We start from the raw sequence: 57,671 nt of genomic DNA on the forward strand, positions 1-57,671 counted from the left end.
AAATCTTGATTAACACTCATTGTTTTTTGTAATTTCTCCATTTCCATTCGTGCTTTTTCGAAATCCCCTAAGTGATGGTAAGCTTTCGCAATCTCCGAGACGTAGACGAAAGCAGCAGGCGTATTTGGATCCGCATTTATAGCTAGTCGGAACTGCCCTATGGATTCAAGATATAAACCATTTGTAAACAAGGCATAGGCTTTTTCACTATAGATCTTTTGGAAATTCACTTCTAAATCAGAACTTGTTTGAGCTATATACACATCATCCATTTTTTCATTTGCATGTGTAGCGAGCTTAATATAACTTTTCAAATGTCGATCGAGTACTTTTTCTAATGTGAAATACTTTAAGGCACGTGTTCTGGCATCACGCCCCATCGATTGTCTCAAGTTAACATCTTTTAATAATGTGGTAATGGCTTTTGCAAAAGCATCTGAATCTCTAGGTGTCACTAAGTATCCACTGTCCCCTAGAGCCTCTCTTATTCCCCCTACATCTGTGGCGACAACCGGCTTTCCTGTCATCATTGCCTCAACCACCGAATAAGGGAATGCTTCAGAAATACTTGAGAGAGCAATGACATCTCCGGAATGGTAGGCTGCTACCATATTCGTTGTATGACCTGCAAAAATGAATGTCTCTTCTAGACCTAACTTCTTTTGAAGAGCAAGGCATTCTTCGTAATATTCTTGAACAGAGACCGATCCATACACAATAAACCTCACATTTGGAATATACCTCTTTACAATGGCTGCACTTTTAATTAATGAAGTAATATCTTTTATCGGGTCAATTCGGGCAACCGATACGACTGTCGGGTTAAGACGTTCAACTTTGTCAGCCTCTATAAAGATATTTTTGTCTACACCGTTATAAATGACTTCAATGTTTTCTCGAGCAACCCCCAATTCGCTCTCCCATCTTGTATTGTAATGACACACTGGTGAAACTTGGTCAGCATAGTGGTAGTTCAATGTATTAATGGAATGGATAAAACGGATTAAGAAGATATTTAGGAAGGAGGAAAGATTTCTTTTGGACAGAGATAAATATTGTTCCCTCATATAGACGCCATGTTCTGTTAACATATACGGCGTTTTGTATTCTAGTTTGGCAATGACGCACGGTATCCCGCAAAATGCAGATGCTGAAGAATGGCTGACATTCGACCTCGGAACGGGAGTATTAATAATGTTGAGAAATCGATATACCCATCCTAAACTTTGGATCAGGCCATATACATCCGGCTGTGTAAGTTTAAACTCAGGATTTTTAACTGAATCCAATATCAGTTTTTTATAGACATTCCAAGTAAGTTCAGATTTAAACGATTCTTTATACTCGTACTCCTGAAAATATCGATATAGTTGAACAATGGTTACACCTAATTTTTCAGGATCTTTCTTAGGGCTTATGATTTCTATTATTAGATCTTTAAACAATGGAATAAATAATGCTTCAATTATTTGATTCGTTGTTTGTTTCTTTTGTAAATACACATGTGAGAAAGGAGTTGCTAAGTGTTCACTCGGCTCTTCTGTGCCCCACAAAGGCACTTTGAAAAAGGTGGTGGATTCGGGTAGTTTAAACTTTTGTATAATAAATGGATTGGTCACAACGCTGTATAAAAGATAGTCCACCATATCTAGTTTCTTGATTAATATGTCACACCATGTGCTTACCCCTCCTTCATGAAAAGGATAGGTACCTTCCGTCGAAAGTAAAACTGTTAGATTTTTCGTTCTCCTCACCTTTTTCCACAAACAAAAATTTTAATTCCTAACCAGACTTTGATAATACTCCACTGTTTCATTTATTCCTGTTTCGAAGGCTATTTGAGGTTCCCACTTCAGTAATTGCTTAGCTCTGGCATAAGATAGATAACTGTCTTTAATATCTCCGGCTCTCGGATCTGCATATATGATTTCCAGTGGTTGACTCAATGACTGCTGCAATACTGCAATTAATTCATTCAATGCTACTGGTTGATTTGTACTGATATTAAATGTTTCATTACCCATATATGTGACAGCCTGTATGTTTGCTTTTGCAACATCTCTAACAAATACAAAATCTCGTGTTTGGTTTCCATCCCCGTAAACTGTTAATTGTTGTTCTTTAATTGCTTTATTGACAAAGATACTGACGACTCCCGCTTCGCTGTGCATATTTTGTCTCATTCCATACACATTGCTATATCGAAGAATTGTATAATTGAGCCCGTATAACTGTTGGTATAAGTGAATGTATTGTTCCGCAGAGTACTTAGACAATCCATAAAAGGATATTGGCAGCACACTATGGTTTTCTGTTATTGGAACCTCTTTTGCAATCCCATACACAGCCGCTGAAGACGCGTATACGAGTTTGGAAACCTTGTATTTTGCACAAAGTTTTAATATATTCAATGTTCCTAATGTATTAATCTCACAATCCGTGAATGGTTGACGAGATGAAAATTCTACTGAAACTTGAGCAGCTTGATGAATGACCACTTGTGGATTATGCATACGAAAAACTTGTTCCAAGGACTGTGAACGAATATCTATGTTGTAGAATGGTGTGTTTTTGGGAACAAAGCTTAAATTCCCCGTACTTAGATCGTCGACTACAATGGGCTCCCAACCCAATTTAATAATTTCCTCCACAATAAAAGAGCCTATAAAACCAGCTCCTCCAGTAACTAATACTTTCATAGAATCACCATTTCTCCATAAGACGTTTGGTATATCGTATGCCCGGCATCATTGTCTCATTCCATATTCTTCATAGAAACCGCACAAAAATACCTACCATCAGATTTAATTGATGGTAGGTATTTCTTAGAAACATATTTACTAGCCATGACGTGGTCATATTAGTTCTTTGTTTTTTGGAGGAGATTTGTAAACCCCAGACTATCATATAAATGTAGCGCCTTCGTGTTTTCCAGCGTAACATTTAAATCTATTTCATCATAACCCTTGTAGAAAAGTGTATTCATGCTTGCTAAAATTAACGTTCTTGCCAACCCTTGGCGATGATAGTTTTTCCCTGTATAAATTTCAGTAATTAAAGGTCTCCCATTCCAAAGATTAATACAAACCACCGCAGCCGCCTCATTGTTCAATTCAATCCAATAAGAAGCTTCGGAAATAAATGGACCATATCCATTGTTCACTATTTTTTCAACCTCACGAATTGCTTCTTCTACCGTGTTCTCTTGTTGATCGACTGTCCCTTTATATGCATCTAACATGGTAGTGGCCACTTTTGTGATGTCATCTTTTTGAATGTGTTGAAGTTTATGTATCGTGTCAAACGTTTTAGCTTCTAGTTTACACGTCATTGTGATTCTGCTCTTCCCCACGATTAACACCTCAAGACAGTTTAGTTTATGATTTTTTTATCGAAATGCATTGTATATAAGAAACCCAGCCTTTTAAGAGTCAAACAAAATTCGGAAGTGAATAGGGACATTAATTAAATATAATTCAGTTCAGTGCAAACAAATTACAAGGGTATGATGTAACATCAACTATTTCCATTAATTACATACTAATATCTCTCTAGAAAATATTCCTTTTTTCGCTACACATCGATCGACAATTGTAAATCCTGCCTCTTCAATCATATGATCAATATTTTCAATTGTGACTACGACCAATTTCTTTGAAAAAGGTCGAGCAGCTTTGAGAATCGACAGCTGATCTTCTGGTGTTGCATGTGTATAAAGGTTGTAGGGCATATCAATAATGGTTGCGTCGTAATTGCACTCAACCTCAGCAATTGGACCAAGGTCCACATCACCTGTTAAGCCAAAATGAGCGATATTTTCACGCGATCCTAGTACCACTAATGGATTAATATCGCGACCTACAATATCAATTCCCATTGATAAGGCTTCGACTAACACCGTACCTATGCCACAGCAAGGATCGATTGCTTTAATCCCTTCAGGTTCAGGAACAGCGATATTTGCAACCGCTCTTGCAACACGTGTACTAAGAGCTGTTGAATATTCTCTAGGTTTTTTTAAATGATGTAACCAGACTGGTTCACTTTTCACGTAATTCCCAAAATACCAACGTCCACCGAATGGTACGAGGCCAAATGTCACGTCTGGATGATGAACGTCGGCTTCTCCTTCAATAATCATGCCGATTTCTCGTTCAATCTCACGTTTTTGCTGATACTCCACTTTTTCTGATGGATTTTGATCATTGATTTTTACAAAGATTACTTTGAAGGTCGACTCTTCCATCTTAATCACTTCGACTTGCTTTAAAATATCCGAGAGTTCATCACCTTCAAATAGTATATCAATACGTTCTTTCATAAACGGACTTCTGCTTGGATTTATAGCCACTGGGCTTTTTAGGATCTTCAAAGTTGTATCCTCTGCGAAAAATGATCGCATTTCTAAGTGGCACAGCGATTCCTCGTCTGGGGTATACGCGTATGTATAAATAAACTCATTTGTTAGAACTACTTGTTTCAATTTTTTCTCATCCTTTGTCATGCTCTTCTTCGAAACAGAGCGGCTACCTTTAAGTATAACAATTGCCGATTAGACCATGCAGTTTATTTTCACTGGTGGACTTCAAGCATGTTGACAGTAGGTTTCCCACTTTTCGTAGATTGATAAGTTTTTTAAAAAAATTTATATTCCACACATGAAATTTGGTTCAATTACCCATACTTACTATGAAGGCTCATTTTGAAAGGAGAACTGAACATGTCAAACAGATCTGCAGACAAATCATCAAACAAAGATGCTAACAAAAAGTCGGCATCTCACAACAAAACTAGAATTGAACCAACTTCTACCCCTCCTAAACGTGAGGAATTTTCTAACGAGTTAAATGGAAAACTCAATAACAATGCTGCCAGCAAAAATAATAAACAAAAGCCTACTGCTAAAAATGGACGTGAGGAATTCTCTCAAGAGTTAACTGAAATCATTAAGAAAAACCTAGCAGGCTCCGGGTCGAATAAACGAAAAAAGAAAAAATAAACTAGCAGTTAACGATTGGAGTGAAACATGTTGAGCCACAATCGTGATAAAGAACTCTTGTCTGATCCTCACCATACGCTGGTCAGTGTAAACGGGTCGCAGGTGTGGATTGATGACAAATTTGAAGATGAATCAATTGATGATGTTCGATTTAATGAATCTTCGACAAACTCAAGGGGGAAATTGACACCCGATCGGGAAGTGAACCCTTCAAGTGATTCTTGATTGAGGTAAGGGTTTTCGTGCCTCTAGGTCAAAAAACACTGCTTTTATGTGGTTTATTGGACTACTTTGGACACTAAAATTCTGTAGCTAAATCCGTGACTTCTCGTCACTTCGCTCATCCCTATTTTTTCAGACCATTCTACGACCGGGTTTTTGTACTTTCCAAATGAAAGAAACACCTATCCTTCCGCAACAAAAAGAATAAGCAGGAGACGCCTTAAGCTCCTGCTTATTTTTCATACTATTTTTGATCCATGTATGGATTTTATATGGAACAAATTCAAAAAGACTGTTTGCCCATCACCCGTTATTAGTTCAACCATATTGTTTTCGAAGTTTTTTATCAACCCAATTTTATCTGAATTTTTTCCTAGATCAAATAAGACAACTTCTCCTATGAGTTTTTTTATCTGTTCTTCAAACGTGTCAGCTAGTGCTACTTTTGAAGAGTTCATGAGATTGTTGTTAACATTATAAGGTCTTTTATCCAGATGTGGGACAATCCACTTTAAGTGCGTAATTGGAATTAATAGGGTTTTAAATGCTGGCGAGTAGAATAGAATATAGTCTTTTTGTATTTGTGTAATATAGCCATATATCGATTGATTCCCAGTTATATAAGTTTCAACAAATATGCCTAAAGCGTTGGTTAGTGTTTTTTCAAACGATATTAACTTGCTATCTTTCCCGATTGGGGATGGGGCAACCGTAATTATTTCATTTTCCGTGTTTTCTGATTTTTTTATGTGAATAATATGCAACAATGGAACGTAAAAGAAATTCCGACCATTAAACACAACCACTATATCCGATCCATATTCGATTAGCTTCCCTGTAATTATTTTTTTACCAGATATTTCAATTTCTATTATTTGACCCATATATTGACTCAAGTAATTCATTTATTCAACTCCTTTACTTATGAAATCAAGATTAACCACAAATTCAAAACGATTAAAGTAACAATTAACTTAATCGGGATACCGTTAAGCACTTTGAAAAATTCAGACCTTGAAATATGAATGCCGTTTTTTCGTAATAACTTCTATGGATTTACCGAATGACGGAAGAATAAAGTAACTTCTCCTTCTTTAAAACTACTGTCACCATTATTTCCTTCATCATTATTTCCATTACCTTTATTTACACTATTTATCGCTGCCCTCTGAAGACCCCTATACTCCCCAATACAATGCACATCACAATTGCAGAATTGATTGTAATGATGGTTCACTTCCAATGAGAAACGAATGGATAATGCAACCAAATGGAACAACACTCGCTACGAACAGGAGTATTGCTCCACTAATTGCTGGAAACGATTCATTAAAACCCGAAAAAGTGTTGTTAATGTAAATATCACAAAAGTATAATTAAGTACTCATGCATTTAGAATAACCTCATTAAAACGTAATTTTATTTTTTTCTTCCCATTCAGATCTATATGACACAACTTGCTCATCTGCAGAAGTTGTTGATATTTTGTGGAAAAGTATACCTGAAACTATAATCAAAGAAAAAATAATCAGTTCCTCCTACCTTTGTGAAGGAATGAAAAAATTGTAAAAGTCATTTAATCGCTTACTTTTTGTCCCAAGCGATTACTCTCCGTTGCTTTGTTGTGCTTTCTGTCTCGTTTTTCTTCTTTTTATTCTCATCATTTGGTTCAGGTGTTCTTCATATGATTGTCGATTATTAGAATTACTGTTGCTCGTGTTTTGATTACTTTCGTCGTTCGAATTTTGATTTTCTGATTTTTCGTTATTTGATTGTTCTTCTGTATAGTTAAGTCCTACACTAATGTTTTTCACGTGAAACGTAGCAATTCGGAAGATCTCGTTCTTCACAACTAACACTAGATGGTCTTCATTGATATCTACTAATAGGCCTTCAATACTTTCTGGACCTTTTCTGTTAATTTTGATCCAGCAGTATTTTAGATTTGCCAATACGCCACAGATGTCGTCTGCACAAATTTGATCATACACTTCCATCAGATTGTTCATTTCTTCAAGTAGTTGTGCCTCACTATCTGATGAAGATGATTCTTCATTTTCATTTTCATTTTCGTTTTCTTTCTCTTCGTCTGTTTCTTCGTTTTCTAAAACTGCGATACTTAAGCTTGTGATGTGCTCCTCTTGGTAAAAGGTCAATCCATCTTGCTCATCGTGAAGAATTAAATAATCTGCTTTCACGTCAATCAATTTCCCGACTTTAGATTCAGGGCCCTTGCCGTTAATTCGAACCAATTGTTCTTTGAAATTTACAGCGAGGTCACTAAAAGAATGTGCTTGAAGTAGCAAGGCATTTGGGTTTTGCACTGTATTTGACACTGATTCCGAAGATTCAACTTTTGAGTTTTCATAAACCTTTACGTTAAATCGACCCTGGGAATTTTCTTTGATACTTTTTATGTGAGAAGTTTTGTAGTAAATAATCTCGCCATTTTCTTTCTGAAGTGCTAAATAGTCTCCACTAACATCAAGTAAAGTGCCGACATTTGAATTTGGGCCACCCCTATAGACCTGAACCGATCTTCCAATTAATGAAGAAAAATATGCATCTTTCATCTATTGCTTCCCCTTTCTTCTTATCCGAATAACTCCAACTAATTAAATAAGCCCTTAGCAAATTTAGACATGAGAATTATTTTGTGAAGTTGTATGATTATATATATGTTTCCATTTGAATAAGTGCTTAGGTGCTCAACCATTTTTTTATCATATGGAGTTAAAGGAATTCGTTAATTGTTTATTGAAATACATATGAATCAAGCATATGGAGGGATTTTCATGGATAAAAAACAATTTATATACCAGCTAAAATTAATTCCAACTTTATTAGAAGAAGCAAACTGGACTGAAAAAGAAAACGAAATTGTACAACACCATTTTGAAGTTTTACAAAGTTTACAACAGGAGGGCAAGTTGATTTTAGCTGGTAGGACCTTAAATACGGATATGTCAGGTTTTGGAATTGTTATTTTAGAGGTAGATTCAGAAGAAGAAGCACTTGAACTGATGGAAAATGACCCCGCAGTTACAGAAGGCATTATGGAAGCTACATTATTCCCTTATCGAGTTGCATTAATAAAGAGTTAATTCGGACAAAAAAATCGAGACATCCTATTGACGGATATCTCGATTTTTTAATTGAAGCAACTTATTATTAGAGCTTATCTAGCTCTTGATAGGCCGATTGATATGGTCCATTGTCAGTAACTTCTGAGTGGTAAAGTGCTTTGAGTGCATAATTTTTTTCAAGATCAAGTTCTTTCATCATATCTTTTAAACGCATTTTCAATTCTGGATTTTCTTTTACAAGCGTTTCCATTTTTGATTTCAAGTATTTCATAAGTGTGTTCAAACTCCTTTCTGATAACAATCCTAGTCATTCAATTATACCATTGATCCAACCATTTTATAAAAAAGGCGTGTCAGCCCAAAGACCTGACACGCCTGAATTTTTTCAGGTATATAAAATAGTTCCTCTTCACTCACTTTAATCTATGGCTCAGACTCATCTTAAGCTCTAGTCAACTCATTGAAACAAATCATGGTCCTCAAGATTTTCTTCTATTTTTTAAATCTATTTATACAATTCCCTTCATACACTTATTATAGGAAGTTATCGATAAAGGGGCTAAGTATATTGAGAATGAACCATTTTTTCCTATGTATATTAATTATTACCACCACAATTTTTTCATTGCCTACCCAGAGCAAAGCAGCAACTGATTCACAACGCAACATCGCTTTGCATGACAGAACCTTATCGTTTCAAGAAGATGAAGTTCGCCTAGTGAATTCACAAATGATCGTACCATTAGAAAAAATGGCTCGTTACTTATACGCCGATATTGTCAAAACCGCCGATCAAATTTTGGTAACGAAAAATAATACATCGATTTCTTATCATTATAGGACCAAAGAAACAAAAGTTAACGGAATAACCGAAATAGCTAACCCAGTTATAGTAATTGATGATGTTCTTTTCATGCCGATACGTTTTCTTGGAGAGTCAACGGGATTTAAAGTTGATTATTTGACTAACATATTAACTGCAAGACTTTATACAGATACCTATCCACATCTCAGCCATTCTGAATTTATCAAAAAAGTAACCAAAGAGAAACAGCCGATTCAAAAACCTTCGCCACCCTCTGATCAACCAACCGTTTACTTAACATTTGACGACGGACCGAATCGTTACACTTCAGATAATTTACGGATTCTAAAAGAATATAATGTAAAAGCGACATTCTTCTTTGTAGGGTCTCAAATTAACCATTTTAAGTCATTAACGAGCCAAACATTCCAAGACGGACATTATCTTGGTCTCCATAGCATGACGCATAATCGGAATAAATTGTACGTATCTTCGAAAGCTTTTTTGGGAGAAATGCGAACGGAAGCTGAGCTAATCAAGAATTTGACTGGGCACACATCTGTTTTGGTTCGTGCTCCGTATGGAAGTTCACCATATGTAACGCCTGCGATGCGTGATGCACTTAAAAGTGGTGGCTATAAGTTATGGGACTGGGATGTCGATACGGTAGATTGGAAAATTAACGATGCTGAATATCAAGAAATCATAAACAATGTGAAAAAGGGCGTGGAAAAAGCTCGTCTTGCTAAGGATCAGCACATTGTTATCCTACTCCATGACCGTTCACAAACAACAAAAGCCTTGCCTGCAATTATTGAATGGCTGCAGAAATCAGGCTACTCGATCCAACCTTATAATCCAAATCAACACGTCACTCAAAATTTCGGCAACCATTCAGGAATTTAAGTGTGATCCCATGGAACAATTAGTGTTCATGGGATCAACCATTGTATTTCTATTATTTAACATCCATAATTACCGCAAATAATACGTTGGAATATGGAATATCTCTTTTATTAGATGAATAGTCCAACGACTGTTGCAGTTAATACAGATGCCATAGTAGCAACAAACAACATTTTCAGACCAAATTTAGCAACCATGCTTGATTGTTTTTCATCGATTGCCTGTACCGTCCCTATGATAATTCCAATCGAACTGAAGTTTGCAAATGACACTAAGAAAGCTGATACAACTCCCACAGTTTTAGGGGACAACGCAGGAATCATTTCTTTAAAGCCCAACATGGCAACAAACTCATTGGAAATAATCTTCGTACCCATCACACCGCCAGCACGTACCATTTCATTTGCAGGTACACCCATTAGCCAAGCCACAGGAGATAATATATACCCCATAATTGTCGTCAAATCTGTACCGATAGTCTCAGTTAGAGCAAAGTTGACCATTGCAATTAGAGAGATGTATGCAATCAGCATAGCTCCAACAATACCTGCAACTTTCATTCCATCAATGGCACCGTTTCCAATTGCTTCAAAAAGAGAATCTTCATTAATCATGTCTTTAATTTGGATCTTTTCTCCCTCAACTGGTTGAGCAGGAGCTACCATAGATGCAAGCATTAAGCCTGACATTACATTAAGAGGTAATGCTACAAGTACATATTCAGGCGGTATCATTGTCATATATGCTCCAACAATGGACGCCGATACACTGGTCATGGATGCTGTGGTAGCAATAAATAGTCTATTCCTATTCATTTTAGGAATATGATTCTTAACCGCAATCAAAGCTCCTGTATCTCCAAAAATCGATGAAGCTACAGTGGAGAAGGATTCTATTATAGGAAGACCAGTTATTTTGGAAACCGCCCCACCAAGGTACTTAATCATTAAAGGCAATACTCTGAGGTAAGTCAGTACACTCAATAAAGTAGATGTAAACACAATCAGCAATAAAACTGAGAAAAAGAATACTGGCATATCATTTTTGTACTCAAAGCCACCAAAAACAAAAGCAATACCTTCATTACCAAATACCATCAGCTTCGAGAAAAAGTCTGTAACTGCTCCTACTACCTTTCCACCAATTGTCGTGTTCAGCATGACGAACGCTGTAACAAGCTGAGCTGCCAACAAAATCACAACTGCTCTATAGTTAATGTTTTTCTTGTCATTCGACAAAAAGTAAGCGGTTCCAAATAATACAACAATTGACAATATTGCTATTAAAAATGCTGTCATGTAATTCAATCCCCATTTCAAATCTTTTTTACAATGTGTGCATGATCCATGTAAAAATCAGCACATCATATGTTTATTAACCCCATTTGGAGTCCTATAGTTACTTTGAGTATTACTACATTGGTTCGTTACTCTGGGTATTCTTACTTGTCACTTTAAAAATCCCTTTAGTTTTCCCCATACTTGTATCTAAATACATTGCAATACAAAAAGATCTTTATTTAGGCAACCAAAAAGCTACTTTAGAGAGATACTTAATTATTAAAACATATGTAAATGGATTTTTCTTTATTTTTGAAAACTTGCAATTTAACGATTTTTCTTGTTTCAAAGCTTGAAGTGGGGAGATGCAGTATAAATCAAAGGTTGCAAAATCTTTTATAGTGGCATAAATTGGTATTTCAGTTTGAATAACTTATTGCAAATAACTAATATCAGATGTTGTTATGTAAGATACAGTCGCAGACAATGAACTACTCTTCTTTAAGACTTAGAAGTCTTGTATACTTATTTAGCTAGTACTTTTATTAGGCACATAACCAACATTGAATAAGAAAAAAATAGTCATCCACTCATAAAGAAGCACATCAATTTGCTAATTGATGTGCTTCTATCATTTAATTTGTAGGTAGTTCTTGCACAATATCCCGATAAATGTTAATTGCTAACACCACTTCTGATTGGGACGGCCAAGCTCCTGCTTATTTATGATATAATAGTATGATTCGTTTGCAGCAAGGAGGTCTCATATTGAAATTAAATAAAGGCGTTTTATTTATATTATTAGGTGCTTCGTTTTTTGGTTTTACACCGATATTTGCTAAATTAGGGTTTAGCTACGGCTACTCACTAGGTCAAATCAATATCGTGCAAATGGTAATTTCTTCATTTTTATTATGGACTTTCACTCTACTTAAACGCTCCAGTTTCAAAGGACTTAATAAGAAGAATGTACTTCAAATTATGATTACCGGTTGTTTTATCGGTTTAACAAGTATTTTTTATTATGGTTCGATGCAATATCTGCCCGCTTCATTGGCCATCATTTTAATGTTCCAATTCGTTTGGATAGGGATTATTTTAGAATGGATTTTCAGTAAAATAAAACCTGCTCCTGTAACAGTATTGTCAATCATTTTAATTTTAGTAGGGGTCTTTTTTGCTTCGGATATTTTAAATGGAGAAATACAGGGCCTACCGATTAAAGGTTTCATTTATGGTATTCTATCCGCATTCACTTATGCGGGATTTATTTTTTTCAGTGGAAAGGTCGCTGTTAATGTGGATCCATGGACTCGGAGCTCTTTGATGGTAACAGGATCAACCATCTTAGTGTTTGTCCTATTTATGCCTGACATCCCAACTGTACTGCCATTGGAGGAAAACCTGTTAACTACTGCCTTCGGAGTTTCGTTATTTGGAGCAGTCCTTCCACCACTATTATTCGCAGCGGGCGCACCTTTGGTTTCAGGAGGAATCGCAAATATATTAACAACAATTGAATTACCTATCGCAATCCTATCTGCTAGCATTATTTTGTCTGAAACGGTAACGCCGCTTCAATGGTTAGGAACGGCTATTATTTTAGTGGCAATCGCATTTAATGAATTCGGGACTAACCTTTTTCGAATAAGAAAGCATTATTAACGCTCAAAACGAGCATTTGAAAAAAATGTCCTAGCTACACAAGACTTTTGGGTTACCTTTTGGCTAGCTTAAGACAGTAAACAAACTCGATGAAATTCGAGCTTGATTACTGTCTTTTTTGATTAAACTAGAAATGAGAAAATCATAAGGTGATGCCCGGCTTCGACTTTACATAGATATAACCTAATCTCCCATATAAATTAGGTGAAATGGATAAAGTTAAATTCTTTCAAAAAATGATTATAAGAAACTTAAAAAAAACCTCATTTACTTATGGTAAAGTTCACCGTAGCAGGGCTAAATGAGGTTCCCATTTTAGATAGCTGGCTGATGGTTCACTCAATCTCTCTTACTCCAACAGCTCTTCCGGAAGTAGCTTAAATCCTTCAATCATCGTGTCTTCTTCCACCTCGATCAATAGACAGCGTTTGCCATTGTAATTGACCTGTCTGACATATCTCAAGTCTTGAGGGCTAATCGCAATATTCGCTACTTTCGTGCTGATTTTAATAGACTTGGACGCGTAACTTGGAACGACATGGCTTGCTTTCATTTCATAGTTTTTGTCCTCAACCACCTGCTGAAAGGCCCTTTCCACTTTTTCCGTACTCACATCTTTGATGCCGCTCGCCTTCAGTACACGTGCAACTTCTTTAGTATCCAAAGTAGGAGTACTCTCTTCATCGTCCTCATTATCTTCTTCCACCACTAACATACTATTGATTTCATCATATACATTGGCGAGGGTTTTCGAATTTACTTCATCACCAATCACTGCTTTTATAATTTCTTCAAAGACCGCTTTATCTTCCTCGGCAGTCATGATTTCGTTGCCGTTCAATACATTTTCGATAAAATGAAAATCCGGTTTATTCGACTTGCTCGCAGCATAAAGGATGTGATTTATGTCTGCGGCGTTGTCCGTGAAGCTAGGGAACAGAAACCCACCAATTGGAGAGGCAAGTTTAATGACGGGATCTGCCAGCAGACTCGATTTAAACTCTCTCTCGACAAAATCAAACACCAGTGAACTTTTCGGCAGTTCGGTTTGATTCATGCTGCTGAGGATAAAAGGAGTGGTATACACTTCATCCCGCATGTCTGTTTCCGTTTCATCGGGCTGGCGTTTCGTCGTTTTAAAATAATTTCCACGAATGAATGTGACGACCATATCCTTTTCATATTGGCTGTCTTCTACCATCTTCAAGGCAATGCGCTGCATATTCGCTTTCCATTCACCGACCTCATCTGCATGAAGCCCTTCATATAAAAGTCGCTGCGTATGGTCCGTTTGCCCCTCTTCTTGACGCTGGAACTTCACCTCAAATAGCTTCTCATCCAGTTTCCCACCTAAAACCTTTTTAAAGTTGGCAAGAAACAGCTCTTGCTGCTCCCGGTCCAGCAAGGAAAATGAGCGGCTCTCTTCATGAAAGATCTCACTGCTTTCCTGCTTGATGTAAACATTATAAATGTCAGAGATTTTCAATAAATCGGTATCCAGCTTAAATCGTTTGCGAATATCTGCTATATCCTTCTTATTCATTTCTAATTCCAACTCCCTGGCTAGTAAAATCCGTAGTATGCACAAAAAAAGAGCATCAAAAGCTATCGTTTAGCTTTTGATGCTCTTTATTATACCAATATTTAAGGTGGAGAAAGGAACACAGTCAATTCTGGATTGAGTGACTACGGCGGGAACAGCGTGTCCAAGTGACCCCCGGAATTCTGATAATAATTTGACATTAAAGAAGTCTTTGATTTTAAAAGCTATGAAAGAAAAAACCGCACCTATTATGGTACGGTTTACTGATAGCACATATATTTCCTGCTACATCAGTTGCTGATACTTAAATTTGTGTTCGTTCACTTAGCTTTTCCATAAACTTACTTTCCTTTATTATCTATTTCTAAGTCTTTTTGATATTTACCATTATTATATTTTGTTAAAGAAGGTATACCAGAGATATAACCAATACCACCTGTTTTATTAATACCAATTTGTTCGTCAACAGCTTTAACTAATTCATCTTTGTTAACAGCTGTAATTGACTTACTATCTACTTCATCACCAGGATGTTGGAAATTACTGAAAATGTATGAGAAACCATTGCGGTCATCTGCAGCAAATAATCCTGTTGCTTCCGCTCCTGCTGGGACAGATAAAATACGTTGTAATTCTTTCGTATCAACATTATATGACCAAACAAAGTTATTTGTGTGAGCACCGCTATCTTCACCGATAAAGAGGGTTCTCATTGCTTCGGAATAGCTTAAGTTATCCGGATTCGCTACTTTGTCTACATTTGCAGTGTTTCCATATGCATCAGCTTTAGGAAGATCCTCCCCTACTACCAATCCATGCATTGATGGTGCTACATAAGAGCTATCAATAACTTTTCCTCCGCTATCCTTTTGACCACCTTGCAAATCTAATTGATAAGTTACACCAGCTTTAATTTTTGGTAATTGGATATGGTCTGCTGGATCTTTTCCTGTTGAATCTTTTTCCATGCTCTTACTTTGATCGGAAATAGCAATATATACTTTTTTATCCTTTTCGTTTAACGCTACACCTTCCATTTTGTTAAATTCAGTAGTCGCACCAAGCATTGCTGCGTATCGGCGTGTTTCAAGGAAGGCCGCTGCTTTTTCTTTACCAGGTTTAAGTTTTAGATATTCTGTTTTACCATATGAATATTGTTTTATCGCTGTAAAACCTTCTTTAGGTACATCAGAAGTTTCAAAAATATCATTGAATGTAATGCCGCTATCAATAATATTTTTCACTTCTTTATCCGTTGCATGTCCTAAATTAATCCATTCTAAGTCTCCTGAACCACCATTCTCAGTTCCTGTTTGTTTAAATTTCGCTGCGTATAGTGTACCCGCTGATAAATCTTTTGCTTTATCGGCTACATACATAAACATTCCTGTATTACCGCCATCATCACCGTAAATTACAGTTTTGTTATCAGGCATTACTTTAGCTAACTCATGGGAGAAACGTCCTGTGCTGTAATGTTTTACAACTGATGCTTTACCATTTTTAGCTACAGTAATTTCAGGGGTGTAGCCATAGAAATAAGGATTAGCCTTTGCTTTATCTCCAAAATAGAATTGAGCAAATGTTTCAACTTGACTTCTTGTTTTTGATGTAGGATCTGCAAATTGGCGAGCATCTGGCTCATATTCTTCTGAACCTAAGTGTGTATTCCAAGGTGATAAAGATCCATTACATGGAATCCAAAGCCCATTTACTGCTGAAAAATCAATTTTTTTAACATTGGCAGGTTTAAGTTCACCTGTTTTTTTGTCCTGTTCCATCTCAGTTAAAGACATAGATGCTGGAACTAAACCGTAAGCTGATTGACCAGAAGCATCAATTGTTTGATATTCATAATGTGTAACCATATAAAGTTTGCCGTCAATTGGCATTAATAAACTATTTGAATCCGGAGCATCTGAAACAAAGTATTTTCCATCTGTACTACTTGGATCAACGATTGGATTGCCGTTCACATCAATCGGTGTACCTGCAGGGATTTTTTCCCCTTTAACTGTTGCTACCTTATCTTCTGATTTAAAAAGGTAGTTATAAGACAACGGAAATGTTTTTACTTTTCCATTGCTATATTTCACATCAACTGTTGCAGTTGTATACGTTTTTACCATTTCATCAATAGTAGATGGTGCTTTCATTCCGTTAAATTTAACAAATTCTATTTTACTATTATCCTTAGATGCCGCTGCTGTCGGTAATAATGCTGGAACTGTAATAGCTAAAGCAAGAGCTAAAGTAGCTCCTGTATTCACAAGTTTCTTATTAATCATCTAATGATTCCTCCTAGTAAATTTATATTTTACAATTTAATTAAACCAAAACTATATAAAGATAATGTTGATTTTTTGTATAAATATTATTAATTCCACAAGGGGGCTGTCCGATAAGTCCCTAAAATAAAGCAAGTGGAGAAAACAGGTTGTTTTTCTCCACTTGCTTTTGAATTTTTATAATCTTTTTCTGAAAGTAGCTGTCGATTGTCATATGGTTTGAAAGTAGGGAATAGTTGTCTTTTTGAAGTCTTTTTTTTCCTTATATTAATCTACTAACAAAAATAAACAAACTTATGAAAGGTGAAAACTTACCTTTTGGCCACGGTAATCACAAATGGAGCGGAGCAACTCGGCGGTCATCAAATAGATTTTGGTGATATTAGAGACACAAAAAAAGAGTAGAATGCTCAGATTAATTTCAGCATTCTACTCTTTTTTGACTGATTGCTTATTTTTATTAAGATAATAATGAATTCAAAGAATTAAATACTTTTTAACAGGTATGATGCTTAGGCTGTGTATCTACTGTGTGACACACTTACATTCATCCAAGAAAAGAGGTATTTATGACTCCCATTACTTATACTATATCTAAAGCTATTTCCATCATCTTTGTAAATGAAGTTTGTCTTTCCTCTTGTGTTATTTGTTCATGTGTAATCATATGGTCACTTACTGTTAAAATTGTTAATGCTTTAGCTCCAGCACTAGCAGCATTTAAATATAAACTTGTCGTTTCCATTTCTTCCGCTAATATTCCCATCTTAGCCCACTTTTCTGTTGCAGTTTCATCAGCATTATAGAAAACATCACTAGATAGTACATTCCCTACATGAACCTTATAATTCTTTTCATCAGCTATTTTCTTAGCTTTCTCTAATAATTCATAAGATGCTGTAATTGGAAATTGACCTGGAAGATTCCATTGATGTGCATAATTTGAATTTGTTGCTGCTCCCATAGCAAGTATAATGTCATATAACTTAATATCATTTTGCATAGCCCCACATGAACCTATACGAATTAAATTCTTAACTCCAAAAACATTAATTAGTTCCCATGAATATATTGCCATACTTGGTGAACCCATACCGGTACCCATAACAGAAACTTTCTTTCCTTTATATTCGCCTGTGTACCCCAGCATACCTCGAACTTCATTAAAAAGAACTGGTTTTTCTAAAAAGTTTTCAGCTATAAACTTTGCACGATAAGGATCTCCTGGCAAAAGTATAGTTTCAGCTATTTCTACTCCATTTGGCTTAATATGTGGTGATTCTTTTAATTCATTGTTTTTCATTTGATTCTCTCCTTAATATTCTTATATTATTGTTAGACTATATCTTTTGTAATCGAGTTTTTTTTATCTAATTCACAATTTTTTTAAGTATATATTTAATTACCATACAATGTCCACTATCCATTAATTTTGAAATTTTATACAATTAGATTAATTTGTATGGGGCTGTCCCAATAATTATAGAAAATGACTTTTAGGGCAGCTCTCTTCATATTAATATTTCTCCGTTATATGAATATGAAGATTTCCGTTCCAACGTACTTTCATGTTTCGAAGCTAGCGTAGCGATGCAGAAACGGGCGGGCGATGAGCCCGCAGGAGTCGCCGCCTTCCACTACAATCTATAAAGTGATTAAAAATCAATGGGTAAGGCAATCGACAAGTAAAATGGAATCCCATTTTTGAAGAAATGAAAGCAAAGGCAAAAGCAGCCCTTGAATGTGAAACAAAATCACGCATCTACGCGCAACGTAAAATTGACGTAATAAGTGTTTTTAGTCACATCAAGGGCAATCGGTCGTTCCGCAGATTTTTACTGCGGGGCCTTGATAAGACCACACAGAGTTTGGGGTTGTGGCATTAGCCCACAACCTCTTGAAAGTAGCAGGCTTCCGCCAGCTACTTTCAAGGAAAACAAGTGAAAGCATAAAAACAGGTGGAGAAAAACGACTCGTTTTTCTTCACCTGTTTCATTTTAGGGATTTTTAGACAGCCCCATTAAAAAGTTTGCAACACTTACCATACATTTCTCACAAAACATTCAATCTAAATTTAGTAAATACCTCATTTACTTATGGTAAGGTTTACCGTTCAATATGTGAAAACCTAATATAACCGTTTAATATCAGGTTTACCTAAATTCTTCACGGTTATAATAAATATTTTTAATAGAGTCCAATAGGATATGCTCTGTAGCTGCTATTTTTACTTTTTCTTTAAACTCCGGACGAATCAGATGTAATAACGGTTGTTCCACTTTGTATAGATATTTTAATGCCTCAATCACTTTCTGATCCCATTCCTCATGAAAATGCAGTAAATCATCTGGATAAACAATTTTCCGATCCGTCCCTTTTTCAGAAATACATTCAAAAGGTTCATCAATGTTTAAAGTGCCATAATCATCCATTAACTGCTCTCCTGGGTAAATGTCCCGAATAGCCACTTCAAACTCATAAGCCGTCCCCATACAATTGGCGTGAAAACTATGATTCACATATCTTCCCAGATCCCAACAAAGAACGTATTGGCCATGTTGATTACGGTATGCATATTTTTTAACAACTTCACTACCGTATTTATCTAACTTATTAACAAACTTCGGTTCTAAAATTTGATCAAGATCATCTAATGCCCAAGTAATCGTCCCTTTTGGAATGAACCTTGTCGCAAATACACCAAAACCGATTTGATCATTTATATAACGCAGTTCCGTATGCGGATATATCATGCAGAGTATTCCCCTTTACATAGTTGGTAATAACCTCAGTCTATGCAGTTGGGGAATGACTTGTTGAAACATATGTTGTGGGATACCTCTACCTCGGACTTTTCACGATTTGATGAAGTGCTTTCTCTAGCGTATCAAATGTAAACTCAAACCCTTCTTTCTCTAACCTCTCTGGAAGAACCCAGCGACTCTTTAAAATTAGTTCGGTCTCTGTCCGAATAACAACTGCCCCCATCTCGAGCATCCACTTTGGCGAAGGTAAGCCAATCTTCCGATTCATCGCTCGACGTAATTGCGACATTAATTCGCGATTCGAAACAGGATGAGGAGCGGCACAATTAAACACGCCACTTAAATCTTTCTTGTCTTGCAGGAAAAGAATAATGTTATATAAATCTTCGATATGAATCCAACTGAACTTCTGATTTCCTGAACCTTGAGCACCGCCTAGGCCAAAACGAACCAAATTTTCGAATGCAGTCATTACACCACCATCTTCACCTAATACAATGGAAATTCTTAATGCGACTTGTCTCGTATATGGCAACTGAAAGGCAAACAATGCTTGTTCCCAAGCTTTCGCTACGTCTACAGAAAAGCCCGTTCCAATCTCACCACTTGATTCCGTCATCGGCCTGTCTTCCGCATGACGGTAAATTGTCGCCGTACTTGAATTGATCCATAATTGCGGAGGACATTCACATGCTAATATTGCAGTTCCCAGTATGTGTGTGGTTTCAGTTCTTGAATCCATGATTTCTTCCTTATTTGCATCATTGTAGCGACAGTTAACTGACTTTCCTGCTAGGTTGATGAGTATCTCTGCACGTTCGAGAGCTTTTACAATTCCAAGATGGTCCGTCCATGGAAGATGATGAGATTGTCTTGAAATGATGATTACTTCATATCCTAATTTCGTGAATTTCTCCTCAAAATATTGACCAATAAAACCCGTTCCACCAGCTATGACGATCTTCTTTTTCATACCATCACTCTTTTCATGTAAGTTCTTACTAATTAAGACGATGGGATTCACATTGAGGATGCGGCTGTGGTGATTTCCTTTATACTGTTGTTTATCGTACATTTGCAATGCCCGTACCTTCCGCATGAGAAAACCACATACTTGTGGGTCTCCTTCTTCACGCTCCTGCGTAAGCTCGTCGCAAATGCACTCTTCGTCTTTTCATTAACATCAGCAACTTTCATTGGAGCCATACAAATTAATAGAGATGTTAAGCTATGCCATTCTCTTCACATTGCCATAAATTAAAGGGTTATTAGAATGAAAAAACGAATAGGTAATGATACGAAAAAACTTACGAAGGACTGTTCAAGCAAATTTGAGGAGGATTTAAAATTGGTTACTTTAAAATTGATGAGCTCTGAGGAATTTCAACAGTACTTAGATATTAGCGTTGTTAATTATGCAAAAGAAAAAGTGGCTTCGGGGAATTGGAGTCAAGAAGAGTCACTGACTAAAGCTAAAGAAGAATATGCACGACTCTTACCTGATGGGGAAAAATCAGAGAACAATTATTTATATAACGTTCTTCATGAGAACCATGCAGTCGGAATAATTTGGCTTGCACAAAAAACAAATGGAGAAGGATTTATTTATGACATAAGCATATCGGAAACATATCGAGGTTGTGGATATGGGAAAGAAGCGATGAAAGAAATTGAAGGGATTGCAAAAGAATTAGGCATGACAAAGATAGGTTTACATGTTTTTGGTCATAACCTAGTAGCGAGAGGTTTATATGAATCGTTAGGATATGAAACAACCAATGTAGTGATGGTAAAGGAAATTTAAAATTCTTTTTCAACTGCTGTTTGACACTGTGGTGCACCCTATCCTATAGGATGTAAGGAAAGGAGGAAACAAGCGAATGAAATGGCAAGAAGAACGTCTTATTGATGCACCGATCAACGTCGTATGGGATCTATTCAAAGAAGAGCAAGCTTCACGCATAATGCCCAAAGTAGTGGAAAATCGTTGGATTGATAAAAAGCCTGAAATGCGTGGTTCAACCTATGAACAGACATATCAAGAAGGAAAACGTAAAGAAACGTACCCGGTGCATATTGTGGAATTTGAGGATTCGAGAGATTATAAGCATAAGCGTATCCGATTTAAACTTGCACATGCGTTTGAAATGAATTTGGCCTTTTCAATGGAAAAAATAAGTGAGCAGCAGACAAAATTCATCTATGCAGGCGAAAATCGCGGCATCAATTTTGTGGGTCGTGCAATGTTGAAATTGGGAAGTGGAAAAAATGGGGATAAAGTGGTTCATGAATTTATGGACCGCGTGGAACAAGAAGCTTTACACGATACCGAAACTACCTCATTATGAGTAACCCGATAACATTGGCATGTGGGAGCATCCAAACTGTAGGCCAATAAAAATCCCGTAACTGTCTTTTAGACAATTACGGGATTTTTTCTGTTGATTGATTGAAAACACTTTTATGCCTGTCAAAGATTTTCTTTTCGTGTTTTTTCAGATGTGTTCTACTCTTCTTTCTGTTTTTGTTTCATCAAAAAATGTGTCAGTGGTTTATCAGATGATGTCACTAGGTTCGTGAAATAGGATGATGTAAGATGATAGCCTTTTTCAATTTTTTCTGCCAGATAATTGGTACGTTCGAAAAGAATTGAACGGAAATGGTCGACTTGTCTTAAAATTTTCTCATTCAGTGCCTCTTGGTTATCCAGTCGTTTTAATACTTCCTGGTGCGTATCGTCTTGTTTCACCATTTGTTGTGCAATTTGTTTTTGCAAGTCCAGCTGTTCATCCACTTTTATATCAAGTTGGTCCGTTGCCAATACTAACTTATCCAATTGCTCCACAAACCCATGATTCGAATGACTTAAGTAGTTAATCTGATCAATTACTTGTTGTTTGCTTAATCGTTCATTCTCCATGGTTATCTGGAGTGTGGTATTTTTTTCATCTAATTTCTTCAATGCTTCCATTACAAGATGCTCATTATTCTTATGTTGCAGATTCCCTTTTTTCAGTTCATACAATCGGTTCCCAAAATTTCTCCATTGATTGGCGTTTTTATTGGCTTGTTTTTCAACTGTATCTTTCAGTTCATTGAATGACCGTTGTAAGGTCTCATTCATCCTTTGTTGCTCTTCCAACATGTCAGCTTGGGAATCGGTTCTATAGAATCGTTGATTTGATTCAAGTAGTTGATCATTATTTTTATATACATCTGGGTGCTTATCGTTGTTAATAAATAATCCCATTATTATTTAGCCCCCCTTATCGCGTGCCTTGTATTATCATATGCATGGTTTTTAAAAGGGGACATTAATCATAGACGAAATAAAACATACGACGTTTTTATTAGTGTAACTAACGATTCGGATAGAAAATGCAAAACCATTGCCTAATTATAAGAGTTCTCACATGCCAGACGAGGATGTTCCCCTAGTCCGTAGAAAAACTATGTAATGCTACCTGGGTTCCCTTATATCACTACATCTACTACAAGATATAAAACCTCGTGAAAGAGGAAGATCACACAAGAAAGAAAGCAAGCTCATTTAACTGGGCTTGCTTTCTAAATATGCATGGGAGCTAGGTCACTATTTTTTTGACGTATATTTTTTAATTGCTGGCAGGATCTCTGTCCCAATCAGCTCAATGTTTTTCACTAGTTTTTCATACGGTACACCGCCAAAATCCATTTGTGCGATATAACGTTGATGACCAAACAGCTCATGCTGATAGAGAATTTTTTCAATGATTTGCTGTGGACTGCCGATATTCATTACATCTCGCTTATCTGCCCCCTGTACGAAATGCTGTTTCGGATATCCCCGCCCGTTGATTAGCTGCATTCCTTGGTTAACATGAGGGTATATCTCGCTCTGTGCCTGTTGCGTCGTTTCAGCCGCATAGAAAAAGCCTGCTGTTGCAATTGGAAGAGTTGCTGAATCAAAACCACTACTGTCTGCAGCTTCTCGATAGGCATCAATTGATGCCTTAAAGCTAGTAGCAGGTCCCCCTAAAGTAGCTAGGAACATTGGAACCCCAGCATGGCCAGCCTTAATCGCACTTGCAGGATGCCCTCCGACTGCACGCCAAATCGGGATTGAGCCATTCTGTGGACGCGGAATAACCCTCGCGTTGTTTAATGGAGCACGGAATTGCCCACTCCAATTGACAACATCCTCTTTATTAATCTTTAATAATAGCTCAAACTTTTCTTCAAACAATTCTTCATAATTACGGACGTCAAAGCCCAATAATTCAAAAAGACCGATTCGCGAAGCACGTCCAGCAATAATCTCAGTACGTCCCCTCGAAATCAAATCAATCGTTGAAAAATCTTCATAAACACGCACTGGATCTGATGTACTAATAATTGTTGAGGAACTTCCAATTTTAATTTTACTGGTCGCTTGGGCAATTGCCGCTAACACAACCGAATGTGCTTGTGTTGCAAAATACTCTTGATGACTTTCACCTACACTGAAAAAATCAATGCCGGCTTGCTCCGCTAACTTCGCTAAATCGATGATTTCATGAATACGCTGCTGCGCAGAAATACGTTCTCCTGTAAGTGGATGTGGGATATGATCCCCTAGAGTATAAAGTCCAAATTCCAGGCCATTATTTTGATCAATACGATACTTTTCCATATATATCAACCCTTCCTGTCAATTTAATCTGCATTACGTTCTGACGGTACCGTTAGTAAAGTAAATTCCCTCATAATTCTAGTGTAAGTCGTAAGAACGCAAAACATAAGTACGCACTTTATAGTGGTATAGTATACAAAAGGATACTAAGGAGTGGTAGATGATGAAGATGCAACCGAAATTATGCCGCGTGGAAGATGCTCTAGGGATATTAGTAGGGAAATGGAAACCGATAATATTATTGACTCTATTGCAGGATGGGACAAAAAGATTCAGCGATTTAAAACGAAGCGTACCTGGAATCACGCAGAAAATGTTAACGAACCAGCTACGCGAATTAGAGGAAGAGGACATTATCACTCGTAAAGTGTATCCTCAAGTACCACCAAAGGTAGAGTATTCCATGACGGAATATGGAAGAAGTTTGGAACCAATTTTAGTAGCTATGCATGAATGGGGAACTGCACACACCTTGCACAAAATGCAAAAAGTGAAAGGAAAAGGTATGGAGAACTTGAATTAATTAAGTAATTTGACTGGTAATAATACGAATAAAAAAACAAGAGATCGATTTATCAACTCTTGTTATTGGTTCCATGTATAATATATAACTAAATTTCCGTTATGAAACTTGTAACTCTCTTTTCCTATTTCCAAGCACCTAATATCAAGCCCATGATTGTAAATGTAATGACATGGTATCCTGCATTGATTAAAAACAATTTAACTGATTTTCTTTCAAACAAGTAAGTAATGCCCATTGCTGATGCAACCCAAAAAAATCCTGCCATGAACCCAGCCGTAACACCTATCGCTGCATCTCTTTCTGGTCCTAAAAATAACACGAGTATAAAAGATATAATCAATGAAAAGATAAAAGATCCACCAAAAATCATTCCAATATTACTATTCTTTAATTTCTCTTCATCGAATCCATTTTCCACCATCCAAGACTTTGCAAATAATACCGAATACCAAAGACCTCCAATGACGAAAGCAGATAATGCTGCTACTAAAACGGCCCAATAATTAATTGATTCTAATGATTGCTGAATATCCATTAGTTCCACCCCTCTTTCCATTAACTTACTAGTAAGGCAATTATAACATATATGAATGTCGAATTTGGACTGTATTTCCTAAAATATCATGCGAATAATAAAACAAAAAGCACACCGCTTTCGCGAGTGTGCTTTTACTTACTCCATTATTTTTACCCAACAACTTGAAATACGAAATTCATCAGGAATAATCCTGCGATTACGTAAAGCGTTGGTGAGACTTCTTTCCATTTTCCAATCGCAACTTTTAAGATTGGATATAAAATAAAGCCAATGGCAATACCATCCGAAATACTATACGTGAACGGAATCATCGCAATGATGAAGAGTGCAGGAAAACTCTCGCTCATGTCTTTCATGTCGAGATGTTTAATGTTCTGCAACATTAAACCACCGATAATCATGAGGATTGGAGCAATCGCACTGCCCGGGATTAGACTGATGAAAGGAATAAAGAACGCGGATACAAGAAACAATAGACCTGCAACTACAGTTGTCAGTCCAGTCCGTCCACCTGCTGCCATACCAGCACTACTCTCAACAGCAGCCACCGTTGGACTCGTACCAAAAATACCAGATGCCATCACAGAGATCGAGTTCGCCTGAAACGCACGACTAAAGCGATCTGGGCGATTGATAAATGACACTTGGCCATGAACGAGACCGATGTTTTCGAAGACAAGAACCATTGTCAGCGAGAACACGGCAATCCAAAACGTCATCGAAAAAATATTCCCAAACGATAGTGCACCAAACACACCAAATGCTTCAGCAGCTGTAAAAGAAGCATTACCCGCCTGACTAAAATCAATTAATCCGAAAGATGTGGCGATGATGGTTCCTACTACAATCGTAATGAGAAAGTTCCCTGGAACATTGCGGATAAATAAGATAATAGCAACTAAAAACGTTAAGACTGTTGCCAATACCTGTGCTTCACCTAAAGAGCCAAGTGCAAGAATTGAACTCGTACCTCTCTCAACAATCCCGCCTTTTTCCAAACCAATCAACATTAGAAACAGACCAAGTCCGACCGTAATTGCTTCTTTCAAAGAGTGCGGTACCGCTGCACTAATCAATTTAGAAAAACGCGTAAAGGCAACAATTACAAATATGACTCCAGAGACAAAAACAACTGCCAATGCTTCCTGCCAAGTAAGACCCATTGACTGGACCATCGTGTAAGAAAACAATGCGTTAATCCCCATGCCTGGCACGAGCAGGATCGGCACATTCCCCCAGAAGCCCATCAACAGACATCCGAAAACTGAAGCGACAATCGTTGCAACAATCGCTGCTTCGATTGGCATTCCTGCTTCAGACAGGATCAATGCATTCACCGCGATGATATAAACCACCGTGAAAAATCCAATTACCCCCGCTGTTACTTCCCGTTTTGCTGTGGTTCCGTTCACTTCAATACCGAAAAATCGGTCAATCCAATTAAACATAATTCAACCTTCTATTAAATTCGCCCTCTCCCACCCGCTCTGACTGATAAACAGCTGAGCCATTAGCGATTTTAATCATAATTCAGTCTGGTGTCAAGCAAATTCCAAAAAGACTTCATCCCTAGAGTCCTATAAACCAACAAAAATGCTCCCAAGGAGTTCTCTTTAGAGGTGCAAAACACGAAATCGACTCCCAAACAGCAATATAAAACGAAATGATATCAGCATCGCTTTTAGTGGTGCTTTTTTGTGATTTTCTGACAGAAAGTAATACAAAAAAAACTGATTATTTTCCAGTGTTTTTTCTGGTTCTAATTTTTAGTAAGTCTTTTTCTTATTAAACTAAAGCACCCGTTAGTTGAAGAAAATTTCTATTAGTAAGGTATCTTTCTTGTTGTGCTAGTGCTCAAACAGACATTCAGTATTACCTTAATTTAAGTATTACTTTTCCTTTAGCTTTACCTGTCTCTGTATACGCTAACGCATGTTTAGCTTCTTCAAAAGGAAACACTCGGTCAATTGTTGGTTTCACTGTTCCTGCTTCTAAAAGTTCTGATAAAATTTCTAACTGTTGCCCGCTATGTTTCATAAAAAGAAAGGTGTATTTTATATCATACTTTTTTTCCAATCCAGTTATTTTTGAACTGACTAATGAGAGAATTGTTTTCTTAATTAGACCAAGTCCCATTTCTTTTGCGAAACGACCATTCGGAGTTCCAGCGATAGAAACAATTTTCCCCCCTTTTTTTACTGTCAAAAATGACTTCTCTAATGTTTCACCTCCAACACTATCAATTACTGCGTCATAATCTTTTATGACGTCTTCGAAATTCACAGATTTATAATTAATGATTTTATCTGCTCCAAGTGATTTGGTTAACTCAATTCCTTCGCTAGAAGTCGTTGCAACATACGCTCCCATTTCTTTTGCTAGTTGTATAGCAAAAGTTCCTACGCCGCCTGAGCCAGCATGAATGAGAACTTTTTGACCGTTTTTCACACTCAATATATCATGAAGAGCTTGGTATGAAGTTAATCCAACTAATGGGATAGAAGCTGATTCTTCAAAACTAAGGTTTTTAGGTTTTAAAGCAATATCTGCTTCATGAACAGATAGATATTCTGTAAATGTACCCATCTTTTCTGAACGAGGACGACCGTAAACTTCATCACCGACATTGAAGTTGGTTACCCCTTTACCAACTTCGATAATGGTTCCACTAAAATCGCTACCTAACGTTAAAGGCATGTCGTATTTCAACAAAAGTTTTAATTCGCCCTTACGTATTTTTGTATCAAGGGGGTTTATACTCGCTGCATGTACTTCCACTAAAACCTCATTATCTCTTATTTTGGGCATTGGTCGTTCAATAAAAGTAGGATCTTTTTTATATCCTTTTATTACAAATGCTCTCACGCCAAAACGCCTTCCTCTCTACATCAATTACTAGTGAATTCCGGATTTTATTGTAAAACAAGATATCCTGAAACTTCATCATTCTCTTTTAACGCAAACATTATGAAATTCCCCCAAGACTTGAATAGATATGGGAAAGTTTCATTAATTGTTCCTGCTGTTTATATGCCAGTTATTGTTTCATGGAAGGATAATCGATATATCCTTCCGCACCGCCAGCATACATTGTATTTCGGTCAGGTTCGTTCAATGGTGCGCTAACTTTTAAACGTTCCACCAAATCAGGGTTTGAGATTAACCAAGTTCCTACGGTAACAACATCAGCCACTTCACTATCTACGTCCACTCCTAAATGCTCTAAAGGTCGTCCTGGTCGGTTAATAAGAAGAGCTTGCGACCATAATTCGCGAATTTCCTGTACTAATGGTTCATTTCCAAAGTGCATGACATGAAGATAGGCAAGATTAAGCTTATCTAACTCCGCAATTAAATAACGATACATATCAATATTTGTTTCCCCTTCTTCTATCCCGTTCAATGTTCCTTGTGGGGAAAAACGAATACCTGTCCGTTCTGCACCTATTTCTTCAACTACTGCTTTAGCTACCTCAATCGCAAATCTCGAACGGTTTTCAATAGAACCACCATATGCATCTTGACGGTGATTAGCATTTTCGCTTAAGAACTGTTGAATAAGGTAACCGTTAGCACCATGAATTTCAACACCATCTGCTCCAGCTTCAATGGCTGAGCGTGCTGCTAAACGAAATTCATTAATGACTTCTTTAATTTCTCCTTCTGTTAACTCTCTCGGTGTAGGAATTTCCTTCATTCCTTCTGCCGTGAAGATTTCCACATTCGGTGCAATAGCTGATGGTGCAACAGCTTGACGGTGATGTGGTGTGTTGTCAGGATGAGAGACTCGTCCGACGTGCATCAGTTGAATAAACAGTTTAACGCCTTCACTATGAACTTTTGAAGTGATTTTCTTCCAACCATCAATGTGAGCTTTAGTATATATACCCGGTGTGTTTGTATAGCCTTGACCGTCGTCAGAAGGTTGAGTACCTTCACTGATAATTAAACCAACTGATGCTCGTTGACCGTAATATTCAACCGCTAAGTCACTCGGTGTCCCATCTACTAAGGCACGACTTCTGGTCATAGGTGCCATACCTATTCTATTCTTTAAGTTGAAATTCCCAATACGTACTTGCTCCTTTTTTGTTTACTTATTATAAATTTTATAGTGATGTGGCATCTAAAAATGAATTCACATTCTCAGCAAATAACTCTGGGAATTGGAATAAGTGTCCGTGACCAGAATCGGGATAAATGATCAATTGGGCATTTGGTAACTTCTCAGATAAGATAAAACTATTTTTTGTTGGTACCATCAGATCTTCGATGCCATTCGTCACAAGTGCTGGGTGAGGGATATTTTTCAACCAGTCATGATCTTGATCAGGCTTCGGTTGTGCCCATTTTGCAACAGCGTTTAGTTGAGCAGCTTGAACTTGATCTGAACTTTCAAATTGTTTCTGACTCATAATTCGTTGCAGAGAATCCATCCCAGCAGATTTACTTGTTTCAGTTGATTTGTAGAAGAAGAACATGAAATCATCTATGGCATTGTCTACATTTCCTCCATGACGTTTCATTCTTTCAAAAATCACTGGTTCTGGGTTTACCCCTGCTTCTGGAGAAGAACCAGCAATTATAATTCGACGAATAAGATCTCCTTCTTGTAATGCTAATTCTTGTGCAACCATTCCACCGATTGAAAATCCTAAAAGATCAACTTTTTTTAAATCCAGTGCTTTAATGAACGTTGCGGCATCCTGAGCCATTTCACTAATAGTTTCTGGTGTTTGCCCATTTGTTTCCCCCACACCTTTATTATCAAAAAGAATGACTGGTCGTTCTTTCGCGATTGGAGCAACCATATTCGGGTCCCAATTTTCCATTGTCCCTCTAAAATGCACTAAGAAAACAACAGGTGTACCTGTTTCAGCCCCAAATTTTCTGTAAGCAAAACGAGTACCATTCGCCTCTATAAATGTTGATTCTGTCGGTATTGTGAAGTTTGACATATGAATTCTCCTTATTTTTAATTTTGTTTTATCACATTAACATTTTAAGAACGACCGTTCTAGAATTAATAAAGAAAAAAGAAAGTGCTAATCTAACACTTTCAACATTAAATCAAGGATACTTTCTAATTCCTCTTTTGAATAGTTTGTTTTAACCATAACCCTTAAACCAACAAGGTTATTATGTAGAAATTGGGCAGTAATTTGAGGATTTAGCTCTTCATTCAACTCGCCTTTTTTTCGACCTTCTTCAAGCATTTGCTCGAACATAACCTCAGTATCTTTAAACATTTTTGTCACTATATGTTTAATATCTTGGTCTAGTAAGGATAGCTCTACAGCAGCATTTACTGATAGGCAGCCTGTTGGATAGACGTCTAATTCAGCTGATTGTATAACATAATTAAAAACATCCCGGACTGCTTTCTTTACTGTTGTAGAGTTACTGATAATTCCAGTAAATGTTTCGATAACAAACGTTTCATAGTAATTTAAAGAAGCTAAGAACAGTGAGCGTTTATCCCCAAATGTATCATATATACTTCTACGATGAATACCCATATAATCAACCAAATCTTGCATTGATGTTTTTTCATAACCTTGCTTCCAGAAGAGTTCCATCGCTTTTCTAAGGACGACTTTCTCATCAAATTCCCTAATTCTAGACATTTTACTTCCTTCTCCTTAATGAGCAATTTCCTTAATAACATTTTAGAACGGTCATTCTAAAATTAGAGTACACCATTTAAAATGATTGGTAAAGAATTAATTAGTTTGCTTTTTATTTTGTATAACTGCTCCATTAACGAGAAAAGAAATTTATTCATGGAGGTGCTTTTAGCAAATTATTTAGCTGTATGTTTAGTTGTATTACAACTTTCGGTGTTGTGCGACCAAATAGGCTACTAAATATATAACTGAAAATGGAGGTATTAGAGCAAGAATGTTTATATATCAATAAGAAATGGACTGCCAATTCATATGCGAATTGATAGTCCATTTATCTTGTATTTTAAAGTTTTGCACCTCTGAAGAGAACCCCTTAGGATACTCCCAAGCTTTTTTGTTATACCAATCATTAATTAATAGACGTTTTTAAATAAAATAGTCCACCATTGATGATTTCAATATTAATTCTGGATTCATATTGTTCATCCAATGCTCTCTTCTCCATGTCGTAACATTCTGGCTTATCTTCTACTCCTTCATAGAAGTGTTCTAATACTTCTCGATCCTTCTGCCATCTGATTTTTGCTTCCTCTGCCCATGTATGGTCATCTTCATTTATGATTTTTTCAATTGCCAAATCCAATCGTTCTAAGGCACGAAGAGGCTTGATGATAAACGTTAAACCAAATGCATCCTCTGACATTTCCGGATCTAAATCAAAAGTTCTTACCCGTTCTTGAAAGCCATCCACAAGATGCCCTGTTATTAAGTTTATGCCTAAAGAATAGAGCATTTCTTTCGTTTGATCGCTGTAATAAGATACTTTATAATTCACTCCTAGCCACGGGGTTAAAATGGTTTTTGTTTGTATTTGATTGCCCACTTGCTCATACATATGGACAAATGCACCTAGATCTTTTGTTGCTCGAAACAACTGATTGAGTCGAGGGGAACCAAAATGGACGACTTCCCCTTTTATATTTTCGATAAGTTTATTTTGATCAGTGATGAACGTTAATTGAGCTGGATTCGGGACGCCATTTGTATTTTCTAGGTATTTCCAGTAATAGGGACGGTCCATTATTTTCTTATCCATTTCAATCGTTAATTGAACCGTCATGTAGTGGTCATGGTTTTTTACAATGTGACAATTGTTTTCATCAAAAAAATTGTGTAAATAACTATGAATTTGTTGTGGGTACATATACATCCTCCTCTGAATGTCTTACCACTTTTAACCTACATGGATTCTTTAAACGTTGATAAAATGTCATCTAAATTACCCACTGCTTTTTCAAAGACATCAATTTTCGCATGGAGCAAGTCCAATATATGGTCTTCAATCGTGCCTTCGATTGCTAGGTTGTAAATATGAACGTCATGTTCCTGCCCCAAACGATGGACACGCCCAATTCGTTGTTCTAACTTCATGGGGTTCCAAGGGAGATCATAGTTAATCACATGGTGACAAAATTGAAGGTTAATTCCTTCTCCGCCTGATTCTGTCGCTATTAGTACTTGGGCTTGATCCTTAAATAGCTGTTTCATCCAATCTCGTTTACTCTTCTTAAATTTCCCATTGAAAAGAACACTTGTGATGCCTTTTGAACCTAAAAACCACTGTAAATAGGCTTGACTTGCACGGTATTCAGTAAAAATAATGACCTTATCATTTGCTTTAGAAATAAGTTCATATGCTTTTTCTGCTTTCGTGTTTACTTCCAAGGCCATCAACTTTTGAATCATTCCTTCAACGTAATCAATCTCTTCCGGATCAACACATTGTTGACGCATTTTATTTAAGGTCAAATACGTGGCTTCTTTGCTGCTGCACATTTCCTTCTGTAGAGTAATCATACTAAACGCACTTGAAAATACAGATGACACATTTTTAAGACCTACTATCAAGTCGTATACTTCTTTTTCCTCTTTTGTGAACTGAATCGGAATCGTTTGCACACGTCGATGTGTCCATTCAATTCCAGTATCCTTCCTTCTATTTCGTACCATCACTTGATTTACCAATTCTTTTAAATAGTCATCATGTTCCCACGTAAGTTTATTAGCGGAGAAAGAGGATTGAAATGTTTCATAATTTCCAAGGTGTCCTGGTTTTAGTAAGGAAATAAGATAAAACAATTCGAACACATCATTTTGAATTGGCGTCGCGGTTAATAACAAACAAAACTTTTTCTTTAAACTTTGAACAAACTCATAGTTTTTAGTTTTATGGTTTTTTAATTTGTGAGCTTCATCAATAATAATCATGTCATAATCTTGTGCATAGATAACTTCTTTATGTGGGCTTTTCTTGGCCGTATCCATACTCATGACCACTACACTGTAATTGTCCAAGTTATAATTTTTTTTATAAGGAATTGCCGGGATATAAAATTTATGGTTCAATTCATCAATCCATTGATTAATAAGGGACGCCGGGGCCAATATTAATGCTTTTTTTACAAGACCTCTGATTAAGTATTCTTTCAAGATCAGTCCCGCTTCAATGGTTTTCCCAAGCCCCACTTCGTCTGCAAGAATCGCTTTGCCATTCATTCTTTCAATGACCGTTTCCGCAACTTCCAATTGATGGCGAAGAGGCGTCAGGTTAGGTAGATATTTAGGAGATTGCAGTCCAGTGAAGTCTGTAATCAAGTTTGTTTTTACCACATCATAACTCATATTGTATAGTGTCCAATTATCCCATGGTTCACGTTCTTCTAATCGTTCTATGAAGCCTTCCTTCCACTTGGAGGACTTTTCAATTAACATATTTCATCACCTCAGCAACTTATCTTTATTAAAAGTTTGCCCAACTAAGCGATTGTTATGTTTTTTTGATTTAAGTTAATAAAAGGCTATCAGGAAATGTCAAATATAAGGTTGGCTTCTTAGAAGGTCCATTCAGTTAATGGCCATGTTAAAGTCCAGTTTTTATTGACCCTGTATTTACATTAATTTGAAAAATAAAAAAGACGATTCCTGTGCAATACAGAAATCACCCTTTTCGTTTTAGGAATCACAAATTATTAAAGAATACTCTTATTACGTCTGCTCCACCTATAAAGGTTCCTAAAGATCCTCCTAAGTTAGTGAGGACAACAACTAGTAAAACGCGTGTCACTTTATTATGCCAAAAACCTTTTATAGAAAACACATCTTCTGAAAGCTTTTCGAAGTCACCGATGTTTGGTCGACGGATATATGCCTGCACAATCCCTGAAACCCAACCAGCGGCTATAAGGGGATGCAACGCTGTGAACGGGGCCGCAACAAAGGCCGACAGAATAGCCAAGGGATGGCCTAATGCAACTGCTGCACCAATTGCTGCAAGGCTTCCTGTCCATAGAACCCAACTTAACGCTTGATCTAATCCTGCAGAAGGGTTAGCGATGAACGTCCAGGCAATGATTGCCACAATAAGCAAAGGAATCGCCCAACCAATGATCTTAGGTACGATAGATTTAGGCGGTGTTTGTGACAAGGCTTCTAGATCATGTTCCTTATGAATTTCTTTTGTAATTCCCGGCACATGGGCTGCACCAAGCACCGCAACAACCTTGTCTCCTGGTGCTTCTTTGATTTTTTGGGCTAGATATTGATCTCGTTCATCAATTAATGGTTTCTTTAACTTTGGGAAAGATTCCGTGAATTCAGCAAGCACTGCATTAAGCGTATCCTGTTCTTTCATTTGTTCAAGATCTTCTTCAGAAATCGTTTCTTTGCTAAAAATACTGAAGAAAACTGAATTAAGAAGTTGTGCCTTCCCCATCAGCCCGAGATTATGCCAAATTCGAGAAAAGGTAATTTGTATATTGCGATCCGCTAATACCAGTTCAGCACCTGTTTCTTTTGCCGATTCAATCCCTTGAATCATTTCCTGACCAGGCTTGATGTCAAATTGTTTTGCTAAACGATTTTGGAATGAAGAGATGGCCAAATTCATCAAAAGCAACGTCGCTTTCTTATCTTTTATAACTTTGAAAATATCCGTCTCTTTCCACTTGTTGCTATCCATTACTGCCTGATATCTTTGTGCATCCAATTCAATACAAACTGAATCCGGTTTCTCTCTTTCAATTACTTCTTTTACTTGTTCCGCACTTTGTCTTGACACATGTGCAGTTCCAATTAGTATGAGTTCTTTCCCATCTAAATTGATGCGCGTTATGTTTTCTTCCGGCATAAGCTACTTCCTTCATAGAATGTATTTCTTCTACGCAATCTTGTATCAACTGATCACTAAAAGACTGTCTATTGTTAATAATGAATTAGATTAGGGTAAATTTCAAACATATTTTGTATATTAATAGAGAGGAATACATATTCCCCAAAAACACACTAAAAATCTCCTTACAATATTTATTACGGAAAAATAAAAGAACAACTGCAAAGTTAGATTTAACACTCCTTTTTTGGGGATGTATATAAATACGAAACTAAGATACACTACGATGCATGATGCATTTATTATCAATAACATAAGGGTTATGAAAGGAAATTAACCAAAAACTCTTGTATAATGAACATAGTAACAAAACTCATTTACTTTATACTTTTTTAGATAAGATGATTAGAAACCCAATGCGAATCAGTAAAAAGGGAATTTTACTTAATTAATGTTTTCTTATTGGACTATTTTTACAAATGAGTTAAATGATTTATTCACTATAGAGAGGCGGATTAATTTTAATGAATATCAATGAGTGTGAATTGCCTGGAATCGGCAGAAAGTTTGAAACAATAACGGCTAATAACGATAGAATTGTCATAATTATTCATGATGACGGAAATCGTGAGGTTTATCATTATGATGATAATGATGATGAAGAAAGCATCTCTGGTGTTACTTTTACCGATCAAGAAGCTCGTCAATTCGCATCTATTATGGGCGGAATGGTATATCAGCCTAAGACATTGGAATCCATTAATCTAGCCATTAATGATTTAATTATCGAGTGGCATAAAATTGATGTGAAATCTCCAATTGCTAATAAGACGATTGGTGAATATGACGTTCGAAATAACTACAATATAACGATTATTGCAATTATTAAAAAAGAAACTGAAAATCTACTTGCTCCAGGTCCTGATTCTCGGTTAGTGCCGGGCGATACTATTATTTTATCAGGCGCAAGAAAAGACGTGAAGCGGATTTACCAAGATCTCCTGGCAAAAGGGAGGGATTGAGATTAGATGGATCATTTAATATTTGAAGTAGGTACGGCACTTCTCATAGTAGCATTTGCCGCTTATTTTGCAGGGAAATTTAAATTATCTATTATTCCATTCCTCATTATCCTAGGAATGGTAGTGGGACCTCATGCACCCGATCTAGGATTTATCGATTTACGTTTTATTGACAGTGCAGAAATTATTACCTTCCTAGGGAGGATCGGTGTACTCTTTCTTCTCTTTTATTTAGGGTTGGAATTCTCAGTCGATAAATTAATTAAATCCGGGAAAAACATTGTCTATGGTGGCACAGTTTATGTGGCCATGAACTTTATTTTAGGATTGGGTTATGGTTTTCTAGTTGGTCTCGGGTTTTATGAAGCTCTCATTATTGCTGGAATGGTCTCTGTTTCTTCTAGTGCCATTGTGGCAAAAGTATTGGTGGACTTGAGAAGAACGGGTAACAAGGAAACTGAACTTATACTAGGAATCATTTTGTTCGACGATATTTTTCTTGCCGTATTCCTTTCAGTCATGTCTGGCTTACTTCTTAGTGACAATTCCTCAACATTATCTACAGTGATTTCAGTCTTAATTTCAATTGGTTATATGTTATTGTTTTTCGTCATTGCTCGAGTAGGTACTAAATACCTAAATAGGTTTTTGAATATTAAATCGAACGAAGTTTTTATTATTGTTGTGTTTGCCGGTTTGTTCTTTATTGCTGGATTTTCAGAAACTATCCATGTAGCAGAGGCAATTGGTGCACTATTATTCGGTTTAATGCTATCTGAGACCGTTCACAGCGAACGTATTGAAAAACTTGTTGTTCCTTACCGCGACTTTTTTGGCGCCATTTTCTTCTTTAGTTTTGGACTAAGTATTGACCCTCGAACTTTAGGTGATGCAATTTGGATTTCTCTAGGCGCAGTTATCTTGACTGTATTATCCAATGTAATCGCTGGTATGATTGCCGGTAGAAATGCTGGTCTCTCTCACAAGGCTTCCTCAAATATCGGTCTTACAATTATGGCTCGTGGGGAATTTACCATTATCGTTGCAAATCTTGGAATTGCCGCACAACTATCACCTGTTTTAAAACCTTTTTCAGCTTTATATGTATTAATTCTTGCGATCTTAGGACCTTTCTTAACAAAAGAATCTAGTAAGGTATTCAATTTGTTAAACAAGGTATTTAAGTGGCAAGAACCTATTACGAAAAAGAGTATTAAGAAAAAAATTGAATCTCCACCTGATGCATAAACCAGCATTACAACACCAAAAGAATTCCGTTGAAATGCACGAATCAATTAAATAACAAAAGAGATGGCACGCGAAAATGACGCGTGCCATTTCTTTTTTGTATATAAGCCTAAAAGGAACAACCATCCGAAGTGTTTCATCAAATTTTATCGTAGGGTTCTCAACTTATTAAATTTCTGTAATTCGATGGCGCAACTTTATTTCTTTTGCTGTTAATAATTTGCTTATACATCAATCACATGATCAGAATCCACCAAGTTTCTCCCTCGTCAATCGGGGTAAACCTTGCCAGCGCTTTTCCTCCTTGAAAATCTCCAGTCAGTCCTTGATAGAGGAGTGGAAGGCATCTATTGTCTTATGCTTTCTCATTCCCACACTTCGGTCAATGTATCTCTAAATAATTCATCCAGTTTTTTCGTAGGATCTTCAACGTCTACTGAAATCGTTTTAATGTAAGCTTCCAAACGAATCATTTCGCTGTCTAAGAATTCATTGATTATTTGAATCCTTGGTTCAAGATCTAATTCATCGCCTGCCATCTTTCTTTTTAAAAGATGCTCAATGTCACTTTTTAGTTTCCCATTTGGAACCGTAGCGTGCACCAATTCAACAAAATCAATTGGAGGCACCGAGTTATTTTCCTCAATCCATTTACAAGCCAATACCGGCCGAAGGACATAGAAGTATTTCTTGGTTTTCACTTCGGGTCCTTGCAAATACTTACGGTAATTGTTTTTTGCCATGTTCAAGTAGTGATACAAGCTAGCGTTCGGGTAGAATACCTCCGACTCTAAAGCCCGCAAATGATTGATAAACGAATACTTTTGATAATAAATAGTCGTGCTTTTCATCCATTCCAGAAGAGGCGGATTGCTTTTTCTAAAGAGTCGTAATGCTTTCGTTATTTCCCATCCGCTTATATCCAGTAAATCGTTAATGGGCATTTCAATCACATCTCGTTTGGATCCAATTCCTTGCGGATCGATGGACAGATACCAATTCGATTGGTGGATATAAATGAATCGAACATCAAAATCACTGTCTTTAGAAGGAAAACCCCACGCTCGACTGCCGGACTCCACTGCATACAGGATCTTCACTTGAAATTCCTCTTCAATTTCTTTTAGTTTTTTTCGAATTAGTTCCTTCATCTATATCCTACCTCCAAATTGCATTATGACTGTATTTATCCTTTTTTAACAAATTCGGATTTTAATTTCATCGCACCAAAACCATCAATCTTACAATCAATATCATGGTCCCCGTCAACTAAACGTATGCTTTTTACCTTTGTGCCAATTTTCAATACCGATGAACTTCCTTTTACTTTTAGGTCCTTAATCACTGTTACAGAATCCCCATCGTTCAAGACATTTCCATTGGCATCTTTGACGACCTTTTTGTCTTCAACAGTTCCGCTCTCTTTTTCCAGAGACCACTCATGTGCACATTCCGGGCAAACCAAGTGATTTCCATCCTCGTACGTATATTCGGAGTTACATTTCGGGCAATTTGGCAAAGCTGGCATAATTTTATTTCCTCCACTCATCAATGGTAATTCCCATATTTATTTTCAGCATTAAATTCAGAAAAACTTATAGGATGTTACTTATATGCTTATATACTGTCATAGTCTCCTCGTATTGACAAACCCTTCTCCGCGCTTTTCTTGTGAAACGGATCAATTGCACATTCAAAAAAACGATATGATTTCAACAGTTTATAGATTGTGGTTTGCAATACTTATAGAAATTCCCTCTTATTAACAAACAGTTCTCAAAAGCAAAATCTTATCCACTAAACAGAACCCCCACTTTTCACTACAGTGAGAAGTGGGGGTTTGGGGACATGTTTTCACATATGCAAGTAATTTTTTTCTATTATTTCCCTTATTGCACCTAATGTTTGCCCCTTGAATTTGTCTGCGATTGCATGACCATTGACATCACAAAAGTAATAAGACCCTATCTTTTCATCGTAGTGAAACCCAAGATGTATCAGAGCCTGTTGTAATTGATCTGGCAATTCATCTAAACCGGTGAGCTCATAAAAGTAATCAGTTGGCAATACTTTCACATCGAGATCATCAGTACCTGTATGAACAATAAATAAATCTTTATCATTCTGAACAACCCACTGTCCCTTTGAAAATAATGAAATTCGTTTGTTTTCCAATGCAGCGATTCCATCTAAATTAATTCCAAAAACTCGATTTAACATCGCACGAACTTCCCCACCGGTCAGATCATTTCCTGACCGCTTTAGGTGCAAATCTATTGCAACTCTAGAATTTGATGTTAAAGAGTTGTCAAAATTAGTTAACGGGGAAACTTGTACTAACTCTTTTATCCCTTTATCTAAAACAACCACAACATCCAAATCTATTCCGAAAATTTGATACACGGCTTTACATATCTCAGAGCTAGTGATTTTTTCTTCATGGGAGCTGAGGTATTTGTCCATTAGTTCTATTTTTGTCATTGCTTCAATTTGCTGATTTAACTCGCTATCAGAGACTTGTATTACTAGTTCTTGTTGCAATGTTTTTTTTATTTCTTGCTTAATTGAATCAGGCTTAAACTCCAAGATGATAAATACCTCCTTATGTCCATGCTTTTACTTCCCAAAAGATGATAGGAATTTAACACGATCTCCCATTGGAGGCACGTTATTATCAACTAAAGCCACCTCTAAAATTGCTGGACCATTTAAATTGGTTAAGCGATCAATCACGGCTTGGTCCAGATCTTCCATGCTATCCACTCTAAAACTTGGAATATTCATGGCTGTTGCCATTGCAGAGATATTGATTGGTTCCTGTTCGAATGATGCATGTGTGCGATGATACTGTAAGGCATGACCCTGATAGACCATTCCCAAGCGTGCGTTATTCATCACAACAAACAATACAGGCAAGTTATATTCCTTCGCCGTCAAAATTTCCATTCCATGCATGAAAAAGCTTCCGTCACCTGTTATAGCTACTGAAGGACGTTGTGGCTCAGCAAGTTTTGAACCGATTGCAGATCCAATACCGCTACCCATCGCGCCAAAATGTACATTAATGTCGAATGTATCAGTTTCTAGAACGGTCATATGGTGAATGACATAGGCCATATACTCACCAATATCAATTGAATATCTAGTAGATGGCGGAAGATATTCCTGTAACTTCGCCAGTACATTTCTAGTGTTATACTCTTTGTTATTCTCAATGTCATTTGTTTTTTCAATACGATTCACATTTTTTCGCGATATTCCCAGGGATTTTAACTCCTCTATCAAATACATAAGACTTAATTGTATATCTCCTAAAACCGGTAGATCAATCTCATATTTTCTATTAAACACCGATGGATCAAAGTCCATTTGAATGGTAAAACGGTCTTTAGTAAGGTTTGCATTATAATTATTCGTTGCAGTTTCACCTAAGCTCGAACCGATGACTAATAATGTCTGAACGTCACCTTGGTTAATTAAATTTGAGGCATAGTCATTGCCCGCGAAACCGAAAACCCCAGCCAGGAGTGGATGATCGTCACGAATAAGTCCTTTTGCCACAGGAGTCACTAGCATTGGCCACTCCAACATTTCCGCCAACTCAATTACCTGTTCAACAGAGTTTCTGACTCCTTGCCCGATAAAGATATAACCGGTTTTTCTATCTACTATTTCTTTAGCTACTTTTTTAATCTGTTCAAGGTCAGGAACACAATCTTCTCTTTTAGTTAAATCCGGTATAACCGTATTTTCCACAAATCCGTGTTGAACATCGATTGGCATTGCCACGTGAACCGGGCCCGGCACTCCAGAAAGTGCTATTTCAGTAGCTTTGACGATTTCATTAAGTAAATCTTTTGCGTCTGTAACGGTCACACTGTATTTAGTGACTGATTTGAAAATAGGATCAGCGTCCAATTCCTGAGATGCATTCAATCCCATGGTGTTCACAGGAACAGCACCTGTCAAGAACAGCACAGGCAGATGTTCACGCATTGCATTCGCTGCACCAGTCACCAAGTTGGTTCCACCTGGTCCGCTGCTTCCTATACACACACTCAACTGTTTCGAGTATTTTGCATAAGAAGTAGCCATATACCCTGCAGCTCCTTCATGCTTCGTTACAATTGGTGTAATTTCAGGCATATCATAAAGTTCATTAAAAAATGCATTCACGGAACCTGCTGGTATACCAAAGATATGTTCTACTCCAATACCTCTTAAATATTCTAATACCGAACGTACTGCTTTCATAAAAATCCCCCACTATTATTTATTTGACCTTGCTAGTATTCCTATAAGTATTTCTTAGTAAGATCCTCAGCTTTCATAGGTTTACTAAAGTAAAAACCTTGCATGATATGGCAGCCTTTAGATACCAGGAAATTCAATTGTTCTATTGTCTCAACACCTTCAGCCACTAGGTTAAGATTCAAGTTTTGAGCTAAATTGATGATTGTATTCGTAATGGCAGCATTGTCATCATCTTTTCCGATGTCTTGAATAAACGATTTATCAATCTTTAATGCATCTATAGGGAAATTCTTTAAGTAACCTAATGAAGAGTAACCAGTTCCAAAATCATCAATGGCGATTTTTACACCGAGCCCTTTCAGCTGCTTCATTTTTTTGATCGTGATATCTGTATTTTTGATGATCTGATTTTCAGTTAGTTCGATATGCAAACATTCAGGAGCTAAATTTAGCTCCTCTAAAATCTTTTTGATCATTGCAAACAAATTATCTTCTTCAAACTGACGACTCGCTAGATTCACAGACATACTCATGTATGAATGTCCTTGTGTATGCCATTCCTTTAATTGCTTACAGGCATTTATAAGAACCCATCTTCCGATCGGCACAATCAATCCGGTGTCTTCAGCAATCGGGATAAAATCGGCAGGTGAGATCATGCCTTCAGTCGGATGGTTCCATCTCAGCAAAGCCTCTGCTCCAATAATCGAATTCGTTTTACTATCTATTTGAGGCTGATAATAGATGACTAGCTCATCGTTATCTAAAGCTTTATATAAAGCATTCTCCAACTTAATACTGTCCAGTGTTCTATTATTCATCTCACTTTTGAAGAAATGGAAATAGGTACCGGATTTTTCCTTGGATTTGTACATCGCAGCATCAGCATTTTTAATTAAATCTTCGGTGGTGTCGCCATCCTCGGGAAATAGACTTATCCCAATGCTCGTTTTAATATATACTTCGTTTTCTTTTAAATTAAATGGCTTAGAAAACGAATTTGTTACCTGTTCAATGACGTCCAAAATATCTTTTTCACTTTTAACATTGGATAGAATGATGGTGAATTCATCTCCACCTTGCCGCGATACAATGGCTTCTTTTGGAACACTAGCTCTTAAGCGTTTTGCAACATCCCGTAATAAAAGGTCCCCAAAGCTATGTCCTAAACTATCATTAATCAATTTAAAACGATCTAAATCCAAGTACAGAACGGCAATCTTTTGTTCTTTAGTTTTTGCATCTTTTAATTCTTGATTTAGTCTTTCGTTTAACAAAACACGATTTGGCAACTCTGTTAAACTGTCAAAGTAAGCAAGATATTTGATCTCTTCCTCCAGTTTTTTCCGTTCAGTTATATCATTAAAGGTAACTACCTCTCCCAGGATTGAGTCTCCATCTTTTATTAAAGAGATGACGTATTCCGCAGCTAGGCAGGACTTATCCTTCTTGATAAACTTTTGGTTTCCCTTAGAAGTACTCGATTGATCACTATTCGATCTATTTCTTTCAAAAATGATGGTATATGACTTCCCTATTAGTTCTCCTTTTTCATAGCCCAACATGGATTCACTAGCTGGATTACAAAATGTGATTTTCCCATCTAGATCTAAACCAAAAATCCCTTCTCCTGCTGAGTTCAGAATTAATTCCTTTTCGCGGCTTGTATTCTCTAATTCCAAAACTACTCTTTCAAGCTCAATATTTTTTTCTCTAATTTCTGAAGTTCTCTTTTCTATAATGACCTCTTGTTTGTCCATATATAATAAATTTGAAAGCGTAGAAGCGGTTGCATCTGCAATTGACTGCGCTAACTGGATATCTGACTCCTCAAAATAAAGGCTATCTTTCTCAAGTTCAACAATCGCCAATGCTCCTAAAACCTCACCCATGGCAACTAGCGGTAGCATAAACATCCCTTTCATCCCGAAACTCCGACATAATTCATGATTCGGTCTTTCATCTTCAAAGACATTTGGAATGAGTAAAGGTTTCTTGGTCCGAACAACTTCTTTGAATACTGGATCATTCGTCTGGTCGATATGCGAATTTTTATGTGTGTTCATCCAGTCTTCCTCTGTCCAATCACTATCTCTGCTTAAACTTGCTGGTTTAATTCTTTTCTCTGCCAAAGGGTCAAGTAGGTGCACTCCAATATTAGAATTATCCAACACTTTCCCAACGTAAAAATAGCATTTATCCAATACCTCTTGCATCGAAGAACACATGGATAATTCTCGGGTAAGATCTAATAACAATTGCTTTTCAGCTATAAGATTCTCCTTATTCGTTAAATTTGTCGCATTTCGAATTGCAACACCGGCCATGTTCACATAAGCACCCACGGTCTGGATTTCATCCTCTGTTAAGTTCATCGGAATTCCATAATCAAACAAAAAAACAAGGCCGAATAACTCTTCCTCATAAGAAATAGGAAGAGCTAATAAAGACTTAATTTGAAAGCCCTCTACCGCTCGCGGATCCGGACGATTATCTTTTGAAGTATCTGGTATATAGATCGTTTTTTGTGTTTCTATCACTTCTTTTGCGAGTAAATCAAACTCCGTTTCAATGACATGCATGTCCAATGTCATTCCATTAATGACCTCTGGCTTCCCAACGTATCCTCTAAATCTCCCGTCTTTTTGGGGTAAATAGATGCCTACAGAGTCACATTGAACGATTTCTTCAGATATCGCTGTTGTTACCTGCTGTAGAACTTCTCTCAATTCGAGTTGTGTATTTATTAATTTTGTAATATGTGCTAGACGAGAGTATCTTGTTTGTTGCTTTACCATTCAGACATTCTCCATTTCCACTTGTTATTTTACCAATTTATGGTTTATAATTGTTTCCATAATTTTATTTGTATATCCTAATTTTAACACTATCATAATTTTAACACTATCATAATAACACAATTCATTTCTCCCTACTTTTCACCTAATTCACCCATTACTCATAATTCTTTTTGCGTTGTTTTTTTCATACGTATAATAAATTTCCACATGATTAGTTATTTTAGATTGATAATTAACCAATTTATTGGTAATAAATGTGATTTATACTTTTTGAATCACCAAAGATATTGCACTATTTCACTTTCTCTTTTGTCCATTAACTATCAGAAAACATAAAAAGGACTAATCTTATTGACTAGTCCTAATCCTAATTATCGAATATTTAGCAAAATTGCTTCTGTGGTTCTCTAGTAAAGTGTTTCCTACAACTCGCTTTTTAGTTTATTTCCCACTGCATAATAATTACTAGGTACTTCATTTACGTAAACACGAATTGTGGATAAAGGGGCGCCCAATGATTTGTGAACAGTATTTGCTACATCTCGAATACACTGTTCCACTGTTTCTGGCTCTCTCCCCTCAAGTAGGGTGATTTGGATAATCGGCATCATCTTTCCTCCCTCTATACATGTTTAGGTATTAAACATTGGCACCACAGTACATACAGCTTAGTTATTTTCACCTTTATTTGTTCGCGCGTTTAAAATCATTTGATCAAGGGCAAACATTCTGCTGCCATTGATTGCAAGAAATACAGCAATGGCCAAGAATGCCAAATCCAACTCATATCCCGCCATTTGCCCATTACCAAGGAAGCCAAGTACAAACTTCACTTTTACGATAGCTCCGATTAGCAAGAGTGAGAATAATAGAGATACAATTCTAGTACCTAAACCAAGAACCAATGCGATTCCTCCAACCAATTCCAAAGTGGCCACAACATATGCCAAAGAACCAGTTAGTCCAATGCTTTCAAACCATCCAACAGTTTGACCGATTCCGTCCTGGTATTTGGCCAAACCGTGTATAAAGAAACTAATTCCCAATATTACTCTTAATATCAACGTACCTGCCTCAAATTTTTTCAACATTTCATTTCCTCCAAATCATTTCTCTTTATGAACTATTTTTTATATTTCTAGATGTTTTAATACTTCTTATCAATCAATTTTCGAAACTGCTATCTTTATTTTTCTAATGAATCGAGTAACCATTTCGTGTAATCATGGAAGTTTTGCAACGACACAGTATGTCCTTCTTGATAGGTTTTAAATGTCACGTTTGCACCCAACTCATGAAAATACTCATTATTTGCAACTCCCCATTCATACGGCAAAACCTGATCCATTTCCCCATGAGAAATAAATAATGACATATGATTGACAGGTTTTACGTCGTATTCTTCCTTAACGAACATAGGAATATATCCACTTAGGGCTATAATTCCCTTAATTCTGCTCCCTAGTGTCAAACCAAGTGTCATTGAGAGAATTGCACCCTGACTGAAGCCAAGTAAATATAATTGACTTACGTCTAAAGGGTATTTTCCAGTAGCGTAATCGATAAAGTCCGTGATTTTATTAACGGCATAATCAAAAACTGCTCGGTGCGGTTTCCCATAGCCTTCAATGGTAAAGAAAGTAAAACCGGGAGGCTGTTCCAAGTGGCCACGAATACTAAAGATGTAAAACTGCTCCTCCAATCCATTTACCATGGAAAGCATGTTTTGTTCATCACTACCCATACCATGCATGACGAAAAGTGCTGGATAGGTTTTTGTTGGATCGATTTGTTTTGGTCGACGAATTTCATAAATCATTGGTGAATTCAATTTTCATCTTCCTCTCTACAAAATTTTGATTTATTCCTAGACTACCCTCTTTATCCTACCTATAGCCTAATTAAATCCGATTTATTATACAAATAGAAATAAAAAATTCGTATAAGAATACTAATAAGCAAAAAAAATTAACTTATCCGACGAAAGTTTCTTTATACAAATATTTGTTATCTATACATTAACTACATTCGCGGTAGATTGTCAATATTTTATTTGCTAAGATAGAATTATGTTGTTTATTAGGAAACATTTGAGGTGAATAAATTGGAAATAGGATCGAAAATTCGTTCGATACGAAACAGAAAAAAAATCACCATCGCTCAAATGTGTGAAGGCACTGGGCTTTCAAAGGGATTTATCAGCAACGTGGAAAACAACAACACCTCTCCATCTATTAATACTTTGCAAACGATTTCAATCTTTCTTGGGGTTCCGTTACCCTATTTGTTGTTAGAAAAGAAACAGCACATGCGAGTGGTAAAAAAGAACGAAAGAACCAACTCTACTTTTAACAATTTGAAAATAGAACATTTGGCGTCCAAGGGTGGATTAAGAATGATGTTGGTTGAATTTCCTCCTGGTGCTTCAATGGGTGAAGTTAATGCCCATGAAGGAGAAGAAAGTCATCTCGTGCTGGAGGGCAAGATCCTCGCTGAACAAGGAGAAGACTCAATGATCATTGAAGAGGGCGATTCTTTCAGTTGGAACGCGAGTGTACCCCATTTTGTTAAAAATATTGGTGATGACAAAGCTGTTGTGTTAGTTTCTATCCATTCAGACACTGAACTAACGGATGTTTTTTAATCCTTATTTACAAAGAAAAAGTGACCCTCATCGGTCACTTTTTCGTTTGGGGCTATGAATGGGCTATTTCACTGCGATTTGAGGTATTAGCTTATGTGTACCGGTTAGCGCTAATGTACGAGAACAACGGAATCGTTTAACTTAACTTGAAATAACAACAGTTGCTTCGATTGATGTAGCTACAATATCAAACTTCGGCGCAGGAACTTCTGCTTCCCCTGTTAATAGTAGTTTCACTGCTAAATATGGGAAATTAATACCTGACAGGCAAGAAATATGCAGACCACCTGACATACGCGGATTAATTTCTAACAGTTTAGGAACGCCATCTGTAAATTTCACTTGAATGTTATAAACATAAGGAATCTTATATATATCATTTACTGTATGTGCAATTTTGATTAACTCAGCATGATGTTCTAACTCTCTTACTCTACCCGCCACTTTTTTTCTTGGAACTGCAGCAAGTAATTGTCCATTATATGAAAGACAGTCAATGCTGTATTCGTATTGAGGAAGATATTCCATTACCATTAACTCATTGAAACGAGGGACTTCGGACAAAGTTTTATGTACTTCTCTAAAAGATATTTTGTGTGAGATATGACCAAATAATTCGTCCAGCGTCCCATCACTTTCTCTTAATACTCTAAAACCTTCTCCTCCTCTGCCCTCTGCCGGTTTCATACATACTCTTTTGCCGTTTTGGCTGATTCTGTCATACGCTTTTTTAAACTGTTCTGCTGTTTCCACGACACTGTATTCTGGTAAAAGATCTTTTAACTCACTATCTATCAGGGAATCGTATAGTTTTCCTTTATGAGAAATAGTTTGCATTAACTCGTTATTCTCACTTACGAGTACCTTCGTACCCACTTCTTGAAACCTTTCAATGGCACCAGAAATTTCCACTGCGTAGTGATAGGGAATAAAGACATTAATACGATGCTTCTTACAAAAATCAATGCAGAACTCTATGTATTCTTCACTTTCTAATACAGGCTCAGTTTGAGAATAGTCGCATACCTGGAAATAGACTGTATCTTTATTGGGGTGTGTCCCATAAATTTCAAATTCCAATCCATCCGCATTATTTTTAATACTTTCTATTAGATGGTAGGCTGTGGAAAACCATCTATTAAACCAAATTCTTGTTTTCAAGAAGAAAAACTCCTTTTTATTTGAAGTATGATTGAAAAAATAAATTATTCCATACTTAATATACCACATGTAAAAAGGGCAATATCAAATCTTTTTAATACGTGTTAACTCCAGTCGTTTCCCTATATTTGTCGGTTAAAATAACCATGCAAAGAGGTAGCAAAAAAGGAATGAATCGTTCGAGACGAAACATTCCTTTTTGCTATTTCAACTGATTTTTGGAACAACAACTTAAGGCGTCCATTGGTCGTGGATGATGCCCACCAATATATGATCATGTTCTATTTTCTCAAATACAAGTCGCAGACTGCGCCAATCCATCCCTTCAAATGATGGATCGATACCGTCGATATAATATTCAACAAAATCGTAAGTAGCCTTCGGATAAACTTTGTTCAAATTATTTGTCGTGGTACTCTCCCCCTGAACCTCGTTCAGCGAGATTTTTGCGTCTTTAAAGAAATCTGCATCGTAAACGAATTTTTTATGGTAATCCGCATAGGTCAACTCGATTAAATCGCCCGAACCGGGAAAGGTACGCCACTCATATACAGTTGAATTTTCCATTAATACCTCCAGCTCTTCCCTTAAGAACACAAGATCTTTCTCTTGATCGACATAAGCGTAGGGCGAAAACCGAATTCCCTTATCCGGATGTGCCCATGCTGCAAGATTGCTCATATCGCCATTCTTGAGAATCCTCATAACTGTTGTAGCCGCTTCCAGTGAAGTCGGTGGCATCCCTTCTGTCGGTTCCCCTTGGTCTATCGGTTGTTCTTCATGCACTTGTTCCTCTTCTTTTTGTTCCTCTTCTTGCACTTGTTCCAATGGCTCTTCATGAATCTCGTCCTTATGGTCCGTTGCTTCACTCGTTTTTTCATTGCATGCTGTTAGCGTTAATAGTGCAGCCCCTAAGATCATTACGACCATCTTTCTTAAACTAATCATAAACTCACTCCTGTCTTGCGTATCTACCCTTTTAGACGGAATGGATTTTTATTAAGTTTCAATTTTCTGTCTTTTTCTTCGAGTATTCTGTCATCTTTTTTTTGAGGTTGTTAATCCATTTGGAATAGTTCCGAAAAATTTGTCATAACATGGTGATGTCTCACTGGTTTAGGATTTCAATGAAAATGGAAGGTGGGAATACCGATAAACCCTACAAAGGAACGAAAAACTGCCGGTGCCATTAAGACAGGAATAGGTTTTGGAACTTGCCTTTCTATGATTATCTCGTACACCGCATATCAATCAATCGGATGGGCCATCATACATGGCTGTTTTAGTTGGCTTTATGTACTTTATTATTTTATTAAATATGCACCCGAGTTATTTTAAATATAAGAAAGACAGACTTCTGAAAATGAAGTCTGTCTTTTAATTCTACTCTTCACTCATTATAATAACAGATGAAGTTGGTCCATTCTCTTCTTCGGAAGAATAACTGATATTATAGTTTTCATGATAATAGATGTTTACATAATCTTGACCTTCAATATCATCGAAATAAGAGTCCACGGGATCTGAAAGGATTGCACTTATCTCCTCCGGTGTCATCCCTATATAAGTACCCAAAATATCGATATCTGGGTTGCTAATCATAAATCCATAAACTATTTCTGTTTCTTCATCAAAAAAATACCCATCTTCATCATTAAAGACGACTAATCTGCCTCCCATATAGTAATCATCATATGAGGGGTCCCCATAATAGCTAGTTAATTCATCCAGTGTAGCTCCGATTTGGAAAGGAGTGCCTATCTCTGAAGCAACAGCTACCTCATAATTCGATGATTCAGGATTTTCAAGATCCTCCCCTTCAAATATAGAGATTAGTAGTCCGTTGGAATAGAATTCATTTTGTGGCAGGTCATTAAATGCGGTATAAACAATTTCAAATCTGTCGTCTTCATGAAGCTGAAACTGAATTGTTGCTTCTGCATCCACATCTTCATACATGAAACCTCCCGTAAACTCGACGATATCCTCATCCTCTTCCGATAAAAAATATTCCCACGTTGGCGACGAAAAGAACGCATTGAAAGCTTCATCTATTGTAATGTCGGGATAATCATCTAGTGACCCGTCTTTTACAGTTAGAACATGGGGTTCGTCTTTTGTCAGTTCGCTTTGTACGACATCTTCCAAATCATTCACTGTATTTTTTGTCGTCTCTTCTAATTCACCGCAACCTGCAAGTAAAAGAAATGACCCAATAAACGTTGGTCCTAACATATTTTTAAGCGTCAACATATTTTTCTCTCCTTTAATAATTGGAACTCCATTTACTTATACTATGAATTTTTTATTTAACCAATAGTCCTACTCAATTGGTTTACCCTACCTAATTCAACATCTTTTGTATTAGGCACAAGTTACTAACAATATATTACCATATTATTCTCATATCTATAATCTCTTAATTTATTTATCAATAGAAATCATAATCGCAACAAAATCTACTACATAATTTGAATGTGGTCTTTGCGACTTGGGAAGTTAGATAACCACAGTTGACTATCATCTAACTTCTTATTACTGTTTATTTAATAGTCAAAATAATAATTGAAAGCGCACTTTGTGAGATACCGTAACTTTTGGTTATGCCTACTACTATTTTCACCGCTAATTGTAACTGGTTTCCAAAAGGAGAATAACGAAATGTTAAAATTGAATTATGGAAAGTATTTTATTCCTGAAAAACTAGTTAAAGTCATTGATTTACAAGCACAACTCAACAAACAAGGACTATTAGATTATGGAGATCTATTAGGTCTATACTTTTCATACGACGGCCTCGATTCCCGTTACTTAAACACACCACTTGATGTAATCTCTTTTGCTAGACCTGGTGTAGACGGTATTCATTATGGTTTTCTTACTGATTTTGGACAAGTAAAAGATTTAGACAATGCTTATATTGTTCGTGTCTCTCCAATGGACTTTGATGCCCCCGTAAAAATTGTTGCCAGGAATATTTACGATTTTATGAGAATAATGTGCTTTTCACCAGTTGCTCTTGAATTGGTTGATATTAATACAAGTAAAAAGGAATTTGAACAATTGCTACAAGAATATCCAGAGCTATCAACAATTGAAATGATTATTGGAGAAGAAAATAAGGTGAGAGATATTTTCTGCGAAACGTTTCAACTTGAACCCATTGAATCTTTATATGACTATTTGCGGGGAGTAAAACAAGAACGAGAAAATGAGATTGTTTTATCTACTGAAGATGGGATTGGAGTAGTAAATAATAGGGTTAACGAAAAGGAAATAAACAATAAAGACTTGTTCAAATTTAACGAGGAACATGACCTTCAAATTATAGAAGTAAAATATTTTTTTGTGCATTCATCCTTCGCAACAAAATTAGTTTTCTTACGTGACGCTCTATCAAAAGGATTAATTTTCGACCAAAAAGAGGTTAAAGTATACCTTATAGAACAATTACGTTTCATGCACTTAAGTGACGAAGCAGAGAGAATTTCTTATCCTGAATAAGCTTAAGAAAACAAGACGTTTAAAATATATTATTGAAACCAGGTGATGAGATGAAAACAAACATATACGTAAACAATGAGAAATTCATTGCAGGGATGACAATGAAAGATGATGCTGAACTTGAATTCAACAACATGGCTCTACATGCCTGTGAAAACCCTAAAGATATAGTTGAAAATCGTGAAAAATTGGCTATTTTCTTAAATTGCGGACTAGATCATTTCGTTTGTGCCAATCAAACACATAGCTCGAATTTCCATCGGGTAACACTGGATGACAAAGGGCGAGGTGCGATTCGAACGGATTCTGCTATTGCGGATACAGACGCCTTGTATACGTATGAACCGAATCTGTTATTATGCAGCTTTACTGCCGACTGTGTCCCTGTGACTTTTTACAACGAAGCGAATGGCCTCACTGGTGTGATTCATTCCGGATGGCAAGGAACAATCAAAGAAATTTCCTTGAAACTCTTTGAGCATTTAAAACAATTTGAACAGTGTAATTTAAGCGATGTACATGTACAAATCGGTGCATCACTGAGTCAGGCAAAATTTGAAGTCGATGAAGATGTTTATTTGAAATTCAAAGACCTTGGCTATGCGGACGATTTTATGTATTTCAATGAGCACACCCACAAATATCACATCGACAATCAGCTTACTGTGAAAAAACAATGTGAGTTGGCCGGTATCCCAACTGAGCAAATTGCGATTGATCAGACTTGTACGTTTGTAAGCCCGGATGGTTTCTCATATCGTCAAGATAAACAAAGCGGCAGACATATGAGTTTTATTATGAAAAGGGCAATTGATTAAATAGTTTCCATATTAAAACCGATTTTATCAGCGCAAACTACTCAAAAAAGCACATCAACTTTTTACATTGATGTGCTTTCTTATTTTCCCCAGTAAAATGCTTTTATTTTTGAATAAACATTTGTGTCCAGTAATTGCCGTCCTTTACATAGCCTACTCCAATATGCGTAAAGTTTTTGCTAAGGATATTCGCTCTATGACCTTCGCTATTCATCCATGCCTTCACTACCTCAGCTGCAGTCTTTTGACCACTAGCGATGTTTTCTCCAGCCGATTTGTAAGTTATGCCAAAGTTTTTCATCATTGTAAACGGTGAACCATACGTTGGACTTGTGTGATTGAAATAATTTTTATCACGCATATCTTGAGACTTAAACTCTGCCACTCTTGCAAGCTCCCAATCATTCTTCAAAGCTGGGAGTCCAGCATTTGCTCTTTCAATATTTACGAGTTTGGTCACTTCTTGCTCTACACCGGCTTGTTCTTTTGTAGGAACATTAATCGTTTGTCCAGGGTAGATAAGATTTGGATTAGCGAGCTGTGGATTTGATTCTATTAATTCCTGAACTCCCGTTTGTGTTTTCACTGCTATTTTCCAAAGGGAATCTCCTGAAACTACTTTATATGAACCATCCGCCATAGCGCTAATTGGAAATAATAAAGATATAGATATAACTGAAGCAATCGTGACTTTACCTACTTTTTTAAACATCGAATCAATCCTTCCTGTTAGTTACATTCATGGTAAAGTGTTTTACTGAGTAATTCACCACTAAATATATGGAAGGATTTTTACAAACTCATTACACTTGAAACGAAAAATTCAAAATCACTTGAGATACAACGTTTCTGTATAAAAAGTCTGGTAACAAGGTTGAAATACAACTGTAACAGGTAAGTATTGCCATAAAAAATTTAACTTTATACGCTAAATTTCATGACATAAGAAGATCTATCATTAGTACCATCACCTAACAATGGTCTTATCTCTTGACTGCAATCAGTAGACTCATATAATTTTAACTCTTTAATTTACCTCCCTTCTTGTAATGCCAGACCGTCAGCAATTATGGTTACACGATTGTGGGATTTTAGTGCTGATGCAGGAAAACTCACATCCAATTCACCTAGTAATAATTCCTTTACAGCCGTGGCTTTTGATTCACCCGAAGAGTCCCGCGTAATCATTAACAGCAATTATTTTCAATGATTGTCACCTCGATTAAATGCCAGTTTTCCAAAGCAATAAAGTCTTCATTACATCTAAGTTGTGGTTAGTAAAACGAAGTCTGCGTCTTTGCCTTCTTTCACACTTCCTTTTCGATCGAAAATGTTTAGACTCAATGCCGGATTTATAGATGTCATTTTGATTAAATCTTCTAAGCCGCATCCCGTAAACGTCTGAAAGTTTTGTAGAGCCCTCCCCATTTTGAGAATACTTCCTGCTAATGTACCATCTTGTAAAGTAGCTCTATCACTAGATACACGAACTTTTTGTCCACCAAGGTCATACATACCTGCTTTCAGACATTTGGCTCTCATTGAATCAGTAATTAGAATAATTGCATCACTTGTCTTGCTTTTATACGTATGGTTAACGATTTCTGGTCGGACATGAATGCCGTCTACTATGATCTCGACTTTCAACTCTTCCTGGACCAATGCGGCACAGACGACCCCAGGTTCGCGATGATGTAGACCTGTCATCCCGTTAAACAAGTGTGTGACATGTGATTCCCCAGCTTCAATGGCACTGTCTACCTCTTCATATGTCGCATTTGAATGGCCGATCGAAGCGACGATTCCTGATTGTTTTAAATGGCGAATGAAATCCAATCCATTCTCTTCTTCAGTTGCCACTGTCACCACACTAGTTTAATCATGCTTGCTGTAGAGATCATATTTAACACCATTTTTTGAGCTGTTCCCGCTTTTAAGCGTGTTGAACCCGTTACCACTTCTGGACCAACTGGAATTATCAATTGGGTATTTAGATAGCAGAGATACTTCTAAACCTACATTACATGAAATTCCTACAGTAGGAATGTTTTTTCATTAGCTCTTTCTAGTGCTCCAAGAACGAATGGAGTACTTCCACTAGAAGCGATGCCAATAATCACGTCCATTTGGCTTACTAATCGATTCACTTAAATACTGGCAAGGTAATTTTAGGAAAAAAAACGGACTCACCGCAATGGGCGAGTCCGTTTTCATTATGATTATTAGCCATTAAACCCAAAAAGTAAAATTATCGTTATAAATTCAACGACCATACTGTCGACAACAGGAGTAGTCCTGTTCCCATACCGAGTGAATACGTCATCAAGTGTGATGAAAACTTGTTTTTCCACTCTTTAAAAATATGATCTGCTTCAATCAGATCATCCACTTCTTTCATTGAAGCCGGTTTTTTGATTGTCATACTTCCCAATGATTTAAATCCTTGAAAAAATAGATTGAGAAACCCCGTATTCAGGACGTACATACATGCACCGACCAGTAAGGAAAAAATTCCAACCAGGAACAGCTTATTCAAATCTGCTTCAGAAACAATCTGGATCTCGCGGATAAGTACCAGGAAAATCACCACGATCATGACAGAACCGGCAGAGTAAAAGTATCGTTTTACCATTTATCTTTCTCCTTTAGTTATTCCGATACCTTCTCCGCAAATCGAAGATCTGGTTTTGACAAAACATCCAGACGAATTCCTTCGATTTTTTTGCTTATAAGCGTATTTTGAGCTTGGAATAGGATAGGAATAATCGGCATTTCTTCCATTAATACTGTTTCTGCTTCATGTAATAATTCAAATCGCTTGTTTTCGTCCTGCTCAACTAGTGATTCTGCTATCAGATCATCAAATTTACTATTACTCCAGTTTGTAAAGTTACTTGAGCTTTTTGAAGTATACAAGTTTAATACTGGGTATGGATCCAGGAAGTCTCCGCTCCAGCCCATGCGCGCTAACTGGAAGTTTTTTTGCTTGAACGTATCGATATATGTTTTCCATTCCTGATTTTCAATCTTCACATCTAAATCAAGATTTTGTTTGAACATTTCCTGCAAGACCTCGGCAATTTTCTTATGATTGCCTTCTGAGTTATATTTCAACGTAAATTCCGGAAGCTTGTCCCAGCCCTCTTCTTTCAACCCTTCTTCCAATAATTCCTTTGCTTTTTCGGAATCGAACTTAAAGTATTCAGGGGCTTCATCTCTAAAATCTTTGCCTGATGGAGATTCAACACCGTAAGCGACGTAGCCATATGCAGGTTTTTCTCCACCTTTTAGGATATTTTCTGTAAGGGCTTCTCTATCGATCGCAAATGATAAGGCTCTTCTGATTTTTGCATTAGTGAATGGTTCTTCCTCAACATTAAATGTATATGTATATATACTAAAGGATGGGAAATTCTTGTATTCTTCATTACTTTTCTCTTGTTCAACTGTCTCTGCAGGCAATGCCGCCACTAGATCAAGTTCGCCTGCTTTATACATCTGGTATTCAGTTGTTGCATCAGCGATCATTTTGAAATTTACAGTATCCATTGTAATCTGATCTGCGTTCCAAAAACTCTCGCTTTTTTGAATGGTCAATTGTTCGTTATGCTTCCATTCTGACACTGTATATGCCCCATTTGTAACAATTCCTGCTGCTTCAGCCGCCCAATCTTCATCAGCTTCAACAACCTTCTGGTTAACTGGCAAGAAACCTTCTCCCAAAACTACTTTAGGGAAAAATTTCACGGGGTTATTCAATTCAACAACAAGCGTTTGATCATCTTTAGCTGTAATTGCTACATTTTCTACAGCGCCTTTACCTGTGTTGTACTCCTCCGCCCCTTTAATATAATAAAATTGTGAAGGATCATAAGCAGCTGTTTCTGGATTCAAAACTCGTTTCCATGAGTATTCAAAGTCTTTTGCTGTAAGTGAGTCGCCATTGGACCAGGCAACACCATCCCGGATTGTAAATGTATAGGTCTTTCCATCTTCAGATACATCCACTTTATTTGCTGCACCATCCACAATCTCTCCATCCTCATCATAAGCATATAATCCTTGATATAGATGGTTGATGACCCAAAAGGAAGTTGTATCAGATGCAAATGCCGGGTCCAACGTATAGGGCTCTCCCCCTAAGTTTGCCGTGATTACTTGTTCAACATCTTTTTTCGACTTTCCTTCTGAAGAAGCTGAGTCTTCATTGTTACACCCGGCTAATGCCGTAACTGCCAATAACATGATTGCGATAAAAGCTAACGATATTTTTTTCACGATCTTTCCTCCGATTCATTCTCTAATTTTTTGTTAATACAAATGACACGCTACCCAATGATCTTTTTTTACTTCTTTCCATTCTGGCATGACTACAGCACAGCGCTCCATTGTAGAAGGACATCTGGTTCTGAATGGGCAGCCACTGGGAGGGTTTATTGGACTCGGAGGGTCTCCCCCAAGAACTATTCTTTCACGAGTCCCTCTGAGTTTAGGTGCTGATACGGGAATGGCGGAAAGTAGTGCATTTGTGTAAGGATGTAGGGGTTCTTGGAAAAGAGTTTGGCTCTCCGCCAATTCCATCATTTTCCCTAAATACATCACCCCAATCCGGTCACTGATGTGTTTCACCATTGCCAAATCATGCGCGATGAACAAATAGGTCAAATCCTCTTCCTTCTGTAGATCCTCCAGTAAATTCACTACCTGTGCCTGGATCGAAACATCAAGGGCGGAAATGGGTTCATCCGCTACAATAAAGGATGGCTGTACCGCAAGTGCCCTTGCGATTCCGATTCTTTGCCTCTGTCCTCCACTGAATTCATGAGGAAAACGCGTGGCATGGTCTGGATGCAGACCTACCCTTTCCAGTAACTGAAACACTCTTTCCTGTTTTGCTTTTCCTTTTGCAAGGCCGTATGCATCAATGCCTTCCGCTATAATTTCTCCAACCCTCATCCGTGGATTGAGGGAAGCGTGGGGATCCTGGAAAATCATTTGCATCTTACGGTTAAATTCACGCTTCTCTTTTCGATCCAGCTGCGAAATTTCCTTTCCTTCAAATACCACCTTTCCGGCAGTTGCTTCATACAGACCGACAATTGTTCTGCCTATCGTGGATTTTCCACTTCCACTTTCCCCAACAATGCCAA

The 57,671-nt window shown here is 36.9% G+C and carries 54 protein-coding genes and 2 pseudogenes (2 of these 56 cut by a window edge); 14 read left to right on the forward strand and 42 right to left on the reverse strand.

Going from position 1 to position 57,671, the window contains the following annotated elements:
* The 4 genes from pelF to GY23_RS12790 all read right to left on the reverse strand — a co-directional run.
* On the reverse strand, window positions 1–1,754 hold the 5' portion of the coding sequence (gene pelF / locus GY23_RS12775) for a GT4 family glycosyltransferase PelF (RefSeq protein WP_161487608.1). The gene continues 34 nt to the left of window position 1, outside the view; only the first 1,754 of its 1,788 coding nucleotides appear in the window; the start codon lies at window positions 1,752–1,754; its stop codon lies off the left edge, out of view.
* Between the two features lie 21 nt (window positions 1,755–1,775).
* Window positions 1,776–2,699 carry an NAD-dependent epimerase/dehydratase family protein gene (locus GY23_RS12780; RefSeq protein WP_075619608.1) on the reverse strand — a complete coding sequence of 308 codons (924 nt, stop codon included), beginning with the start codon at window positions 2,697–2,699 and terminating at the stop codon, window positions 1,776–1,778.
* A 161-nt stretch (window positions 2,700–2,860) separates the two neighbouring features.
* Entirely contained in the window at window positions 2,861–3,331 is a 471-nt protein-coding gene (locus tag GY23_RS12785; RefSeq protein WP_075619609.1) for a GNAT family N-acetyltransferase, read from the reverse strand.
* A 198-nt stretch (window positions 3,332–3,529) separates the two neighbouring features.
* Window positions 3,530–4,504 (reverse strand): TRM11 family SAM-dependent methyltransferase, encoded by a 975-nt coding sequence (locus GY23_RS12790; protein WP_211270676.1) that lies wholly within the window; start codon window positions 4,502–4,504, stop codon window positions 3,530–3,532.
* Window positions 4,505–4,720: 216 nt separating this feature from the next.
* On the opposite strand from GY23_RS12790, the gene GY23_RS12795 reads away from it, so the two are divergent.
* A complete protein-coding gene (locus GY23_RS12795; RefSeq protein ID WP_075619611.1) occupies window positions 4,721–4,999 on the forward strand; it encodes a hypothetical protein in 279 nt (92 codons plus the stop codon).
* Window positions 5,000–5,026: 27 nt separating this feature from the next.
* Window positions 5,027–5,224, forward strand: a complete 198-nt coding sequence (locus GY23_RS12800; RefSeq protein WP_075619612.1) for a hypothetical protein — start codon at window positions 5,027–5,029, stop codon at window positions 5,222–5,224.
* Window positions 5,225–5,460: 236 nt separating this feature from the next.
* Here GY23_RS12800 and GY23_RS12805 read toward each other — a convergent pair whose 3' ends face one another.
* Window positions 5,461–6,126, reverse strand: coding sequence for a hypothetical protein (locus GY23_RS12805; RefSeq protein ID WP_075619613.1), 666 nt, complete (start codon window positions 6,124–6,126; stop codon window positions 5,461–5,463).
* A gap of 699 nt (window positions 6,127–6,825) precedes the next feature.
* Window positions 6,826–7,794, reverse strand: coding sequence for a hypothetical protein (locus GY23_RS12810; protein WP_075619614.1), 969 nt, complete (start codon window positions 7,792–7,794; stop codon window positions 6,826–6,828).
* Between the two features lie 222 nt (window positions 7,795–8,016).
* On the opposite strand from GY23_RS12810, the gene GY23_RS12815 reads away from it, so the two are divergent.
* Window positions 8,017–8,325 carry a YciI family protein gene (locus GY23_RS12815; RefSeq protein WP_075619615.1) on the forward strand — a complete coding sequence of 103 codons (309 nt, stop codon included), beginning with the start codon at window positions 8,017–8,019 and terminating at the stop codon, window positions 8,323–8,325.
* 67 nt (window positions 8,326–8,392) lie between these two features.
* Here GY23_RS12815 and GY23_RS12820 read toward each other — a convergent pair whose 3' ends face one another.
* Window positions 8,393–8,578: a hypothetical protein gene (locus GY23_RS12820; protein WP_075619616.1), complete on the reverse strand. Its 186-nt coding sequence runs from the start codon at window positions 8,576–8,578 to the stop codon at window positions 8,393–8,395.
* 303 nt (window positions 8,579–8,881) lie between these two features.
* Here GY23_RS12820 and GY23_RS17840 point away from each other — a divergent pair, with 303 nt between their 5' ends.
* Window positions 8,882–10,018: a polysaccharide deacetylase family protein gene (locus tag GY23_RS17840; protein ID WP_245827666.1), complete on the forward strand. Its 1,137-nt coding sequence runs from the start codon at window positions 8,882–8,884 to the stop codon at window positions 10,016–10,018.
* A 110-nt stretch (window positions 10,019–10,128) separates the two neighbouring features.
* Here GY23_RS17840 and GY23_RS12835 read toward each other — a convergent pair whose 3' ends face one another.
* On the reverse strand, window positions 10,129–11,316 hold the full coding sequence (locus GY23_RS12835) for a NupC/NupG family nucleoside CNT transporter (RefSeq protein WP_075619617.1): 1,188 nt from the start codon (window positions 11,314–11,316) through the stop codon (window positions 10,129–10,131).
* Between the two features lie 750 nt (window positions 11,317–12,066).
* Here GY23_RS12835 and GY23_RS12840 point away from each other — a divergent pair.
* Window positions 12,067–12,963: an EamA family transporter gene (locus tag GY23_RS12840; protein WP_075619618.1), complete on the forward strand. Its 897-nt coding sequence runs from the start codon at window positions 12,067–12,069 to the stop codon at window positions 12,961–12,963.
* A 349-nt stretch (window positions 12,964–13,312) separates the two neighbouring features.
* On the opposite strand, the gene GY23_RS12845 is transcribed toward GY23_RS12840, so the two are convergent.
* The 3 genes from GY23_RS12845 to deoD form a co-directional block, all read right to left on the reverse strand.
* Window positions 13,313–14,506 carry a DUF4317 domain-containing protein gene (locus GY23_RS12845; protein ID WP_075619619.1) on the reverse strand — a complete coding sequence of 398 codons (1,194 nt, stop codon included), beginning with the start codon at window positions 14,504–14,506 and terminating at the stop codon, window positions 13,313–13,315.
* A 341-nt stretch (window positions 14,507–14,847) separates the two neighbouring features.
* The gene (locus GY23_RS12850) at window positions 14,848–16,794 is read right to left on the reverse strand and encodes a PhoX family protein (protein WP_075619620.1); all 1,947 of its coding nucleotides are present in this window, start codon (window positions 16,792–16,794) and stop codon (window positions 14,848–14,850) included.
* Between the two features lie 583 nt (window positions 16,795–17,377).
* Window positions 17,378–18,097, reverse strand: coding sequence for a purine-nucleoside phosphorylase (gene deoD, locus GY23_RS12855; protein ID WP_075619621.1), 720 nt, complete (start codon window positions 18,095–18,097; stop codon window positions 17,378–17,380).
* Between the two features lie 385 nt (window positions 18,098–18,482).
* Here deoD and GY23_RS19060 point away from each other — a divergent pair.
* A pseudogene (locus GY23_RS19060) lies at window positions 18,483–18,680 on the forward strand (transposase); the annotation flags it as partial.
* Window positions 18,681–18,947: 267 nt separating this feature from the next.
* On the opposite strand, the gene GY23_RS12865 reads toward GY23_RS19060, so the two are convergent.
* On the reverse strand, window positions 18,948–19,547 hold the full coding sequence (locus GY23_RS12865; protein WP_075619622.1) for an SET domain-containing protein: 600 nt from the start codon (window positions 19,545–19,547) through the stop codon (window positions 18,948–18,950).
* Between the two features lie 88 nt (window positions 19,548–19,635).
* Window positions 19,636–20,532 (reverse strand): TIGR01777 family oxidoreductase, encoded by an 897-nt coding sequence (locus GY23_RS12870; RefSeq protein WP_075619727.1) that lies wholly within the window; start codon window positions 20,530–20,532, stop codon window positions 19,636–19,638.
* A gap of 375 nt (window positions 20,533–20,907) precedes the next feature.
* Here GY23_RS12870 and GY23_RS12875 point away from each other — a divergent pair, with 375 nt between their 5' ends.
* Both GY23_RS12875 and GY23_RS12880 read left to right on the forward strand, forming a co-directional pair.
* Window positions 20,908–21,363 (forward strand): GNAT family N-acetyltransferase, encoded by a 456-nt coding sequence (locus GY23_RS12875; protein ID WP_075619728.1) that lies wholly within the window; start codon window positions 20,908–20,910, stop codon window positions 21,361–21,363.
* A 76-nt stretch (window positions 21,364–21,439) separates the two neighbouring features.
* Window positions 21,440–21,907, forward strand: coding sequence for an SRPBCC family protein (locus GY23_RS12880; RefSeq protein ID WP_075619623.1), 468 nt, complete (start codon window positions 21,440–21,442; stop codon window positions 21,905–21,907).
* Between the two features lie 158 nt (window positions 21,908–22,065).
* Here GY23_RS12880 and GY23_RS12885 read toward each other — a convergent pair whose 3' ends face one another.
* Together GY23_RS12885 and GY23_RS12890 are read right to left on the reverse strand one after the other, a co-directional pair.
* Window positions 22,066–22,809, reverse strand: coding sequence for a hypothetical protein (locus GY23_RS12885; RefSeq protein WP_075619624.1), 744 nt, complete (start codon window positions 22,807–22,809; stop codon window positions 22,066–22,068).
* A gap of 342 nt (window positions 22,810–23,151) precedes the next feature.
* Entirely contained in the window at window positions 23,152–24,210 is a 1,059-nt protein-coding gene (locus tag GY23_RS12890) for an LLM class flavin-dependent oxidoreductase (RefSeq protein ID WP_075619625.1), read from the reverse strand.
* A 163-nt stretch (window positions 24,211–24,373) separates the two neighbouring features.
* Here GY23_RS12890 and GY23_RS12895 point away from each other — a divergent pair, with 163 nt between their 5' ends.
* Entirely contained in the window at window positions 24,374–24,733 is a 360-nt protein-coding gene (locus GY23_RS12895) for a winged helix-turn-helix transcriptional regulator (RefSeq protein WP_075619626.1), read from the forward strand.
* A gap of 124 nt (window positions 24,734–24,857) precedes the next feature.
* Here the strand turns inward: GY23_RS12895 and GY23_RS12900 are convergent, their stop codons facing one another.
* The 9 genes from GY23_RS12900 to GY23_RS12940 form a co-directional block, all read right to left on the reverse strand.
* Window positions 24,858–25,271 carry a DUF1761 domain-containing protein gene (locus GY23_RS12900; protein WP_075619627.1) on the reverse strand — a complete coding sequence of 138 codons (414 nt, stop codon included), beginning with the start codon at window positions 25,269–25,271 and terminating at the stop codon, window positions 24,858–24,860.
* Window positions 25,272–25,423: 152 nt separating this feature from the next.
* A complete protein-coding gene (locus GY23_RS12905) occupies window positions 25,424–26,722 on the reverse strand; it encodes an NCS2 family permease (protein WP_075619628.1) in 1,299 nt (432 codons plus the stop codon).
* 424 nt (window positions 26,723–27,146) lie between these two features.
* Window positions 27,147–28,139: an NADP-dependent oxidoreductase gene (locus tag GY23_RS12910; RefSeq protein ID WP_075619629.1), complete on the reverse strand. Its 993-nt coding sequence runs from the start codon at window positions 28,137–28,139 to the stop codon at window positions 27,147–27,149.
* A 172-nt stretch (window positions 28,140–28,311) separates the two neighbouring features.
* On the reverse strand, window positions 28,312–29,346 hold the full coding sequence (locus GY23_RS12915; protein ID WP_281251504.1) for an alkene reductase: 1,035 nt from the start codon (window positions 29,344–29,346) through the stop codon (window positions 28,312–28,314).
* Window positions 29,347–29,383: 37 nt separating this feature from the next.
* Window positions 29,384–30,232: an alpha/beta fold hydrolase gene (locus GY23_RS12920; protein ID WP_075619631.1), complete on the reverse strand. Its 849-nt coding sequence runs from the start codon at window positions 30,230–30,232 to the stop codon at window positions 29,384–29,386.
* An 87-nt stretch (window positions 30,233–30,319) separates the two neighbouring features.
* On the reverse strand, window positions 30,320–30,901 hold the full coding sequence (locus GY23_RS12925) for a TetR/AcrR family transcriptional regulator (RefSeq protein WP_075619632.1): 582 nt from the start codon (window positions 30,899–30,901) through the stop codon (window positions 30,320–30,322).
* Window positions 30,902–31,310: 409 nt separating this feature from the next.
* Window positions 31,311–32,105: a YqhG family protein gene (locus GY23_RS12930; RefSeq protein ID WP_075619633.1), complete on the reverse strand. Its 795-nt coding sequence runs from the start codon at window positions 32,103–32,105 to the stop codon at window positions 31,311–31,313.
* A gap of 35 nt (window positions 32,106–32,140) precedes the next feature.
* A complete protein-coding gene (locus tag GY23_RS12935) occupies window positions 32,141–33,673 on the reverse strand; it encodes a DEAD/DEAH box helicase (protein ID WP_075619634.1) in 1,533 nt (510 codons plus the stop codon).
* A gap of 247 nt (window positions 33,674–33,920) precedes the next feature.
* Window positions 33,921–35,087: a TraB/GumN family protein gene (locus GY23_RS12940; RefSeq protein WP_075619635.1), complete on the reverse strand. Its 1,167-nt coding sequence runs from the start codon at window positions 35,085–35,087 to the stop codon at window positions 33,921–33,923.
* Window positions 35,088–35,593: 506 nt separating this feature from the next.
* Between GY23_RS12940 and GY23_RS12945 the strand changes: the two genes are divergently transcribed.
* Both GY23_RS12945 and GY23_RS12950 read left to right on the forward strand, forming a co-directional pair.
* Window positions 35,594–36,091, forward strand: coding sequence for a cation:proton antiporter regulatory subunit (locus GY23_RS12945; RefSeq protein ID WP_075619636.1), 498 nt, complete (start codon window positions 35,594–35,596; stop codon window positions 36,089–36,091).
* Between the two features lie 6 nt (window positions 36,092–36,097).
* Window positions 36,098–37,339, forward strand: a complete 1,242-nt coding sequence (locus GY23_RS12950; RefSeq protein ID WP_075619637.1) for a cation:proton antiporter — start codon at window positions 36,098–36,100, stop codon at window positions 37,337–37,339.
* Window positions 37,340–37,704: 365 nt separating this feature from the next.
* Here the strand turns inward: GY23_RS12950 and GY23_RS12955 are convergent, their stop codons facing one another.
* From GY23_RS12955 to GY23_RS12990, 8 genes are all read right to left on the reverse strand, one after another.
* Window positions 37,705–38,490: a nucleotidyltransferase domain-containing protein gene (locus GY23_RS12955; protein ID WP_075619638.1), complete on the reverse strand. Its 786-nt coding sequence runs from the start codon at window positions 38,488–38,490 to the stop codon at window positions 37,705–37,707.
* A 35-nt stretch (window positions 38,491–38,525) separates the two neighbouring features.
* A complete protein-coding gene (locus GY23_RS12960; RefSeq protein ID WP_075619639.1) occupies window positions 38,526–38,867 on the reverse strand; it encodes a zinc ribbon domain-containing protein YjdM in 342 nt (113 codons plus the stop codon).
* A 326-nt stretch (window positions 38,868–39,193) separates the two neighbouring features.
* Window positions 39,194–39,925 (reverse strand): hypothetical protein, encoded by a 732-nt coding sequence (locus GY23_RS12965; protein WP_245827663.1) that lies wholly within the window; start codon window positions 39,923–39,925, stop codon window positions 39,194–39,196.
* A gap of 30 nt (window positions 39,926–39,955) precedes the next feature.
* Window positions 39,956–41,593, reverse strand: a complete 1,638-nt coding sequence (locus GY23_RS12970) for a thiamine pyrophosphate-binding protein (RefSeq protein ID WP_075619640.1) — start codon at window positions 41,591–41,593, stop codon at window positions 39,956–39,958.
* Between the two features lie 41 nt (window positions 41,594–41,634).
* Window positions 41,635–44,391 carry a bifunctional diguanylate cyclase/phosphodiesterase gene (locus GY23_RS12975; protein ID WP_075619641.1) on the reverse strand — a complete coding sequence of 919 codons (2,757 nt, stop codon included), beginning with the start codon at window positions 44,389–44,391 and terminating at the stop codon, window positions 41,635–41,637.
* Between the two features lie 425 nt (window positions 44,392–44,816).
* Complete coding sequence (locus tag GY23_RS12980) at window positions 44,817–45,002, reverse strand: 2-hydroxymuconate tautomerase (RefSeq protein ID WP_075619642.1); 186 nt, start codon at window positions 45,000–45,002, stop codon at window positions 44,817–44,819.
* 60 nt (window positions 45,003–45,062) lie between these two features.
* Window positions 45,063–45,485 (reverse strand): DoxX family protein, encoded by a 423-nt coding sequence (locus GY23_RS12985; protein ID WP_075619643.1) that lies wholly within the window; start codon window positions 45,483–45,485, stop codon window positions 45,063–45,065.
* Between the two features lie 95 nt (window positions 45,486–45,580).
* Window positions 45,581–46,225: an alpha/beta hydrolase gene (locus tag GY23_RS12990; protein WP_075619644.1), complete on the reverse strand. Its 645-nt coding sequence runs from the start codon at window positions 46,223–46,225 to the stop codon at window positions 45,581–45,583.
* 273 nt (window positions 46,226–46,498) lie between these two features.
* Here GY23_RS12990 and GY23_RS12995 point away from each other — a divergent pair, with 273 nt between their 5' ends.
* Complete coding sequence (locus GY23_RS12995; protein ID WP_075619645.1) at window positions 46,499–47,038, forward strand: helix-turn-helix domain-containing protein; 540 nt, start codon at window positions 46,499–46,501, stop codon at window positions 47,036–47,038.
* A gap of 141 nt (window positions 47,039–47,179) precedes the next feature.
* Here GY23_RS12995 and GY23_RS13000 read toward each other — a convergent pair whose 3' ends face one another.
* The 3 genes from GY23_RS13000 to GY23_RS13015 all read right to left on the reverse strand — a co-directional run bounded on the left by GY23_RS13000 (window position 47,180) and on the right by GY23_RS13015 (window position 50,452).
* The gene (locus tag GY23_RS13000) at window positions 47,180–48,199 is read right to left on the reverse strand and encodes an ATP-grasp domain-containing protein (protein ID WP_075619646.1); all 1,020 of its coding nucleotides are present in this window, start codon (window positions 48,197–48,199) and stop codon (window positions 47,180–47,182) included.
* Between the two features lie 231 nt (window positions 48,200–48,430).
* The gene (locus tag GY23_RS13005; RefSeq protein ID WP_075619647.1) at window positions 48,431–49,147 is read right to left on the reverse strand and encodes a hypothetical protein; all 717 of its coding nucleotides are present in this window, start codon (window positions 49,145–49,147) and stop codon (window positions 48,431–48,433) included.
* A gap of 435 nt (window positions 49,148–49,582) precedes the next feature.
* Window positions 49,583–50,452 carry a hypothetical protein gene (locus tag GY23_RS13015; RefSeq protein ID WP_075619648.1) on the reverse strand — a complete coding sequence of 290 codons (870 nt, stop codon included), beginning with the start codon at window positions 50,450–50,452 and terminating at the stop codon, window positions 49,583–49,585.
* Window positions 50,453–50,860: 408 nt separating this feature from the next.
* On the opposite strand from GY23_RS13015, the gene GY23_RS13020 reads away from it, so the two are divergent.
* Both GY23_RS13020 and pgeF read left to right on the forward strand, forming a co-directional pair.
* Window positions 50,861–51,703, forward strand: coding sequence for a hypothetical protein (locus tag GY23_RS13020; RefSeq protein ID WP_075619649.1), 843 nt, complete (start codon window positions 50,861–50,863; stop codon window positions 51,701–51,703).
* A 50-nt stretch (window positions 51,704–51,753) separates the two neighbouring features.
* On the forward strand, window positions 51,754–52,521 hold the full coding sequence (gene pgeF, locus GY23_RS13025) for a peptidoglycan editing factor PgeF (protein ID WP_075619650.1): 768 nt from the start codon (window positions 51,754–51,756) through the stop codon (window positions 52,519–52,521).
* 103 nt (window positions 52,522–52,624) lie between these two features.
* Here the strand turns inward: pgeF and safA are convergent, their stop codons facing one another.
* The 7 genes and pseudogenes from safA to GY23_RS13050 form a co-directional block, all read right to left on the reverse strand.
* Window positions 52,625–53,233: a SafA/ExsA family spore coat assembly protein gene (safA, locus tag GY23_RS13030; protein ID WP_075619651.1), complete on the reverse strand. Its 609-nt coding sequence runs from the start codon at window positions 53,231–53,233 to the stop codon at window positions 52,625–52,627.
* Window positions 53,234–53,553: 320 nt separating this feature from the next.
* Window positions 53,554–53,709 carry a hypothetical protein gene (locus tag GY23_RS18315; RefSeq protein WP_161487610.1) on the reverse strand — a complete coding sequence of 52 codons (156 nt, stop codon included), beginning with the start codon at window positions 53,707–53,709 and terminating at the stop codon, window positions 53,554–53,556.
* Window positions 53,710–53,784: 75 nt separating this feature from the next.
* Complete coding sequence (locus GY23_RS13035) at window positions 53,785–54,387, reverse strand: N-acetylglucosamine-6-phosphate deacetylase (protein WP_342742411.1); 603 nt, start codon at window positions 54,385–54,387, stop codon at window positions 53,785–53,787.
* 5 nt (window positions 54,388–54,392) lie between these two features.
* Window positions 54,393–54,497, reverse strand: a pseudogene (locus GY23_RS19065) (N-acetylmuramic acid 6-phosphate etherase); the annotation flags it as partial.
* A 278-nt stretch (window positions 54,498–54,775) separates the two neighbouring features.
* The gene (locus GY23_RS13040) at window positions 54,776–55,153 is read right to left on the reverse strand and encodes a DUF3899 domain-containing protein (RefSeq protein ID WP_075619653.1); all 378 of its coding nucleotides are present in this window, start codon (window positions 55,151–55,153) and stop codon (window positions 54,776–54,778) included.
* Between the two features lie 17 nt (window positions 55,154–55,170).
* Window positions 55,171–56,799, reverse strand: coding sequence for a peptide ABC transporter substrate-binding protein (locus GY23_RS13045; RefSeq protein ID WP_075619654.1), 1,629 nt, complete (start codon window positions 56,797–56,799; stop codon window positions 55,171–55,173).
* A gap of 33 nt (window positions 56,800–56,832) precedes the next feature.
* A protein-coding gene (locus GY23_RS13050; protein WP_075619655.1) for an ABC transporter ATP-binding protein crosses the window boundary here: on the reverse strand, window positions 56,833–57,671 show its 3' portion. It continues 115 nt past the right edge of the window; 839 of the gene's 954 nt are visible here — the last part of the coding sequence; the start codon falls outside the window, past its right edge — the gene reads right to left on this strand; it ends in the stop codon at window positions 56,833–56,835.

Source organism: Paenisporosarcina indica, from assembly GCF_001939075.1.
Taxonomy (GTDB): Bacteria; Bacillota; Bacilli; order Bacillales_A; family Planococcaceae; genus Paenisporosarcina; species Paenisporosarcina indica.

Coding starts and splice junctions, on each gene's coding strand:
- deoD (WP_075619621.1), bottom strand. CDS start 18,097: ATGAAAAACAATGAATTAAAAGAATCACCACATATTAAGCCAAATGGA.
- GY23_RS12935 (WP_075619634.1), bottom strand. CDS start 33,673: ATGTTAATTGAAAAGTCCTCCAAGTGGAAGGAAGGCTTCATAGAACGA.
- GY23_RS13005 (WP_075619647.1), bottom strand. CDS start 49,147: ATGATTAGTTTAAGAAAGATGGTCGTAATGATCTTAGGGGCTGCACTA.
- GY23_RS12925 (WP_075619632.1), bottom strand. CDS start 30,901: ATGTCTAGAATTAGGGAATTTGATGAGAAAGTCGTCCTTAGAAAAGCG.
- GY23_RS18315 (WP_161487610.1), bottom strand. CDS start 53,709: ATGATTACGCGGGACTCTTCGGGTGAATCAAAAGCCACGGCTGTAAAG.
- GY23_RS12900 (WP_075619627.1), bottom strand. CDS start 25,271: ATGGATATTCAGCAATCATTAGAATCAATTAATTATTGGGCCGTTTTA.
- GY23_RS12845 (WP_075619619.1), bottom strand. CDS start 14,506: ATGAATAAGAAGGATATAGCAGATATTCGCAAACGATTTAAGCTGGAT.
- GY23_RS12880 (WP_075619623.1), top strand. CDS start 21,440: ATGAAATGGCAAGAAGAACGTCTTATTGATGCACCGATCAACGTCGTA.
- GY23_RS12815 (WP_075619615.1), top strand. CDS start 8,017: ATGGATAAAAAACAATTTATATACCAGCTAAAATTAATTCCAACTTTA.
- GY23_RS12940 (WP_075619635.1), bottom strand. CDS start 35,087: ATGCCGGAAGAAAACATAACGCGCATCAATTTAGATGGGAAAGAACTC.
- GY23_RS12790 (WP_211270676.1), bottom strand. CDS start 4,504: ATGACAAAGGATGAGAAAAAATTGAAACAAGTAGTTCTAACAAATGAG.
- GY23_RS13020 (WP_075619649.1), top strand. CDS start 50,861: ATGTTAAAATTGAATTATGGAAAGTATTTTATTCCTGAAAAACTAGTT.
- GY23_RS12955 (WP_075619638.1), bottom strand. CDS start 38,490: ATGAAGGAACTAATTCGAAAAAAACTAAAAGAAATTGAAGAGGAATTT.
- GY23_RS12835 (WP_075619617.1), bottom strand. CDS start 11,316: ATGACAGCATTTTTAATAGCAATATTGTCAATTGTTGTATTATTTGGA.
- GY23_RS12795 (WP_075619611.1), top strand. CDS start 4,721: ATGTCAAACAGATCTGCAGACAAATCATCAAACAAAGATGCTAACAAA.
- GY23_RS12920 (WP_075619631.1), bottom strand. CDS start 30,232: ATGTCAAACTTCACAATACCGACAGAATCAACATTTATAGAGGCGAAT.
- GY23_RS12960 (WP_075619639.1), bottom strand. CDS start 38,867: ATGCCAGCTTTGCCAAATTGCCCGAAATGTAACTCCGAATATACGTAC.
- GY23_RS12805 (WP_075619613.1), bottom strand. CDS start 6,126: ATGAATTACTTGAGTCAATATATGGGTCAAATAATAGAAATTGAAATA.
- GY23_RS12810 (WP_075619614.1), bottom strand. CDS start 7,794: ATGAAAGATGCATATTTTTCTTCATTAATTGGAAGATCGGTTCAGGTC.
- GY23_RS12945 (WP_075619636.1), top strand. CDS start 35,594: ATGAATATCAATGAGTGTGAATTGCCTGGAATCGGCAGAAAGTTTGAA.
- GY23_RS12780 (WP_075619608.1), bottom strand. CDS start 2,699: ATGAAAGTATTAGTTACTGGAGGAGCTGGTTTTATAGGCTCTTTTATT.
- GY23_RS12905 (WP_075619628.1), bottom strand. CDS start 26,722: ATGTTTAATTGGATTGACCGATTTTTCGGTATTGAAGTGAACGGAACC.
- GY23_RS12785 (WP_075619609.1), bottom strand. CDS start 3,331: ATGACGTGTAAACTAGAAGCTAAAACGTTTGACACGATACATAAACTT.
- GY23_RS17840 (WP_245827666.1), top strand. CDS start 8,882: ATGAACCATTTTTTCCTATGTATATTAATTATTACCACCACAATTTTT.
- GY23_RS12985 (WP_075619643.1), bottom strand. CDS start 45,485: ATGTTGAAAAAATTTGAGGCAGGTACGTTGATATTAAGAGTAATATTG.
- GY23_RS12870 (WP_075619727.1), bottom strand. CDS start 20,532: ATGAAAAAGAAGATCGTCATAGCTGGTGGAACGGGTTTTATTGGTCAA.
- safA (WP_075619651.1), bottom strand. CDS start 53,233: ATGTTTAAAAAAGTAGGTAAAGTCACGATTGCTTCAGTTATATCTATA.
- GY23_RS12885 (WP_075619624.1), bottom strand. CDS start 22,809: ATGGGATTATTTATTAACAACGATAAGCACCCAGATGTATATAAAAAT.
- GY23_RS12895 (WP_075619626.1), top strand. CDS start 24,374: ATGAAGATGCAACCGAAATTATGCCGCGTGGAAGATGCTCTAGGGATA.
- GY23_RS13040 (WP_075619653.1), bottom strand. CDS start 55,153: ATGGTAAAACGATACTTTTACTCTGCCGGTTCTGTCATGATCGTGGTG.
- GY23_RS12970 (WP_075619640.1), bottom strand. CDS start 41,593: ATGAAAGCAGTACGTTCGGTATTAGAATATTTAAGAGGTATTGGAGTA.
- GY23_RS12890 (WP_075619625.1), bottom strand. CDS start 24,210: ATGGAAAAGTATCGTATTGATCAAAATAATGGCCTGGAATTTGGACTT.
- GY23_RS12820 (WP_075619616.1), bottom strand. CDS start 8,578: ATGAAATACTTGAAATCAAAAATGGAAACGCTTGTAAAAGAAAATCCA.
- GY23_RS12800 (WP_075619612.1), top strand. CDS start 5,027: ATGTTGAGCCACAATCGTGATAAAGAACTCTTGTCTGATCCTCACCAT.
- GY23_RS12865 (WP_075619622.1), bottom strand. CDS start 19,547: ATGATATATCCGCATACGGAACTGCGTTATATAAATGATCAAATCGGT.
- GY23_RS12930 (WP_075619633.1), bottom strand. CDS start 32,105: ATGTACCCACAACAAATTCATAGTTATTTACACAATTTTTTTGATGAA.
- GY23_RS12950 (WP_075619637.1), top strand. CDS start 36,098: ATGGATCATTTAATATTTGAAGTAGGTACGGCACTTCTCATAGTAGCA.
- pgeF (WP_075619650.1), top strand. CDS start 51,754: ATGAAAACAAACATATACGTAAACAATGAGAAATTCATTGCAGGGATG.
- GY23_RS12975 (WP_075619641.1), bottom strand. CDS start 44,391: ATGGTAAAGCAACAAACAAGATACTCTCGTCTAGCACATATTACAAAA.
- GY23_RS13015 (WP_075619648.1), bottom strand. CDS start 50,452: ATGTTGACGCTTAAAAATATGTTAGGACCAACGTTTATTGGGTCATTT.
- GY23_RS12980 (WP_075619642.1), bottom strand. CDS start 45,002: ATGCCGATTATCCAAATCACCCTACTTGAGGGGAGAGAGCCAGAAACA.
- GY23_RS12850 (WP_075619620.1), bottom strand. CDS start 16,794: ATGATTAATAAGAAACTTGTGAATACAGGAGCTACTTTAGCTCTTGCT.